The organism is Methanobrevibacter cuticularis (assembly GCF_001639285.1).
GTDB classification, from domain to species: Archaea; Methanobacteriota; Methanobacteria; order Methanobacteriales; family Methanobacteriaceae; genus Methanobaculum; species Methanobaculum cuticulare.
On record NZ_LWMW01000054.1, the window covers coordinates 1 to 57,671 of the forward strand.

46 protein-coding genes are annotated in these 57,671 nt (G+C 29.1%); 34 read left to right on the plus strand and 12 right to left on the minus strand.

The features are described 5' to 3' along the window. The 22 genes from MBCUT_RS01475 to MBCUT_RS01580 form a co-directional block, all read left to right on the plus strand. Nucleotides 1-1,194, plus strand: a 1,194-nt coding sequence (locus tag MBCUT_RS01475) for an Ig-like domain-containing protein (protein WP_157082424.1), incomplete at its 5' end; no start/stop codon positions are given. A gap of 139 nt (nucleotides 1,195-1,333) precedes the next feature. Next, entirely contained in the window at nucleotides 1,334-1,567 is a 234-nt protein-coding gene (locus MBCUT_RS01480) for a hypothetical protein (RefSeq protein ID WP_169805355.1), read from the plus strand. Between the two features lie 450 nt (nucleotides 1,568-2,017). Further along, nucleotides 2,018-2,833, plus strand: coding sequence for a DUF4013 domain-containing protein (locus tag MBCUT_RS01485; protein WP_067257899.1), 816 nt, complete (start codon nucleotides 2,018-2,020; stop codon nucleotides 2,831-2,833). A gap of 504 nt (nucleotides 2,834-3,337) precedes the next feature. Then, on the plus strand, nucleotides 3,338-4,159 hold the full coding sequence (locus MBCUT_RS01490; RefSeq protein ID WP_067257902.1) for a DUF4013 domain-containing protein: 822 nt from the start codon (nucleotides 3,338-3,340) through the stop codon (nucleotides 4,157-4,159). A gap of 290 nt (nucleotides 4,160-4,449) precedes the next feature. Further along, nucleotides 4,450-5,574 carry a metallophosphoesterase gene (locus MBCUT_RS01495; protein WP_067257905.1) on the plus strand — a complete coding sequence of 375 codons (1,125 nt, stop codon included), beginning with the start codon at nucleotides 4,450-4,452 and terminating at the stop codon, nucleotides 5,572-5,574. A gap of 81 nt (nucleotides 5,575-5,655) precedes the next feature. Beyond that, nucleotides 5,656-6,906, plus strand: coding sequence for a methyl coenzyme M reductase-arginine methyltransferase Mmp10 (gene mmp10, locus MBCUT_RS01500; protein WP_067257909.1), 1,251 nt, complete (start codon nucleotides 5,656-5,658; stop codon nucleotides 6,904-6,906). A gap of 1,025 nt (nucleotides 6,907-7,931) precedes the next feature. Then, entirely contained in the window at nucleotides 7,932-9,263 is a 1,332-nt protein-coding gene (mcrB, locus tag MBCUT_RS01505; RefSeq protein WP_067257912.1) for a coenzyme-B sulfoethylthiotransferase subunit beta, read from the plus strand. 121 nt (nucleotides 9,264-9,384) lie between these two features. Next, a complete protein-coding gene (gene mcrD / locus MBCUT_RS01510) occupies nucleotides 9,385-9,837 on the plus strand; it encodes a methyl-coenzyme M reductase operon protein D (RefSeq protein WP_067257916.1) in 453 nt (150 codons plus the stop codon). 3 nt (nucleotides 9,838-9,840) lie between these two features. Continuing rightward, the gene (gene mcrC, locus MBCUT_RS01515) at nucleotides 9,841-10,440 is read left to right on the plus strand and encodes a methyl-coenzyme M reductase I operon protein C (protein WP_067257920.1); all 600 of its coding nucleotides are present in this window, start codon (nucleotides 9,841-9,843) and stop codon (nucleotides 10,438-10,440) included. Between the two features lie 3 nt (nucleotides 10,441-10,443). Then, nucleotides 10,444-11,193 carry a coenzyme-B sulfoethylthiotransferase subunit gamma gene (gene mcrG / locus MBCUT_RS01520; protein WP_067257924.1) on the plus strand — a complete coding sequence of 250 codons (750 nt, stop codon included), beginning with the start codon at nucleotides 10,444-10,446 and terminating at the stop codon, nucleotides 11,191-11,193. Nucleotides 11,194-11,207: 14 nt separating this feature from the next. Beyond that, complete coding sequence (gene mcrA, locus MBCUT_RS01525; protein ID WP_067257927.1) at nucleotides 11,208-12,863, plus strand: coenzyme-B sulfoethylthiotransferase subunit alpha; 1,656 nt, start codon at nucleotides 11,208-11,210, stop codon at nucleotides 12,861-12,863. Between the two features lie 609 nt (nucleotides 12,864-13,472). Then, nucleotides 13,473-14,363: a tetrahydromethanopterin S-methyltransferase subunit E gene (gene mtrE, locus MBCUT_RS01530; protein ID WP_067257930.1), complete on the plus strand. Its 891-nt coding sequence runs from the start codon at nucleotides 13,473-13,475 to the stop codon at nucleotides 14,361-14,363. Nucleotides 14,364-14,376: 13 nt separating this feature from the next. Then, nucleotides 14,377-15,081: a tetrahydromethanopterin S-methyltransferase subunit D gene (gene mtrD, locus MBCUT_RS01535; protein WP_067257934.1), complete on the plus strand. Its 705-nt coding sequence runs from the start codon at nucleotides 14,377-14,379 to the stop codon at nucleotides 15,079-15,081. Further along, on the plus strand, nucleotides 15,081-15,920 hold the full coding sequence (gene mtrC, locus MBCUT_RS01540) for a tetrahydromethanopterin S-methyltransferase subunit MtrC (RefSeq protein WP_067257937.1): 840 nt from the start codon (nucleotides 15,081-15,083) through the stop codon (nucleotides 15,918-15,920). The genes mtrD and mtrC overlap by 1 nt, the downstream gene beginning before the upstream one ends. 11 nt (nucleotides 15,921-15,931) lie before the next feature. Further along, nucleotides 15,932-16,258, plus strand: coding sequence for a tetrahydromethanopterin S-methyltransferase subunit B (locus tag MBCUT_RS01545; protein WP_067257939.1), 327 nt, complete (start codon nucleotides 15,932-15,934; stop codon nucleotides 16,256-16,258). Beyond that, complete coding sequence (mtrA, locus tag MBCUT_RS01550; RefSeq protein ID WP_067257942.1) at nucleotides 16,259-16,981, plus strand: tetrahydromethanopterin S-methyltransferase subunit A; 723 nt, start codon at nucleotides 16,259-16,261, stop codon at nucleotides 16,979-16,981. Between the two features lie 12 nt (nucleotides 16,982-16,993). Further along, nucleotides 16,994-17,194: a tetrahydromethanopterin S-methyltransferase subunit F gene (locus MBCUT_RS01555; protein WP_067257946.1), complete on the plus strand. Its 201-nt coding sequence runs from the start codon at nucleotides 16,994-16,996 to the stop codon at nucleotides 17,192-17,194. Between the two features lie 12 nt (nucleotides 17,195-17,206). Continuing rightward, entirely contained in the window at nucleotides 17,207-17,446 is a 240-nt protein-coding gene (gene mtrG, locus MBCUT_RS01560; protein WP_067257950.1) for a tetrahydromethanopterin S-methyltransferase subunit MtrG, read from the plus strand. Nucleotides 17,447-17,461: 15 nt separating this feature from the next. Next, nucleotides 17,462-18,394 (plus strand): tetrahydromethanopterin S-methyltransferase subunit H, encoded by a 933-nt coding sequence (mtrH, locus tag MBCUT_RS01565; RefSeq protein ID WP_067257954.1) that lies wholly within the window; start codon nucleotides 17,462-17,464, stop codon nucleotides 18,392-18,394. 554 nt (nucleotides 18,395-18,948) lie between these two features. Further along, nucleotides 18,949-20,415 carry a methanogenesis marker 14 protein gene (locus MBCUT_RS01570; protein WP_067257957.1) on the plus strand — a complete coding sequence of 489 codons (1,467 nt, stop codon included), beginning with the start codon at nucleotides 18,949-18,951 and terminating at the stop codon, nucleotides 20,413-20,415. 25 nt (nucleotides 20,416-20,440) lie between these two features. Then, entirely contained in the window at nucleotides 20,441-21,067 is a 627-nt protein-coding gene (locus MBCUT_RS01575; protein WP_067257960.1) for an NTP transferase domain-containing protein, read from the plus strand. Nucleotides 21,068-21,222: 155 nt separating this feature from the next. After that, nucleotides 21,223-21,489, plus strand: a complete 267-nt coding sequence (locus tag MBCUT_RS01580) for a PRC-barrel domain-containing protein (RefSeq protein ID WP_067257964.1) — start codon at nucleotides 21,223-21,225, stop codon at nucleotides 21,487-21,489. A gap of 438 nt (nucleotides 21,490-21,927) precedes the next feature. Here MBCUT_RS01580 and hdrA read toward each other — a convergent pair whose 3' ends face one another. Both hdrA and hdrB read right to left on the minus strand, forming a co-directional pair. After that, nucleotides 21,928-24,255 carry a ferredoxin:CoB-CoM heterodisulfide reductase subunit HdrA gene (hdrA, locus tag MBCUT_RS01585; RefSeq protein WP_067257968.1) on the minus strand — a complete coding sequence of 776 codons (2,328 nt, stop codon included), beginning with the start codon at nucleotides 24,253-24,255 and terminating at the stop codon, nucleotides 21,928-21,930. A gap of 225 nt (nucleotides 24,256-24,480) precedes the next feature. Further along, nucleotides 24,481-25,455 carry a ferredoxin:CoB-CoM heterodisulfide reductase subunit HdrB gene (gene hdrB / locus MBCUT_RS01590; RefSeq protein ID WP_067257972.1) on the minus strand — a complete coding sequence of 325 codons (975 nt, stop codon included), beginning with the start codon at nucleotides 25,453-25,455 and terminating at the stop codon, nucleotides 24,481-24,483. 1,136 nt (nucleotides 25,456-26,591) lie between these two features. On the opposite strand from hdrB, the gene MBCUT_RS01595 reads away from it, so the two are divergent. The 4 genes from MBCUT_RS01595 to MBCUT_RS01610 are packed head-to-tail and all read left to right on the plus strand — an operon-like array spanning nucleotide 26,592 to nucleotide 30,640. Next, entirely contained in the window at nucleotides 26,592-27,020 is a 429-nt protein-coding gene (locus tag MBCUT_RS01595; protein WP_067257975.1) for a hydrogenase iron-sulfur subunit, read from the plus strand. Between the two features lie 14 nt (nucleotides 27,021-27,034). Further along, entirely contained in the window at nucleotides 27,035-27,961 is a 927-nt protein-coding gene (locus MBCUT_RS01600) for an NADH-quinone oxidoreductase subunit B family protein (protein WP_067257978.1), read from the plus strand. Beyond that, entirely contained in the window at nucleotides 27,962-29,389 is a 1,428-nt protein-coding gene (locus tag MBCUT_RS01605; protein WP_067257981.1) for a Ni/Fe hydrogenase subunit alpha, read from the plus strand. It abuts the gene before it with no gap. 12 nt (nucleotides 29,390-29,401) lie between these two features. Continuing rightward, a complete protein-coding gene (locus MBCUT_RS01610) occupies nucleotides 29,402-30,640 on the plus strand; it encodes a 4Fe-4S binding protein (protein ID WP_067257985.1) in 1,239 nt (412 codons plus the stop codon). 407 nt (nucleotides 30,641-31,047) lie between these two features. Here MBCUT_RS01610 and MBCUT_RS01615 read toward each other — a convergent pair whose 3' ends face one another. Together MBCUT_RS01615 and MBCUT_RS01620 are read right to left on the minus strand one after the other, a co-directional pair. Further along, entirely contained in the window at nucleotides 31,048-31,227 is a 180-nt protein-coding gene (locus MBCUT_RS01615) for a CooT family nickel-binding protein (protein WP_067258067.1), read from the minus strand. 58 nt (nucleotides 31,228-31,285) lie between these two features. After that, a complete protein-coding gene (locus tag MBCUT_RS01620; protein WP_084270674.1) occupies nucleotides 31,286-32,809 on the minus strand; it encodes a dihydroorotase in 1,524 nt (507 codons plus the stop codon). Between the two features lie 531 nt (nucleotides 32,810-33,340). Between MBCUT_RS01620 and MBCUT_RS01625 the strand changes: the two genes are divergently transcribed. After that, nucleotides 33,341-34,540 carry a nucleotidyltransferase family protein gene (locus MBCUT_RS01625; protein WP_067257992.1) on the plus strand — a complete coding sequence of 400 codons (1,200 nt, stop codon included), beginning with the start codon at nucleotides 33,341-33,343 and terminating at the stop codon, nucleotides 34,538-34,540. Next, nucleotides 34,531-35,361, plus strand: coding sequence for a peptidylprolyl isomerase (locus tag MBCUT_RS01630; protein ID WP_067257996.1), 831 nt, complete (start codon nucleotides 34,531-34,533; stop codon nucleotides 35,359-35,361). Before MBCUT_RS01625 ends, MBCUT_RS01630 begins: the two co-directional genes overlap by 10 nt. Nucleotides 35,362-35,510: 149 nt before the next feature. On the opposite strand, the gene MBCUT_RS01635 is transcribed toward MBCUT_RS01630, so the two are convergent. Next, the gene (locus tag MBCUT_RS01635) at nucleotides 35,511-35,819 is read right to left on the minus strand and encodes a hypothetical protein (RefSeq protein ID WP_067258001.1); all 309 of its coding nucleotides are present in this window, start codon (nucleotides 35,817-35,819) and stop codon (nucleotides 35,511-35,513) included. Between the two features lie 211 nt (nucleotides 35,820-36,030). Here MBCUT_RS01635 and MBCUT_RS10700 point away from each other — a divergent pair, with 211 nt between their 5' ends. Further along, nucleotides 36,031-36,183, plus strand: coding sequence for a hypothetical protein (locus MBCUT_RS10700; RefSeq protein ID WP_169805356.1), 153 nt, complete (start codon nucleotides 36,031-36,033; stop codon nucleotides 36,181-36,183). A 164-nt stretch (nucleotides 36,184-36,347) separates the two neighbouring features. Then, nucleotides 36,348-40,100 (plus strand): beta strand repeat-containing protein, encoded by a 3,753-nt coding sequence (locus tag MBCUT_RS01640; protein WP_169805357.1) that lies wholly within the window; start codon nucleotides 36,348-36,350, stop codon nucleotides 40,098-40,100. Nucleotides 40,101-40,961: 861 nt separating this feature from the next. Here the strand turns inward: MBCUT_RS01640 and MBCUT_RS01645 are convergent. Then, entirely contained in the window at nucleotides 40,962-41,858 is an 897-nt protein-coding gene (locus MBCUT_RS01645) for a B-box zinc finger protein (RefSeq protein ID WP_067258010.1), read from the minus strand. Nucleotides 41,859-42,701: 843 nt separating this feature from the next. Between MBCUT_RS01645 and MBCUT_RS01650 the strand changes: the two genes are divergently transcribed. Next, a complete protein-coding gene (locus MBCUT_RS01650; protein ID WP_067258013.1) occupies nucleotides 42,702-45,221 on the plus strand; it encodes a beta strand repeat-containing protein in 2,520 nt (839 codons plus the stop codon). Between the two features lie 523 nt (nucleotides 45,222-45,744). Here the strand turns inward: MBCUT_RS01650 and serS are convergent. The 4 genes from serS to MBCUT_RS01670 form a co-directional block, all read right to left on the minus strand. Then, a complete protein-coding gene (serS, locus tag MBCUT_RS01655) occupies nucleotides 45,745-47,337 on the minus strand; it encodes a serine--tRNA ligase (protein ID WP_067258016.1) in 1,593 nt (530 codons plus the stop codon). Between the two features lie 718 nt (nucleotides 47,338-48,055). Continuing rightward, a complete protein-coding gene (locus MBCUT_RS01660; RefSeq protein ID WP_067258019.1) occupies nucleotides 48,056-48,298 on the minus strand; it encodes a KEOPS complex subunit Pcc1 in 243 nt (80 codons plus the stop codon). A 267-nt stretch (nucleotides 48,299-48,565) separates the two neighbouring features. Beyond that, the gene (locus MBCUT_RS01665; protein ID WP_067258022.1) at nucleotides 48,566-49,342 is read right to left on the minus strand and encodes an ATP-binding protein; all 777 of its coding nucleotides are present in this window, start codon (nucleotides 49,340-49,342) and stop codon (nucleotides 48,566-48,568) included. 233 nt (nucleotides 49,343-49,575) lie between these two features. Further along, nucleotides 49,576-50,157: a sugar O-acetyltransferase gene (locus tag MBCUT_RS01670; protein ID WP_067258025.1), complete on the minus strand. Its 582-nt coding sequence runs from the start codon at nucleotides 50,155-50,157 to the stop codon at nucleotides 49,576-49,578. Nucleotides 50,158-50,978: 821 nt separating this feature from the next. On the opposite strand from MBCUT_RS01670, the gene rplJ reads away from it, so the two are divergent. From rplJ to mfnA, 3 genes are all read left to right on the plus strand, one after another. Further along, the gene (gene rplJ / locus MBCUT_RS01675; protein WP_067258029.1) at nucleotides 50,979-51,461 is read left to right on the plus strand and encodes a 50S ribosomal protein L16; all 483 of its coding nucleotides are present in this window, start codon (nucleotides 50,979-50,981) and stop codon (nucleotides 51,459-51,461) included. A 380-nt stretch (nucleotides 51,462-51,841) separates the two neighbouring features. Continuing rightward, nucleotides 51,842-54,130 carry a phosphoenolpyruvate synthase gene (gene ppsA, locus MBCUT_RS01680; RefSeq protein WP_067258033.1) on the plus strand — a complete coding sequence of 763 codons (2,289 nt, stop codon included), beginning with the start codon at nucleotides 51,842-51,844 and terminating at the stop codon, nucleotides 54,128-54,130. A gap of 1,044 nt (nucleotides 54,131-55,174) precedes the next feature. Further along, complete coding sequence (gene mfnA / locus MBCUT_RS01685; RefSeq protein WP_067258040.1) at nucleotides 55,175-56,347, plus strand: tyrosine decarboxylase MfnA; 1,173 nt, start codon at nucleotides 55,175-55,177, stop codon at nucleotides 56,345-56,347. Between the two features lie 142 nt (nucleotides 56,348-56,489). On the opposite strand, the gene MBCUT_RS01690 is transcribed toward mfnA, so the two are convergent. Further along, the gene (locus tag MBCUT_RS01690) at nucleotides 56,490-56,996 is read right to left on the minus strand and encodes a fumarate hydratase C-terminal domain-containing protein (protein ID WP_067258043.1); all 507 of its coding nucleotides are present in this window, start codon (nucleotides 56,994-56,996) and stop codon (nucleotides 56,490-56,492) included. Between the two features lie 21 nt (nucleotides 56,997-57,017). Then, nucleotides 57,018-57,572: a hypothetical protein gene (locus MBCUT_RS01695; RefSeq protein WP_067258047.1), complete on the minus strand. Its 555-nt coding sequence runs from the start codon at nucleotides 57,570-57,572 to the stop codon at nucleotides 57,018-57,020. Nucleotides 57,573-57,671: the final 99 nt, after the last annotated feature.

Sequence of the window (57,671 nt, forward strand, 5' to 3'; positions counted from 1 at the left end):
AATTACACAGAATCCGATGATAATGTGAATTTCATTGTCAGTAAATCAGGAACTATAATTAATGTTGACTTACCTACTGATGCTGTTTATGGTGAAAACTCCACTATTGCTGGTAATATCACTGATGCTAATGGTAACCTAATAAACGGAACATACAACATCACAATAACCATCAACGGCATAGAATACAATGTAACTGTTATCGATGGATCATGGAATTTAACAATACCTAATACTATTGTTGGCTTAAATACTATAACAGTTAATTACTCAGGAACTAATAACTACGAAAACTCTGATTTAAACATTGATTTTAACGTTACAAAAGCTAATACAACTATAAACATTAACTTACCAAATAATGCTACTTACGGAGGAAACTCCACAATCAATGGTAATATCACTGATGCTAATGGTAACTTAATAAATGGTACTTATAACATAATAGTAACTATAAATGGTGTAGAATACAATGTAACTGTTATCGATGGTCTTTGGAGTTTAACAATACCTAATACAAATGTAGGAATAGCTAATGTAGACATATCTTTCCCTGGAAACAATAACTACAACAATGCAACAATAACTACTAACTATACTGTTGCTCCAAAGAATCTTGGAACTAAAATCACAATAACCTCAACAAGAAACGGCAATAAAATTACCTACAAAATCACACTCAAAGACAACCAAGGAAACACATTAGCTAACCAGAACATCAGTTTAACTATCGCAGGTAAAATTGTGAGTCTTAGAATAAATGGTCAAGGGATTGCACAGTACACATACACAGCAACTAAAGCAGGAAAATACTACGCAAACGCAGCATACAACGGACTAAACACCGAAAACATCATCTATGGCCATTCCAGTGCAAAATCCAACACTATATCAATCACAAAAACAAACATAAAAGTCTATCATGTTGCTAAGAGTGCTAAAACTGTAAAATATCATGGAAAAAGATACAGAGTCTATTATAAAACATATTATATTAAAAATTACGGTATTTTAACAGGCTCTAAACTATTCCAAAAATCTTTAAAAGGTTTCACACTAAGCAAAATCAGCAAAACAAGCAACATAAAAACAAACTACAACAAAACCAAAAAAATCCTAAAAACCAGTGTAAAAAACCTCGCATATGCAAAAATAGCTAAAATCAAAATAAAATTCTACAAAAGAATAGCATAAAACTAGTATAATAGTTAAAAATATGTGTATTATAAAAATCTAAAAAAAAACTTTTAAAAAGAGAGAATAACTTAATTTTTTCCATTCTCTCATATTATTTATTTTAATTATTATTTTAACAGTTGTATATAATTATAAAATGATAAAAGGAGATGTTCATAAAATGAAAGATAAAGTTTATGGGATTTTCAAACTAAAAAGAGATGAAAACAATAAAATCATTAAAGAATCATTATACATCCACAGTGTCGACTTCAGTACTATTGAAAATATTTTTAGTATTGAAAAAAACGGATTCAACAATGAAAACCATCTAATTAGGGAACTAACAAAAGAAGAAATAGAAGAACATAAAATAAAAATAAAAAATTAGTATTTTTTAATTAATTTTTTTATAATTTATATTTAAATGGAATATTGCATTCATTAAAATATTAAAGTAATAATTCTTTAAGTTGACAGCATTGGTCCAACACTATAATATTCCTTTTCCCTTTTTGTTTAATGAGTTGTCATAATTATTACTTTTTCTTTAGTTTTATCCTAAATTATTTATAATAGGGAACTGTAACCTAATTTTATAGCTATTAAAACTACAAACACAATTTAAAGTATAACAAAAAAAAGTATTAATAAATGAAAGATTTAGAAAACAAATTTCAATGGCTAAATTTTTTAAAATTTGACTTTTATCCATGATTCGTAAATCATAACATCAATAATTAATATTAAAGGTTAAGTATATTAATAACATCGATTAAATTTTAAAATTACCGAAAAATATTTTAATAGAAATATTTTCTTGGTATATGAGGTGAAAAAAATGAACATTGTAGAACTTTTTAAAGATTCTTTAACTTATCCTACTAAAAATTGGAATAGGTTATTGATTTTGGGTGTACTGGTTATACTATCAGCTATCTTTTATGTTTTAGAAGCAGTCCTTAATACTGCTGGTCTATCAGTAATTCAATCTATAGGTTTGAATATAGTAATAATAATATCCGCTATTTTGGCATTAGTATTAGGGTTTATTATTTCTGGATATGAGGTTAGTATTATTAGAAAAACAATAGAAAATTCTGTAAGTGAAATACCTGCGTTTGAATGGGTTAATAATATTGTAGATGGAATCAAAGTTCTAATTTTACATATTGTGTATTATATAATTCCAGTTGCAGTAATTTTGGTTTTAGCATTTGTATTGAATATTTTTGGTAGCCTAGCTATCATATCTGCTAATATTATAGAAAATAATGGGATTATAACTTTATCTGATGCCTTTTTAGCATCATTTGGAGCTAGTATTTTGGGAATACTTATTGTTGCTATTATTTTATTTATAATATTTTCCATATTGCTGATTGTTGCAATTGCACGATTAGCTGAAACCAATAGCTTAGGAAAAGCTAGTAATTTTATAGAAGTATTTAAGAAAATAAGTCAAATTGGATGGGGAAACTTCATAGTATGGTTAATAGGACTTATACTGATATCTATAGTTATAGGGATTATTATGAGCTTTATTATGATTATTCCAATAGTGGGAGTTATAATAGCTTACTTATTCTTCGTACCATATACAATCATTTTCTCTTCAAGAGCTATTGGTTTAATTTACAATGAATCTAAAGAATAATTTAAGATTAAAACAATTATTCTATTTTTTATCTTTAGATTAATTTAAATATTCCTATCTTTTTTATTTTTTTATCTATTATAATTCTTTTTGGATTTGTTTAAGTCTTAATGTCTTGTTTTTATTTTTAATTAATATGATATATACTATATAATATTTAATATATAATATAATACTTAATATCTAATATTTAATATATAATAGTTAATATATAATATTAAATATTCAGTACATAATATTTAATATAATATAATATCAAATTGGTATTAATTTAACATATTAGAGAATTTTTCATGTTATTTTTTCTTTTTATTCAATGTGATTGTATTAATGAATTTTGTTCACCACATAATTTTTAGTTAAAGTGTTTTATTTAGATTTTATAGTTACTTCTGTTTAACTTATAAAATTTAAATGAATAACAGTTATTAATAAGTTTATATTATATAATAATTATAAAGCAGTTAAATGTCTTTTAAATTATTTTATATATGAGGTGAAAAAATGGATATTACATCAATTTTTAAAGATTCATTGACTTATCCTACTAAAGATTGGGGTAAAGTTTTAACATTAGGATTACTATTACTGGGTTGTTTCATTTTATTTGCATTAACATTCGTTGCTGCAATTTTAAGTCAAACTCAATACTTAACTACAATTATCTTGGGAATAATTACACTAGTATTTGGAATTATTGTAGGACTAATTTATAATGGGTATGGACTGAGTATTACAAGAGAGACTATAATTGACAGAGGTGCTAATGTAGAGAATCTTCCGTATTTTAAGTGGTTGAAGAATATAGTTGATGGATTAAAAGTGTTTGTTTTACATGTTGTTTATATGATAATACCAATAGCTATTGGCATTATTCTTGCTTATGCTTTAGGATTATTTTCAGATATGGTGACATTTAATCAAATTGTTAATTCTTCTAACTATACTTCAATGACTGGAGGGGATCTAGTTGGATTACAAACCAATTATGTTTTAGTTCAACTTGTATATGGGATTTTATCTGTAATATTTACTTTATTTGCGATAATAGCTAGAGCAAGATTAGCTGAAACTGGTAAATTAGCTTCAATTATTCAATTTAGTGAAATTCTAGATACCATTGGTAAAATTAAATGGGGAAATTATATAGTTTGGTATATTTTGCTCATGATTATTACAGTTGTAATATCATTTATAGCAGGTTTACTACTCATTATTCCAATATTGGGCTTTGTTATTTATTCATTAATAGTAATTCCATTTTTATTACTATTTACTTCAAGGGCTGTTGGTTTAATTTATAATGAATCAAAAAATTTTGAATAATTACTTTGTTAACGTGGATTAGTTAGAATTAGAACTAAAAAAATATTGAATATTCATTTATTTTAATAAATTATTTTTATATTAATTATTTATATTAATAATTTTAATTTAATAATTTATTATTTTAAATAATTTAATTTTAATAATTTATTATTTTAATAGAAACTATTCAATAAATTATTTATTTTATTTTTAATTTGCAATTATCTTTATTTAGACGTAATTTGATGTTTTTATATTAAATTTTTAAAATTTTATTTTTAATTTGATGGTTGAGAATTGGTGATTATTTGGAGATTCGAACAAGACGATTACTTCTTACTGGACCTATATTTACTGTAATATATGGGATATACAATTATTTCTTATTTAGTATAGTATTCGGTCTATTTGGAGTGACTAATAGTGAAATCATATTGAGATTGACATTAGTCGTTTGTGTTAGTTACTTATTAGGCACTATAATTGAGTATAAAAAATCGAATCCAATAACAAGAATACTTTCTACTATTTCTGAAATTTGGAAAGGAACTTCATTATTCCTTTTATGGACCACAATAGCTATTTATATAGTGAATTTCTTTATACATGTCCCTATAATTCTTATTGAGCTTTTAATATTCTTATTTGTTCCACTAATAGTCATATATTCAATATATACTGCACTAAATATAAGAATTAAAGAGGTTAAAATTGATTTTGAAAAACTAGAAGAAGATATTAATTTTATCCAGATTTCTGATATTCATTTTGGTTCAATTAGAAATAAAGGATTATTAAATAATATAATCAATGAAATAAAACAAATTAATAAAGATTTAAGTCTAGATTTCTTGCTCATAACTGGAGATTTAGCAGATGGAAGTTCTAACATAGATCAAAATTCATTTGCAGCGTTTAAAAAATCTGAAATTCCAATTTACTTTACTCCAGGGAATCATGATTTTTATCCAGGGATATCTAATGTATTAAATGCAGCCACTAATGCGGATGTTAGAATTTTATCAAATGATATGGTAGTGGTTAAAGGAGTCCAGATTATGGGTATTCCCTATGGACATCGACAATTGGTAGAAATTACTGGCATTGATGGTGAAAAAATAGATCCAAACAAGCTATTAATTGCATTAAATCATGTTCCCATTGGATGGGATTTATTTAGGGATTATGGGGTTGACTTACTTCTTTCAGGTCATACTCATGCTGGTCAGTTCTTCCCATTTAATTTCTTTGTAAAAAAAGTTTATCCCTATTTTAAAGGACTTTATAATGAAAAAGATAAATATTTGTATGTTTCAGAGGGTATCGGAACACTCAATCCTCCTATGAGGTTAGGAACAACTGCTGAAATGGTTCTTTTCAGATTAAAAAGTACACGAAATAAAAAGAATAACGACGAAGTCAAAACTAAATAAATAATATTTAAATGTCAATAAAAAATATTAACAGAAATCAATTAACAATTTTTATATATGGATTATGAGAAATAAACATCTATGCAAATAGTGGCTGATGTTGGCGGAATCCCAGGTAAAGATTGTCGAGGATTTTGTAAGTATTGTTATTTTAGAAAAGTCAAAGAAGTTGATCCTTTAGGCTGTAAAAATTGTTCTCCTGGAAAAATTGGATGTTCTCAGTGTAGTGAAGGGGTTACTGAAACGAAAAATGAATTTAAAATGCCTTTTTTTGTTATGAGTGAAGTTCAAAATACATTGATGGTGGGCAATATTCGAGATAAGGATCTTAAAGTTAATATTAGTGGAGGAGGGGATGTTAGCTGTTATCCTCATTTAGAAGAGTTAAGTAATACATTAAACCAGTTTCAGCTTCCTATACATTTAGGATATACAAGTGGAAAGGGTATTGATGATAGTGGAATAGCTACAAGGCTAATAAACTCTGGTGTTGATGAAGTGACTTTTACTCTATTTGCTGATGATCCTATTCTTAGAAAAGAATGGATGGGGGATCCTGAACCGGAAGAATCTTTAAAAGCAGCTCGTATTTTTGCAGAAAGTACAGAACTACATGCAGCCACAGTTCTAATCCCTGGTATAAATGATGGGGATGTACTAAGACAAACCTGCACTACTTTAGAAAATTGGGGAACTAAAGCTTTAATTTTAATGAGATTTGCGAATACTACAAACCAAGGTCTTATATTAGGTAATGAACCAGTTATTAAAGGAATAACTCCTCATCCAATAGATGAGTTTGAGAAATTAGTAAAAGAAATTAACAAAGAATTTAATATACGAGTTACTGGAACACCTGTTTGTGATCCTGAAACAGGTGCTCCTTTTGCATTAGCTAAAGATGAAAACGATATTTATTTGCAATTTATTCAAGAAGTTACTGGAGAAGCCACTATTATTACTTCAAAAATAGCTGCTCCTTATATAAGCAAAATCTTCAAGAAAATTGGGGCAGATGATGTTAATGTAGTAGCTACTGGTAAAGATATAGCTTGTCTAATTACAAAAGAGGATTTAGAAGCATTAGATCTTGGAGATGTGAAAGAAACAGCCATAATTCCTGGAAGGTCTTTTATTCATCAAGATGATGCAGAAAGAATACTTAATCTTGATGGAAAAGATAGAGTTGTTGGGAGAGGTCCTGAAAAACTAAGTTTAGATGGTGAAATGAGTGGTACTCTTACTGAAGAAAATGTTATAGAAAAAGAAATCGAATTTTTCAGAGATTTAGTAGAAGCTATTAATTTCTTTGGAATGAAGGGTATTAGGTAGATTTAATGGTCTACTTAGAAGAACCATAGAATAATTATAGTATTATTTCATAATCTCATTATTTTTAAAATAAAGAAAATTGAATTTCTCTTAAAAATTTTTATCATGACTTGATTTGAAGCATTTTTAATGATTTAAACTTTTTTAATAAAATATTATTAAAATATTATTTTAAATTTATAAAATTATTTTAAATTTATAAAATTCAATTTGATTTGAAATATTATATTTTTTATCATATTTTTTATTATATTTTTTATTATATTTTTTATCTATAAAATGTTCAAGTTGATTTGAAAATATTTAATTTTAAGAATTATCTTGATTTATCAATTATTATTTATGATTATTATATTATTGACTATTTTTTTTTAGAAATGTTTAAATATTATTATGAGAGTGTCCCATAATTAAGTTTTGTATGAACAAATTTGTAAAAATCACCAAGATTTTCTTTTTTTGTTCAATTTATCTTAATAATTTCTTCAAATGTTTGTAGATTTGTTTAGTGAAAAAGTAATTATGGGACACTCTCATTATATTTTTTTCTATTTAATTCTATTTATTTTTACTATTTTTCTCTCATTTAGAATCTTTGTTCAATGTATTATTTCGATATTTTCTATCCTTTTTAGGATTTTACAAATTTCTTTTTCTAGATGTTTTTATTAATGATATTTACTTTTGTAATGTATGATATGAAATTACCAATAGTATTAACTATGAATCTAGTTTTAATCATAAAATATTCTTTATTCTTTAAACTAATTCATTTATTGAAATTTAAAAAGTATTACTTTTTTTGTCTCGAATCCTATTATTTTCAGGTTAGCTTCTCCTTTATAAGCTTTACTAATTGAGTCCAAAAGGAAGCTTTATAATATATATTTATCAAATTAAAATCTGTATACCAAATAGCTAATTATTGTGAAAAATTGCAATGTAGCTTACCTGGTGCAAGCTTAAAAATGACCGCTTGTGCTCGGATGGTATATTAGTAACTATATTTAGTTAGGAGGGAAAAAATGGCGAAGTTTGATGATAAAGTCGATTTATACGACGATAGAGGGTCATTAGTAGAATCTAATGTACCTATCGAAGCCTTAAGCCCACTACGGAATCCTGCTATTAAAAGCATCGTTAGTGGTGTAAAAAGGACCGTAGCTGTAAACTTAGAAGGTATAGAAAATGCCTTAAGAGGTGCAACTGTCGGAGGACCTGCTTGTAAGATTTTAGGAAGAGAATTAGACTTAAATATTACAGGAAGTGCTGATTCAATTGCATCCTCATTAAAAGAGATGATTCAAGTAACTGAAGGAGATGACACTAAAGTAGAACTTCTTTCAGGTGGAAAAAGAATATTGGTTCAAATACCAACTGCAAGATTAGATTCTGCTGCTGAATATTCTGTAGCTACATTGTCTACTGCAACTGCCTTAGTACAAGCATTAATCAAAGAATTTGATATAAATATGTATGATGCTAATATGGTAAAAGCTGCAATACTTGGAAGATACCCACAATCCGTTGAATACATGGGAGGAAATATTGCAACCATGTTAGATATTCCTCAAAAACTTGAAGGACCGGGATATGCTCTAAGAAATATCATGGCTAATCACGTAGCTGCTGCTACATTAAAAAACAGTCTACAAGGAACTGCACTTTCAAGTATTTTAGAACAAACTGCAATGTTTGAAATGGGAGATGCTGTTGGGGCATTTGAAAGAATGCACTTATTAGGTTTAGCTTATCAAGGAATGAATGCAGACAATATGGTTTTAGGTTTAGTAAAAGATAACGCTAAAAATGGAACTGTTGGAACCATAATGAATGATACTATTGCTAAAGCTAAAACAGATGCAATTATTAGCGTAGAAAAGGATCTCAATGGATTTGATGTTTACGGAACTAATGATTTAGCTAAATGGAATGCTTATGCTGCTGCTGGAGCTACTGCTGCAACTATGGTTAATACAGGTGCTGCAAGAGCTGCTCAAGGTGTACCATCCACATTATTATACTTCAATGACTCAATTGAATTTGCAACTGGATTACCTGGTGTAGATTTCGGTAGAGCTGAAGGTGTAGCTGTTGGATTTTCATTCTTTAGTCACTCAATTTATGGTGGAGGAGGCCCAGGTCTCTTTAATGGTAACCATGTAGTTACAAGACATAGTAAGGGATTCTGTATTCCTTGTGTTGTTGCTGCAATGTGTTTAGATGCTGGTACTCAACTTTTCTCACCAGAATCAACTTCTGGATTAATTAAAGAAGTATTCAGTAGTGTAGATGAATTCCGAGAACCATTAAAATATGTCGTAGAGGCAGCTGCCGATATAAAAGGCGATATCTAAATAATCTCAAATAACATCTAATTTATCTAATTTAAAATATAATTTTGAAATAACAATTTTGAATTAACAACTTTGAATTACATTAAAATTCATTGATTAAAATAAATGGGGTTTACTATAAATGGACATTGAAATATTTCCACACAGAGTTTTAGGAGCAGATACAACTGAAAAGTTGTTAAATGGAATTGAAAGTCTTGTTGATGTTAAACGAACAGTTCTTCAAGGACCAAGACTCCCACCTGAAGACCCTAATGAAGATCCTCGTTATTTTGATAGACGAAGAATTACAGTCAATGGGAAAGAAATCGAGCTTAAAGTAAAAACTGGTCGTATTTTTGTTGAATTATCCACTGAAGAAACTATTGATGAAATTAAGGTAATATGTGAACAACATCTTCCTTTTGGATTCGATATAAATATTGGAAAATATATCAGGGATCAAAAGACCGTAACTGATAATATAAAATACGGTGATGCAGATATTCCCGATGAATTAATTGGAATGACAGATCAATCAGCTAAGCTTAAAGATAGACTAACTTTTATCAAAAAAGATAATGAAAAGGAATAATTTATGATAGGTAGATGTACCCACGTTGTTGATTGTCGTGAAACAATGGGACTTGGTGAAGGAGGAGGAATTGCTCAAAGAGGCACTTTTGCAGAGTGTGGAAGCGATGTCTTGGCAGTAGCTATGTCTCCTGGGAGAAGGCATATCACAAAACCTGTTTGTGAGATAACTTTTGCTCTTCGCGAAGCCAATGTTTTAACTAGCACAATTATTTTAGACGCTGGAGGTGGTGTTCCTTCTGATGCTCCAGGAGCAAGTGGAAGTTTGTTTGGTTTAAACGATAAAGAAATTGAACAAATGAAACAATTTAAACTTCTTGTTGTGCATTTAGGAGGAGTTAGAAATCACATTATCTACAAAGCAAGATTAATTTTACGACATGTGAATAGTTCTGCTGTTATTATTTGTGAATACCCTGTTGATTTTGAAGATTTTGCTAAGATTGGTGTTAAAACTTTAAGAGTCATGCCGATTCATGATGAAATTAAAACCCAAGGTAAAGTAGTTAATATCGTTACCGGTGTTATTAGGGGCGAAACATGTCCCCAAGAAAAATTAGATGAGATTATTAGAAAAGTTAAGTTAGCATTAGGAGGTGCATGATTTATGGCACAATATTATCCAGGAACTTCTCAGATTGCTCAAAACAGAAGAAATTTTTCTGATCCAGATTATGAGTTAGAAAAATTAAGAGACATATCTGATGAAGGCGTAGTAAAAATATTAGGTCACAGAGCTCCAGGTGAAGAATATAAAAGTGTTCACCCACCATTAGATGAAATGGATGAGCCTGATGATATAGTAAGAGAATTAGTAGAGCCTATTGACGGTGCAAAAGCAGGTGACAGAGTAAGATATATTCAATTTGTTGACTCTATGTACTTTGCTCCAGCTCAACCTTATTTAAGGTCTAGGTCATACTTAAACAGATATAGAGGAGTCGATGCAGGTACTTTATCTGGAAGACAAATCATTGAAGCAAGAGAAAGAGACCTCGAAAAGATTTCTAAGGAATTATTAGAAACTGAATACTTTGATACAGCAAGAACTGGTATAAGAGGTAAATCTGTACACGGTCATTCATTAAGACTTGATGAAGATGGTGTTATGTTTGATATGCTCAGAAGACAAATCTTCAACAAAGCAACTGGTAAAGTTGAAATGGTAAAAGATCAAATTGGTAAAGAACTTGATGAACCAGTTGTTCTTGGTGAACCATTAGATGAAGAAACTTTGAAGAAGAAAACCACTATTTATAGAATAGATGGTGAAGCATACAAAAACGATAAAGATGCTGTAGAAATTTTACACAGAATACACGTCTCTAGATCCGAAGGAGGATTCTGCCCTGAATAGGGAGGTAGATTAATATGGCTAATAAAAAGTTTATTGAAGCGTTAAATAAAAAATTCAAAGAGTCTCCTGAAGAAAAAACCACCACTTTTTATAATTTAGGTGGATGGAAACAATCTGAAAGGAAATCTGAATTTGCTAAAGAAGGTAAAGAAATAGCTACAAAAAGAGGAATTCCTCAATATAATCCAGATGTTGGGTCTCCATTGGGACAAAGAGCATTAATGCCTTATCAAGTTTCTACAACTGAAACTTTTGTTGAAGGTGATGATTTCCACTTTGTAAACAATGCTGCTATCCAACAGATGTGGGATGATATTAGAAGAACTGTTATTGTAGGATTAAACACTGCACACACTGTTCTTGAAAAAAGATTAGGAATTGAAGTTACTCCTGAAACAATCACAGAATATTTAGAAACTGTTAACCACGCAATGCCTGGTGCAGCTGTTGTACAAGAGCACATGGTTGAAACCAACCCTGCGCTTGTTGCTGACAGTTATGTAAAAATATTCACTGGTGATGATGAAGTAGCTGATGAGATTGATTCTGCATTTGTTTTAGATATTAACAAAGAATTTTCAAAAGAACAAGCTGAAGCTTTAAAAGCTGAAGTTGGTGACAAAATCTGGCAAGTAGTCAGAATTCCTAGTATTGTTGGAAGAGTTTGTGATGGAGGTACTACCTCTCGATGGTCTGCTATGCAAATTGGTATGTCCATGATTTCTGCATACAATCAATGTGCTGGTGAAGGAGCTACTGGTGATTTCGCTTATGCATCTAAACATGCAGAAGTTATTCACATGGGTACTTACTTACCTGTAAGAAGAGCAAGAGCAGAAAATGAGCCTGGTGGAATTCCATTCGGTTACATGGCAGATATTTGTCAATCCTCAAGAGTAAATGAAGATGATCCAGTTAGAACTACTTTAGATGTAGTAGCTATGTCTGCTGCACTTTACGATCAAATTTGGTTAGGTTCTTACATGTCTGGTGGTGTTGGATTCACTCAATATGCGTCCGCTGCATACACTGACAATGTACTTGATGACTTTACTTACTATGGTAAAGAATATGTTGAAGACAAATATGGTGGTTTATGTGAAGCTCCTAACAACATGGACACTGTCCTTGATGTAGGGTCTGAAGTAACCTTCTATGGATTAGAACAATATGAAGAATATCCTGCCTTACTTGAAACTCAATTTGGAGGTTCTCAAAGAGCTTCTGTTGTTTCTGCAGCAGCTGGTTGTTCAACTGCTTTTGCTACTGGAAATGCACAAACTGGTTTAAGTGCTTGGTATTTATCCATGTACTTACACAAAGAACAACATTCCAGATTAGGATTCTATGGTTACGACTTACAAGATCAATGTGGTGCATCCAATGTATTCTCTATAAGAGCAGACGAAGGATTACCTGTTGAGATGAGAGGACCAAATTATCCTAATTATGCAATGAATGTGGGACACCAAGGTGAATATGCAGGTATTTCCCAAGCTCCTCATGCAGCTAGGAAAGATGCATTTGCATTTAACCCATTAATTAAAATTGCATTTGCTGATAAAAACCTAAGTTTCGACTTCAGCCAACCTCGTGCTGAAATTGCAAAAGGTGCATTAAGAGAATTTATGCCTGATGGTGAAAGATCTCTAATTATACCAGCTAAATAGGTGTTAAAACACCTATTATTTTCATTTTTTCGTTATATTTGATTAGCGAAAATAATATTACTTATAGTTAATTGATATGATAAATTAAGCTAGATTAATATTAATTTGAATTAACTTAATCATTATCCAATTAAAATAATTATTTAAACTACTATCAAAACATATATCATAATAATTAGTTATTATAAGTTAGATTATAGAATCAGATATTATATATTAAGTATCATTGGATTATAGAATCAGATATTAGAATATATTAAGTATCATTAGATAATAGATGGATATCAATTCACAATATTTAATAATATTAATTTAATTAAAGAATTATATGATATAGATTGAATTAAATGTAGGTTAATTAGAATATGTAGGTTAATTAGAAATGTGGCTAATTAATAAATAGAGAAATTGAGATGATTAGATTTAAGTAGAATTATTAATTGACTTATTAATTGACTAAATAAAAATAATTTAGATAAATTATTAGAGATGAAACTTAATTAGATTTATTAGATATATTATAAATAAATTAATTTATTAATTTAAAAAAAAATTAATTAATATTTATTAAATGATCAGTTTAATAAAAACTAAGGAGGAAAAGAAAATATGGACCCTATAACATTAGGTGTTGTTGCATTAATGGGTGCAGCTGCGACTATAGCTGGTACTGCAGAGGACTTAGAGTCTGATGTTGGTTCCATGAGTAATCCTAACTCACAAGTTCAGCTAGCTCCTCAAATGGGACATTTACACCGAATGATAAATAAAGCTATTTCTGGTGAACCAGTTGCTTATGGTACATGGTGTGGTATCGCAGGATCTATTGCATTTGTTTTGATTTCACCAATGTTTAATTTTCATGTAATGCCTATAATAGGCATAGCTATTGGTGCTGCTGTCGCTGCTTTAATACATACTGCTTATTCAGTAACAGCGCACATGGGACGGATCGTAAGTCAATCTCAGTTTGAGCAACCTCTATTTATGGATGCTTTGACACAGGCTTTAGGACCTATTGCTGGACATGGTTTTATAACTACTTTTTGTATTGTAAGTTTATCTTACTTGATGACTATACCTCTTGGAGGAAATATTGCTTTACATGTATTCCCACTTCCGCTTTTAGCTGTTTTATGGGGAATAACTTTAGGAGCTATTGGTTCTTCAACTGGAGATGTTCATTATGGGGCTGAAAGAGAATATCAACAATATCCATTTGGTGGTGGTATTCCTGTTGCTAATCATGGTGATATAGTAACTAAAGCTGAGATAGGTGCAAGAAATTCAATAGATATTGTTAATTTCTGTGCTAAATTTGGTGGACCTTTGACTGGTTTTTGTTTTGGTGCTGTTGTATTCCTAAGCTTCTGGATCACTGTTGTATTCGGATTGATTGGTGGATTAATTGCAGGTCTTATTATTGTTATTTTATTAATAATAATGAATGAAAGACTTGAAAGCTTTGCCCGAAATAAATTTGGACCATATAAGGAATAAGGAGGTTTCATTTATGGATCCGATAACTTTATTAATTTTAATCATTCTTGGAGGAGTTCTTATTGGTGGAGGAGTACACTTCATACCAGTAGGGGGAGCTCCTGCAGCTATGGCTACAGCTACTGGGGTAGGAACTGGTACAGCAATGCTTGCAGCAGGTGCTGGATTAACTGGTTTAATTACTGCAGCAGCTATGACTGGTGAACCATGGTATATTATTGCATTAGCTGGAGCAGTTGGTGCAATGTTGATGATGGGAATCACCATGTTTATTGCAAATATAATTTATGTTTATGGTGTTGGTGTTGTACCTTCTTCTGCTAAAGTAGAAGTAGATCCAATAACTGGACGTAATCAGGAAAAATATGTAACTCAAGGTACTGAAGGTCATGGTCTTCCAACCGTTTGTTATGTAAGTGGTATCATTGGAGGTTTACTCGGTGGTGCTGGTGGTGGATTAGTTTACTATGGTATTAATGTAGCAATGCTTGAAAGTTCTTTTGTAACTGATCCTGCTATCACTGCAGGTTTAGGTGCTATTTTAGCTGTTGGTATATTTTTCATCAATTCAGTAGTTGCTTCATATAATATTGGAGGTACTATTGAAGGTTTCCATGATCCTAAATTCAAAAGAATTGGTACTGGAGTACTTTCTTGTGCACTTGTTTCCCTCTTTTGCGGAATATTCGCAATTATTTTGACTGGAGGTGTTTTATAATGTCAGTCGCTGGTGGTGGCTCATCTGAAAGTGCAATAAGCCCTGAAAAAGTATTAGCTTTAGGTATAATTGGAGGACTCATTGGTATATACTTAGTATCCTTTAATCCCGTAATAGGACCAGTTTTAGCTGGTCTTGGAGCAGTCTGTGCTATAGTATGGGGTGTGGATGCAATTCGTAGAGTGGCAAGTTATGGTTTAGGTACTGGTGTACCTTCTATTGGTTATATGTCACTTTCTATAGGAATCATAGGTGCTTTAGCAGGTATAGCTCTTGTTTCAACTCCGATACTTGCAGGTTTAGGCTTTTTAGGACCGATCTTAGCCTTAATATTCGCTGTAATTTTAGGACTTTTAGTTGCTTTAGTTGCTAAGAAAATTGTTGGAATGAAAATACCAGTTCTTGTAAGATGTACTGCTGAAATATCTGGAGCTGCTGCATTATCAGTTCTTGGATTTTCTGCGGCTCTTGCAGGAACTTATACGATTGATGGAATTCTTGCTTCTGTTGTAGCTCCTGGTTTTATAGCTTTATTCTTTATAATGAATACAATGGCTATTCAACATCCATTTAATGCATGTTTGGGACCTAATGAAAACCAAGTTAGAACTCTTAAATTAGGTGCTTCTACTGCATTTTTAGCTATGGTCATAACTGGAATATTAACTATAATTAATCCAGTGCCTAATGTTTGGTTAGGAATACCAGTATGGGTTGCTATGATTGTAGTTGCTATGATTGGATGGATAATTTCCATTAGGGCTTATATTAATGCATCTTATGAAGAAGCTGCTTCTGTTAAATGGTCAGGATTATGGCCTAAAGTTGAAGAACAATAGGAGGAATAAAAATGGAAATGTTACCGTTAATAAAAATAGTTCCTGAGTACAATTTAACTTTAGATCCTTCTACAGGAATTATTGGGGCAGCTCTTGGAAGAGAAGTTTTAGTCCTAACAATGGACGATGTAATTAAGGAAATAGATGTATTAGAGTCTGCAGCTGATGATTTATTGGATTCTTTAAATCCAAATACCGTTTCTGAAGGAGCTTATCCTGGAAGAGAAGGTGTTTATGCTACTGCAGGTATGTTAACAAATATGGTATATGGATTCGTAATAGGATTATTTGTTTTAATTGCAGCTATTCCTCTATTAGCTAGTTTGGGGGTTTTATAGATGGTAGATAAAAAATCACCTGCTGAAGGATGGCCTATAATCAATGGAGATTATATTGCTGGAGATCCAGAAAGTCCTGTTGCTGTTACAACTTTAGGTTCTCACAATGAAGATGTTCCTGCTAATGCAGGTGCAGCCATTGCTGGACCATGTAAAACTGAAAATCTTGGTATTGAAAAAGTTGTAGCTAATATAATATCAAATCCTAACATCAGGTTCCTAATATTATGTGGATCTGAAGTGCAGGGACATATTACAGGTCAAAGTTTCGAAGCATTGCATCAAAATGGTGTGGATCCAGAAAAAAGAAGTATCGTTGGTGCTACTGGAGCTATTCCATATGTTGAAAATATTCCTGATGCTGGAATTGAAAGATTCCAACAACAGCTTGAAATTATCAACATGATTGATGTAGAAGATGCTGGTGCAATTGAATCCAAAGTTAAAGAATGTATTGAAAAAGATCCTGGTGCTTTTGAGGAAGAAGCTTTAGTAATCTCTGTTGATGATAAAGATGAAGAAGAAGACGAAGGTGAAGAAATTCGCCCTGTCGCTCCTGAAACTGCTTTAATTGAGGCTAGGATGAGAAATATTCAAACACAAGTGAAAATGGTTGCTGCAGTACAAAGAAACCTTGCTGGTAATTATGCTGGTAAAGTCCAAGGTATTATGATAGGATTAATTTTCACTTTGGTAATAGGAACTTTATTCATATTTCTTTAAGGAGGTTTTATTATGGTTAAGTTATCTAATAAACCAAACATCCGAGGCATTAAAAATGTCTCTGGAGATGTAAAATACAGATCTCAATTAATTGGAAGAGAAGGAAGATTGTTCGCAGGATTAATTTCAACAAGAATCACTGGAATTGGATTAGGACTAGCTATTGCTTTCGTGTTAGTTGTTTTAATACCATTTTTGGCGAATTTATTCTAAGAGGTGTTATTGATGTCTGATGAAAATACAATACCTCGAATACTTGTCTCTGCTGATGAATACAATAAAACTAATGAAAGATTAGATGATATTGAAGAAAAAGTTGAATTTACTGTTGGTGAATATTACCAAAGGCTAGGTCAACAATCAGGTAGAGATGTTGGTATTTTATATGGTATAATAATAGGTCTTATTATAATGGTTGTAGTTATTAAACTAAATATACCATTATTATTATTAGGCTTGCTCTAGGATGGAGGTTTATAAATGTTTAGGTTTGATAAAGAACAACAAGTATTGGATATAGCTGGTGTTCAAATTGGGGGCCAGCCAGGAGAATATCCTACTGTTTTAGCAGGTACCATCTTTTATGGTGGACATAATATTATTGAAGATGAAAAAGCAGGTACATTTAATAAAGATGCTGCAGAAGAAAGAATTAAAACAATGGAAGAGATGATGGACACAACTGGAAACCCTTGTTTAGTACAGGTTTTCGGACAAACTGAAGAAGCCCTAGTTAAATATTTAGAGTTTGTCGGTGATATTTCTGATTCCCCTTTCCTTATAGATTCTACCTCTGGAGAAGCAAGGATGGCCGGAGCTAAATATGCTACTGAAGCTGGTTTAGCTGACAGAGCTATTTATAACTCAATAAACATGGCTGCAGAAGCAGAAGAAATTGCAGCAGTTAAAGAATCTGATCTAACTGCTTCTATTGTATTAGGTTTCAACCCAATGAACCCAACCGTTGAAGGTAAAATAGGTATGTGGGAAGATGGAGATGGTACTATAGACCAAGGTTTATTACAAATGTCTGAAGAATGTGGTATTGATAAACCATTAATGGATACAGCTGTAACTCCTCTTGGTCAAGGTGCAGGAGTAGCTGCAAGAACTTCATTTGCTGTTAAAAGTAAATGGGGATTGCCTGTAGGTTCTGGTATACATAATGTACCTTCTGCATGGGATTGGTTAAGAACTTATAAGAAAGATCACAAAGAAGCATGGCCTGTTTGTGATATTGGTTCAAACATTGTTCAACAGATGACTGGAGGAGACTTCGTTCTCTTTGGTCCTATTGAAAATGCTCCATTAGCATTCCCTGCTTGTGCTATGGCTGATATATTCATAGCTGAAGCTGCTAAAGATATGGGAACTGAACCTGTTGAAAATCATCCAATTAACAATATGCTTTAATTATATTGTTTCATTGGATTAAACCAATTGATTAGATGTATTTCATCTAATCTTTTTTATTTTTTATAAATTATTTTAATCTATAGTACATTAATCTATAGTATATTGCTAAACTTTTGCAAAGATAACATAATTTGAATATCTTTCAATGCACTCTAGAAATTATTTAAATTTTATTTAAGGGATTTTTAAGAGGTTTTATAAAAATTCAAAAATGAGTACATGTTGCAATTTTTGAATAATCTATTAATATTATTTTAATTGATATTCTTTTTTAAATCATCCTTGCATTTTATTTTAAATTTTTTACTATCATAATCATTATTTTTAAGAATTAGATTTTGGATATAATCACAAATACTAAGACAAACTTATATAATAAGATTAGTTTTATCATTTCCAACATTTTAAAAATTTTCTTTGTTGTTTTTTAATAAGGTTTATATGCTCTATTTATTATTTTTTTAATAAGGTTTATATGCTCTATTTATTATAATTATAATTAATTAAGTCATGATAATTTATATTTATAATAAGTATAAGAAGGAAATTGTATGTCTTTTATAAAAAAAATTTTTGGTTTAGGTCCAAAACCTGTAATAGCTGAAAGTAAATTTAAAACTTTTGAATCATTGCAATCATCTCCATTTGCAGCTAAAACAGCCGGCTCTGGTTATTCTATGAAGCCAGATATATACTATATAACTGCTTCTGTGGAGTTAGGTAATACTACTACTAAATGTATTATAGTTGCTACCAATCTCAATACAAGTGAAAGTTATTTAGTGAATAAAACTGTTAAAATGACACGGGATATCCGCCCTCCTAAAGAAGGAGAAGAAGTATTTGGAGAAACTGTGTGGGGAATACCTCTTTCTAAAGAATCAGTAGCTGAAATGGTTAGAGATACAGTTTTAGAATCCACTTCTGAAGCTCACATTGACATTGAAAAGGATTTAGATTTTGTGGTTCGTTCAACAGGAGTTACTGCAGGATTTGCAACCACTGATGAAATTGGAAAGCTTGTAATTGCTTTAGCTAATGGTTGTTTAGATGCAGGAGTACCTCCAAAAAAAATGGCTCCTGCTATGGGATTGGATAATCTTCCAGATAGGTTAAAGGGCTACACTTTAATTGAGAGTGTAATGTTTGATGGGGCAGTTGTGAGTGTTTTGCCACCTCCTGGGGAAGAAGTAGTAGCTAATGAGATGGAAGGAGAACTTGTCACTGCTGGGATTAAATTAGGAGCTAAATGGACTACTGTTGATTACAGAAACCCCTGTGTTTCTATAGATTTTGGTTCAACATTAGCAGGCCGTGTTGTTAATGATGATCAACCTTATGCTCACACAGTAGGTAATTTTTTAGGATTGGCTGGTGTAATAGCTGATTCTTTAGTAAGAGGAACTTCTAAGGTAGATAAAAAAGGTGGGGCTGCTATTGATATCTATTCAGAAGATATTTTAAAAAAAGCCGATTGGAAAAAAGCTAAAATAAATGCAGAAAAAGTTCATAAGTTAATTGACATTAGAAAAGTTCCAATGGATTATACAAGATTTGGAACAGTCCCTCTTAATCCACAAGCAGCTGCTAAAGCAGGAACAACTCTAATTGGATGTGATGTTGGAGAAAATGGTGATAAAATACCGGATCTTATAGATTTAGGTCAGGAACTTTTTGAAAATGATGGACTAAATACTTTATTTGGTACATTGGATTATGTAACTGCTTTAATCGTTAAGAGATTATTGGATGTTGCATTTGATGAAAACATCATAACTCAAGGTTCTGCACTAGGAATCACTGGAAGAGCAGGAATTACAGGTAAAAAACCATCATTAATTTTGGAATATACTAAAGATAATTTTAAAGATTGTGTTTTCGTTTCTGACGGATTAGCCTTAGGTTCTGCAATTATGGCCCGTTGTATGAACTCAATGGGAACAATAAAGGCTCCTGTTGGAGGAAGACAAGGTGGAAAATGTATTTTAGGATCTAGACGAAAGTTACAAAAAAAATAGCTATTTTCTCTGGAGTAAATATAGAATGATAACAGCTGTTTTGATGGCAGGTGGACAAGGTAAAAGAATGAAAAGTGATCTTGAAAAACCACTTTTAAGATTAAAATCTAAGCCATTAATTGATCATGTCTTAGGAAACCTAAAAGATTCTAAATATATTGAAAACATTGTTGTAGCTACAAGTCCCCATACTCCTAAAACTAAAAAATATGTAGATCAAATAATTTTAAATCCACAAAAGGAGAATAGAATTGAGTGTATTGAAACTTCAGGGGATGGGTATTTAGAAGATCTCTCATTTTTACTTTCTAAATTTGAAAAAAGGTCAAATACCGACATTTTATTATTTGTAAATTCAGATTTACCTTTTGTATCTTCAGATATTTTGGATTCTATTATAGAGAAATATTTGAATAATGATAACCCTGCATTGTCTGTTTTAGTACCAATAGCTATTTTTAAAGAATATGGGATCGAACCATCATATATATTTGAAGATCTTGTCCCATCAGGGGTAAATATATTAATTAGTCAAAATATCATACAAAATGAATCTAAATTAATAATTCCTAAAGTAGAATTAGCTTTAAATATTAACACTGTTGATGATCTTAATTTAGCTATTAAATTGTATGATAAATTCAAAAGATGAATGAATAATTTTTAATTTAATTTTAAATTAGAGTTGATTAATTTAAATCATATTATTATATTAAATTTAATTATTAAAATAAACCAATTTAACCCTTATAAAAGCTATAAGTATATAAACTACTTAATACATAACTCATCTATAGTGGTGAAACAATGGATAATAAAAGTATGCCTAAAAAGGAAGAAAAATTGTGGAGTGAAGTTAAAGGCTACCAAGTAGCTACTAATAATGCACGTATTCTTGGAGAGCTTGATGAACTAGTTATCAATGAAAAAACAGGTAAAATTGTTGATATAGCTATTAAAGTTGAAAGTGGACGAAATGTTCATGTTAAAGGATCTAAAAGAAAAGGTGACTTACTTTTAGTCCCATTTGCGAAAGTTGAAAAAGTTGGAGAATTTATTATAGTTACTGAATAATTAGCAATTATTTCTTATTTATTTAATTATTCTTTAATTATTCTTTAATTATTTATTCACGTATTTATTTTTCTTTTTAAATATCTTTAGTTCATAATTTTAATCAATTTATTAAATTATTAAGTATATTTAAATAATATATTTTTAATAATAATCAATTTTAAGATATCATAATTGAAAATAAATGATATTAAGAGTTTAATTTATTTTCAAAATTTAAGAATTTTTCCAGAAATATTATAATTTAAATTTTTTAATAAAATAAAAATAAGAAAAATAAGAAACGTAAAAAGTTTTTATATCTCAATTAATAATATTAATTTCTTTAATTATATCGTATTTATTAATTAATAATATTATATAGTTAGATAGTTTATATTAGTAATATTATATAGTTAGATAGTTTATATTAGTAATATTATATAGTTAAATAGCTTATTAGCTTAATGATTTTAGCTTATTGTCAAATTTCTGGAATTTTTCTGCTAGTCCTTTGAAGTAAGGTATGTATACATTTGAAAACTCGAGTCTTTCTGGATTCATACCGTTAGCTTCTATTTCTTTTCTTATTTGGTCCATTTTTTTCTCAACTTCATGGTACATTAAATCTCCAGGGTATTCTCCTATAAAGATTCCATCTGCACCTCTTTGAAGTGCGTATATAATGTGTTTTAGCATCACTCTGTTGACTGAATGAATTTTTATGATATAGATGGATTCAGGGTAATTAACTCTATTAACTCCAATGTTGTCTGCAGCAGTATAACCAACCTGATCTAAAAAGACTAAAATTCTGGTTTCTTCTTCTTTTTTATCTTTTAACATACCATCAATGGTTGCAAATATTTTTTCATCAATGTTTCCATGAATATTAATGGCATTAGGTTCACAAACAGTTAAACACTTCCCACACCCTGAACAAGACAATGGATCAATGTAAATTTTATCATCCTTAATAGACATAGCTTTATATTTACATATATCTATACATTTTTCACAAAGATTACATATTTCTGGATCGATTTCAGCTATAAATGGTTCTATTTCAAGCCCGTTATTCATTATTTCAGCTACTTTAGATGAGGCTGCATTTGCTTGAATTATACTATTGGTGATATCTTTTGGACCTTGTGCTGTACCACAAACAAATGCTCCTTTAACATCAGTTGTAACTGGTTTTATTTTTGGATGTGTTTCTTTAATGAACATATCCTCAGTTAATCCAATATTCATTATCTCAGCTATTTCCTTTGTACCTTCAGAAGGTTCAATAGCTGTTGATAAAACGACCATATCTGTTTCAATTTCTGTAAATTCTTTTTGTATAGTATCTTCAACTCTGACAACTAAAGAATCTCCCTTCTTACTTACTTCTCCAGGTCTTCCTCTAATTAGTCTTATTCCACTTTCTTGGCCATGTTTATAATATTTTTCATACATCCCTGGGGTTCTGATATCTGTATAACATATAATGATATCAGTATCAGGATATTTATGTTTTATGATATTTGCATTTTTCAAAGCAACCATACAACACACTTGTGAACAATATCTATGACCATCTGGCTTTTCATCACGAGATCCCACACACTGTATCATAACTATTCGCCTTGGGACTTTTCCATTAGATAACATTTTTAACTTACCTTTGGTAGGTCCATTAACTCCCATGATGCGTCCAAGTTCACTTTGCGTTATAACATCTTCATACCTATCATAACCATATTCTGGTCTAAGATTAGGATCAAATGTTTTATGACCAGTAGCTATTATAAGAGATCCTACATTTAAAGGAATCATTTCATTTTCTCCCTTTAAATATATTGCATCCATGGTACACACTTTTTTACATTTTCCACATTTTTCACAGTTTTCAATATCTATAGTATAAGCATCAGGATAACTTTGCGAAAATGGTTTGTAAATAGCTTTACGCATTGAAAGACCATCATTCCATGAATCTGGAACCTCTACAGGACAAACTTCTATACATTTACCACAAGAAATACATTTTTTTTCATCAACATATCGAGGTTTACTTTCAAGAAGGATATTAAAGTTTCCAGCTCTTCTTTCAGCACTTATTGCTTTAGTGTTTGTCATGATTTCAATATTTTCATTCCAAATAGCTTCATTGATAACTGGATTAAGTAAACACATTCCACATTCTTCTGCAAGTTTAACTGGTGAAAATACTTTACCTATTTTAACCATTTTTCCTCCAATTGAAGGATTTTGCTCAATTAAATAGGTTTTCACTCCTTGTTTTGCAAGTGAAATAGCAGTACTTATTCCTGAAATTCCTCCTCCTATAACAGCTGCACTCTCAGTTGTTTGACATAATATTGGATCGACAGCTTGAGCTTGTTTTACCTTTTCAATAGAAGCATTAATAAGAGTTATTGCTTTTTCAGTTGCTTTTTTCTTATCATCATGAACCCATGAGCAGTGTTCTCTTAAATTAGCCATGTCCATTAAATAAGGATTAAGTGGTTTTACATAGTCTTGAAATGTTTTTTCATGGGTAATTGGTGAACAGGCAGCTATAACAACTCTGTCTAAATTTTTGTTTATTACATTATCTCTGATAATCTTTCTTCCATTTAAAGAACACAGATTTTCAAATTCTCCGACAACATCTGCATTAATTGAAGATTTAACTTTTTCAATGTCGACTATATCTGAGATATTTCCCCCACACTCACATATAAAAACCCCTACACGTAGGTTTTTAGGAGTAATTGGGGATTTTACACTAGTATTCATTTTAATCAGCCGTAATATTCCTTTTATTTAATCTATTAATAATATTCGTAATCTTTATCATATTTAGAATGTTTATCATATTTTTTAATAATTTATTAATTTTAATAATTATTTTTTTAATGAATATTTTTTTATCTTTATTAATTTTAATAATATTTTTGATTTTTAACAAGTTACTATAGTTTAATAATGTATTATAGGATTACTAATTATATTATAATTATTCTATCCTATCGATTTTTTTAATTCTTTATCTTTTTTATTAGAGATAGCTTCTATTTCTTCAATTAATGGTTCTAAAGGAACTGTGTGTGTTTGTATTCCTACTATTTTATAAGGATCAGCCCCCATCACAAGAGCTATTAATTGTACTATGTTTAAATGGAATATATTGAATTCAGTATCTAGTTCTTTTGAAATATAAGGCTGGTATCTATCAAATTGCATCTGACAATTAGGACACATATGTACCAATATATCCGTATCTTCGTTTTTAAGAGATAATAATTTTTCACCAGTAACTTCCATAGATAAATCTTTATTAACAAATCTTTGCCTAAATCCTGCTCCACAGGTACTTCTTTTGTGGTCATACCAACCAATGGTTTCAACACCACATGATTTTACAAGTTCATCTAGAATTTTTGGATCTCTGAAACCTTCAATAGTATCTTCATATTGTACTTTACAGTAATGACAAGCATGATGGGTAGCTATTCTAAATTTTGATAAGTCAAATTGAATATTTTTAGCTATTTCATCCTTTTTATTAAACAACAGTTCAACCACATGAAAGATATTTTCTGTTGAATCTATACTTCCTTTCTCATATTTCATTTCATCAAAATTAACTTCTTCAAAAACGTCATTAACTTTATCTCTAATTTCATCATTAGTATTTAGTAATTTAGCTACTTTTTTATTGATAGCATAGCATGTTGCACACATCATAGCTAAATTTGTATGATTAGTTTTATTGGCTATATTGAAGTTACGAGCCCCCACTATAGTTGTAGAAAACTGATCAAAAACATCGGAATAATGACCCAGCCCAGTACAGCAAGATTGTCTATCATTTACTATATAATCTATGCCTACTTTATCAAATATATATTTTGTTGATGTTTCGATTCCAGGATATTCTCCACTCACCAAACAACTTTTAAAGAGGATAACATTTTTATCAGGTATATTTTTCATCTATAAGTACCTTCTGTAAGTTTATAGTAATTATTTAATAACTATATTACAATTATAATCTAATAAGTATATTACAATTATATTAATTTGAATGATATTGTAACATAAATATAATCCACGAATATTTAAATAGGATTTAATAAGATTCATATCACCAAATCATAAAATAATAATTGAAAAACTATTTAGTAAATTATTCTAATATGGCCTTTAAGATATTTAAAATTATTTAAAATTACTAAATTAATTTTTAGATATTCTGAAATATTTATTAGCTATTGAAATTATCAAAAATCAAGGAGAATTAAAAATTTTTAGATTATAGTTACACTTTATTTAATAATCAGTTGAAATAAATTTAAAAAATAATATTATTAATGAAGTTAATATTTATATTGAAAATTAATTATGTTTTTAATATTATAAATATTTTACTATTTTTATAAAATTACTAGATAGCAGAAATTTCTAAAATAAATTTTTTGCAATTTAATTTTAACCATATATTTCATAATAAAATGTCATAATAAAATGAATATTGTATTAAGAAATTTATAATATAGTACTAAGAAATTTAAAACTCTTATTAAAAACTTTTTTAAGGTGTTTATTTAATGGAAATATAATAATAATCAATTATACAATCATTAATTTTTTTATAGATTATAAAAGTTATTTTTAAAATCTTTTTAAATATTTTTAAATACTTCTAAATAGCTTAAAAAGGATTTTAAAAGATTTTAAAATGTTTGCTAAAATTGAAGTTAGATATGTTAGTTTTTATTCAAAATAAGCCATATACATTGAGAATTAAACATTTTTATTACTAGTTTTCATAATCTTAATCTATTATATAAATCTTTCTAAATAAATTTCTAAGTAACCTTTATATTAACTTCATTCCAAAGTATTATCAGTACATTAATGTAAAGCTGAGCTAGCTCATTGAGGTACGCATAAATTTAAACTATAGCTAAAAATTAACAGCTGGTTAACAGCTGATTAGCAGTTTATTAACAGCTAATCATATGCCAGTTAATAGCTAATCAGTAGCTGATTTAGTTGAGGTTTATATAATTGATAAATAAAAATAAATAAAATAGAATAAAATTTTATTTAATAGAGGAGGAAACTCTATGGCTGATGATGATGTAAAAATTGTAATGTTTTGTTGCAACTGGTGTTCCTATGGTGGAGCAGATACTGCAGGTACAGCTAGGATGCAATATCCCCCAAATATAAGGGTTATTAGGGTAATGTGTTCTGGAAGAATTGAACCTCAATTTATATTGAAGGCATTCAAAGAAGGTGCAGATGGCGTAATTGTAGCTGGGTGTCACCACGGTGATTGTCACTATGACGCAGGTAATTATAAATTAGATCGTAGAATGAGAATAATTTATAAATTAGCGGATGATTTAGGAATTGGAAAAGAAAGAATTTATCATGACTGGATCTCTGCATCTGAAGGTGAAAAATTTGCAGAAACAGTTAAAATGATGGTTAATCGAATTAAAGAATTGGGCCCTGCACCTTTGAAAGAGCAGTTAGATGCTGAGGCTTAAGCGGAGGAAATAAAATGGCACAAAAAGCTAAAATAGGAACTATGTGGTTAGGCGGATGTTCTGGATGTCACTTATCTATTGCTGATTTTCATGAATCTTTATTAGATGTTTTAGACCTCGCTGATTTTGAATTTTCTCCAGTTTTAATGGATACTAAATATGATGAAATTCCAGAAATGGATGTAGTAATCATTGAAGGTGGAATCAGAAACGAAGAAAACAGAGAACTAGCTGAAGAATTAAGAGAAAAAGCTAATTTTATTATTAATTATGGGACCTGCTCTTGTTATGGTGGAGTTCCAGGATTAGGTAACTTAAACACTGTTGAAGAATTAGAACAAGAAGCTTATATTAATTCTCCAAGTACTGTCAATCCTGATGAAATAATCCCTAATGAAGATGTTCCTTCATTAGAAAGTAGAGTTAGACCTCTTGGAGATGTAATAAATGTGGATTTAAATGTTCCAGGATGTCCTCCAAGATCTGACGTTGTAGCTGAAGCGGTTGTGGCTTTACTTAAAGGAGAAAATGTAGAATTACCAACTACAAATCTTTGTGAAGTTTGTCCAAGAGAAAAACCACCTGAAGGTTTATCTATGGAATTCATTAAGAGACAATTTGAAATTGGAAAACCTGAAGATGATTTATGTTTAATTCCTCAAGGATTAATATGTATGGGACCAGCTACCATCTCACTATGTGGTGCGGAATGTCCAAGCATAGCTATCCAATGTAGAGGATGTTATGGTCCTACTTCTAAAGTTATGGATCAAGGTGCTAAAATGATAAGTGCTATTGCTTCAGATTATGGTGTAGAAGAAGATAAAACAATTGACCCAGAACAAGTAGCTGATCAAATAGATGATATTGTTGGTACTTTCTATACTTACACTTTACCAGCTGCTTTAATACCTTTAAAAATGCAAAACGGGGGCAAATAAATGGTAAAACTTACTATGGAACCTGTAACTCGTATTGAAGGACATGCAAAAATTACTGTAAATCTCGATGATGCAGGAAATGTTCAAGATACTAGATTACATGTTATGGAATTTAGAGGATTTGAAAAATTTATGCAAGGACGTCCTGTGGAGGAAGCTCCAAGGATAGTTCCTAGAATCTGTGGAATTTGTGATGTACAACACCACTTAGCTGCTGCAAAAGCTGCTGATCAATGTTATGGTTTTAAAGATGATGAAATCTTGCCTGCTGCTTATAAAATGAGAGAGCTCATGAATTGGGGTTCATATATGCACTCCCATGCACTTAGCTTCTATTTCTTATCAGCTCCTGATTTTGTTGTTCCTGATGGAACTAGAAAAACAAGAAATGTTTTCCAAGTTATTAAAGATATGCCAGAAGTAGCTTTACAGGCTATCCAAATAAGGAAAAACGGTTTAGATATTGTTAAAGCTGTTGGTGGAAGAGCAATACACCCAACTTCTTCAACTCCTGGTGGTATTTCCACTGATTTAGACGCTGAAACCCAAAAAGATTTGCTTGGTAAAGCTCAACAAAACATTGAATTAGCTCAAGCTACTTTGGATTTAGCTATTCCTATTTTTGAAGATAAAATTGATTTAGCTTCCACTTTAGGTAACTTTGGTGATACAAGGCACTGTGGTCTTACTAAAGATGGAGTTTGGGATGTTTACAATGGTGATGTAAGAATAAAAAGTAAAGATGGTTCTAAAGTTGAATATGAATATAACAATCTTGAATACTTAGATGTTGTAGCCGAACATGTTAAACCATACTCATGGTTAAAATTCCCTTATATCAAAGAGTTAGGTTATCCTGAGGGTATTTACAGAGTAGCTCCATTATCAAGAATAAATGTAGCTGATAAAATGCCTGATGCTGCTCCTTTAGCTCAAGATAGATTTAAAGAATTCCATGACAAATTTGGTTATGCACAAGCACCATTACTTTTCCATTGGGCAAGATTAATAGAATTGTTAGCTTCTGCTGAATGTGCAGCTAGCCATTTAGAAGGAGACTTAACTGGTCAAAAATTCCCAGATTCTATTGAAAGAGTAGCTGGTGAAGGTGCAGGTATTGTAGAAGCACCTCGTGGTACTTTAATACACCATTACAAAACTGATGATGATGGTTTAATGACCAACGTTAACATCGTCGTTGCAACTATCCAAAATAATCCTGCTATGGAAATGGGTATTCAGAAAGTAGCTAAAGATTATATTAAACCTGGTGTTGAAGTAGATGATAAGATTTTCAATTTGATGGAAATGGTTATTAGAGCATACGATCCATGTTTATCTTGTGCTACCCATTCAATGGATAGTCAAATGAAATTAGCTACCATAGAAGTTTATGACAGCAATGGTAATTTAATAAACAAAGTATAAGTGGGTGTAAAAATGATAGTAGTCAATCAAGAAGACTGCATTAAATGTGGAGCATGTGAGGGAACTTGTCCATCAGCAGCTATTGAATTAGAGAACCAAAAGGTTGTCTATTGTGATATCTGTGGTGGAGAGCCTAAATGTGTTGACATTTGCCCACAAGATGCACTTGCTGTAGATGAGTTACTCATTGATGAGAAAGGGAACACTCAAGCAAGGATTCTTTATAATCCTGCTAAGTGTAATGAGTGTGGAGATTGCGTAGCAGTTTGCCCTCCTCAAACCTTAAAACTTGACAATGATCAGAAAACCATGCCTTTACAAGGATTCTGTGTGATGTGTCAAAAATGTGTAAATATCTGCCCAGTTGGAGTCATTGGGATTCCTGGTATTAAAGAACCTAAAACTCGTGAATTAGATCTTGAAGGTCCAATTTTCATAAAAGATTGTGTTGGATGTGGAACATGTGTTCCGGAATGTCCTGTCGATGCAATTACTTTGGCTGAAACTGGCGGAGTAATAGAAATTGATGAAGACACATGTATTAAATGTGGTGTCTGCTCACAAACTTGTCCATGGGATGCAGTTTTCATATCTGAAATAAAACCAGAAAAACGTTCAAAAGAAATAAAATCATTTGAATTAGATGCTGAAACTTGTATTGGTTGTAATAGCTGTGTAGATGCTTGTCCAGGTGACTTTATAGAAGAATCTAAGTCTGATATGACAGTAAAACTTCCAACTATTTGTGCTGCATGCAGTTTATGTGAAAAAATTTGTCCTGTTGATGCTATTAGTTTAGATATCGAATGGGGAGATGCAAAACCTGCTAATGAAGAAGGAGTAGTTAATAATTCTGAAAAATGTGACTTCTTAGGTGCATGTGCATCTGTCTGCCCATCTGAAGCTATTCGGGTAGTTAGAAAAGACGGTACTCAAATGCCAGATGATATTCAAACAGACAATGACCCATCATTTAACATGTGTGTAAGATGTGGAGCATGTGCTGCAAAATGTCCTGAAGGTGCTTTAACATTATCACCTATGGATAAAGTAGCTGATGGTGAAATAGTTCAAAGAAACAGAATTGTGTTTAACCCATCATTATGTAATAAATGTGGGGATTGTATTGATGTTTGTCCATATGATATGTTAAAACTTAAAGAAGAAGGTAATTTACCTCTTGTTGGTTTCTGTACTCTATGTGAACAATGTATCGAGGCATGTCCAAAAGACGCAATGGAATTCAAATAAACAAAAACAATTTAGATGGTTATCCATCTAATACTTTTTTTATTTTCTTTTTCATGGTTAAAATACCATTAGATTATTTTTTTTTGAAATTATTTTTAATAATAATTATATTCTTAAATAATTATATTCTTAAGATTATTTAATAGAATTAATTTTTTGGAATTATTTTTAATATAGTCAGATACTTAATTTTTGGCAGTATATTTTCTGATTCTTTATATAATAATTGATATTTTTATTGTCAAAAATTTGGTTTTGTACTATAATATTTTTATTATTGTGAAATTTAAACATTTTTTACTATTGTTAAATCTAAATACAATCACTAATCACGATTAATTTTTTTAAATATGAAAAAATTAGTTGATTTAAATAATTAATATGATAAATTTATTTTTAGATATATTTCATTGTTCTTGGATGAATAGTTTATGTTCTTCAAGCTCTAATTGAACAAATTTTCCTTTCACTGATTTTTTATTGTTCAATATGTCTGTCATAGATATTTTATCTCCATCAATTTTTACACTCATAACATCTTCCATTATTAACTCATCATTTGTATTATAAATATTTGATTCACACATCATTAAAACCTCGCTATATTATTTTCTTATTAAATTATTAACCGTCTTTTTTATTAAATTAATAGTGAACATATTTCCCTTCATTATTCCCAATCACATCCCCATCATTCATTATAATATTTCCATTAGAGATGGTCATAATAGCTATTCCTTTATATTCATAATTTTCAAAGGGAGTATATTTTGCTTTAGTATAAAAATTATCTAGGTTGAACTTTCCTTCTTTTTTAAGATCTACTACAACAAAATCTGCATCTTTTCCTACTTCAATATTTCCTTTATTTTTCAGTCCAAATATCTTTGCAGGATTTTCTGATAATAATTTTGATATTGATGAAAGTTCAATGCTTCCTTTATTCACTTCAGTTAAAAGTAGAGACAGAACAGTTTCTAAGTTAGGGATTCCTGGTGCAGAGTTCCACACACCTCTTTCTTTTTCTTCAAGGGTATGGGGGGCATGATCTGTTCCAATCATGTCAATGTCACCCAAATCAGTCACTGCTAAATTTTCACCTTTTAGGCGAAGTGGAGGATTAGTCTTAGCTATTGTCCCATATTTGTCGAAAACATCACTATCAAGTAGTAAATGATGTGGTGTGATTTCTGTGGTTATATTATGGATTTTTGACTTATAGGATTCTGTTGTATTTTCCTGTTTTCTTTTGGATTTTAGTGTATTTTTTGTGTTGTTTTGTGTTGTTTTGGATTTTAGTGTATTTTTTGTGTTGTTTTGTGTTGTTTTGGATTTTAGTGTATTATCTGTTTTGTTTTGTTTTGTTTTGGATTTTAGTGTATTATCTATATCATATTGCCTTTTTTGTTCTAATTTTGCAATATCTAACGCTTCTTTGGTGCTTAAATGACATATATGTAAGTCAATATTATATTTTTTAGCCAATGATATTGCATATTTTACTGAAACGACCTCTGCTTTACTTGGTCTAGCATAACTGTAGTCTATAGGAGCATTACCTCTAATACATTCCATTTTTTTAAGTCTTTCAGTATTATCTTCTATAATAGCTTTATTTTCGCCATGAACTGTGATTTTAAGATTAAATTTTTGTGATTTAGAATTTTCACTATTTAAATCTCTTTCAGCTATTGAAATATTTCTAAATATGGTGTCCAAAGAATTATCTTCTTCTAAATCCATAAATATTTTAAATGAACTTGGTTTTAGTTCAGCTATCTTTTTTATCTCTTCTAAATTATTTATTCCACTGTGTAGACCAAAGTCAACAATACTCTTATTTTTAGCTATTTTCATTTTTTCCTTAAAATTTTCAGCTGTGTTGGTTTGAGGAACTGTATTTGGCATATCTATAATTGTTGTAAATCCTCCATTTGCTGCAGCGAAGCTACCACTTTTAAAACTCTCTTTATAAGTTAATCCAGGGTCTCTAAAATGGACATGTGGATCTATAAGTCCGGGTAAAACAAATTTTTCATTAATATCAATTTCTACATCTGCCTTTAATGGTTGTTTAGATATGTTAGCTATTTTCCCATCATTCACACTAACATAATAGCTTCCTGACTTATTCACAAGTTTAGAATTTTTGAGAACTAAATCATTCATTGTTCCTTCCATTTTTATTTTAATTTTTTCATAAGAAATTATATTCATTGATTTTGTTATATAATAAATATTATTCTTTTAATAAGGTGAATATCATTGACTTTATTATTAATCATTATATTTTTTCTCTTTATAATAAGAATATTTATTTTTTGTATATGATAAATTTTTATATTTTTTATTATTATCTTCATTATTATTTTTCATTATTATTTATATTAGAATAATATTATTTTTGTGAGCAATAAAATAAATAATAAATAATAAATAATAATTAATAAAAAATAAATACTAAATAATAGATAATAATTAATAAATAATAGAAAGTAATTAATAATTAATAAAAAATAAATACTAAATAATAGATAATAATTAATAAAGAATAGATAATAATTAATAAAGAATAGATAATAATTAATAAAGAATAGATAATAATTAATAAAGAATATGGGATTAAAGATTTTTAAAATTATAAATTTTCTGTTTTTATAAACAATAAATTAATTATAATTAACATTATAAATTAATATCATGCCTTCAGATGAATTAGTTCCATCAGAAAAATTTGTGAAAAAAATAATAGAAAGAGACAGAAGGATATTTTTTAAAGATTATTCTGATTCTCAAAATTCTATTTCTGAGGATAGTAAAATAGCAGAGGATAATACTTCAAGTTATCTAAATGAATATGGTAATTCAAAAAATCAGAAAACATCAGAAAAGCCTATAATCGCTGATTTCACAGAATATAATCCTCTTCATAAAGGTCATTTTCATTGTATGAATGTAGCTAAATCTAAAGTTCCTAATGGAATGTTTGTAGCTATAGTGCCTGGACTTTTTGAGAGAAGTGGGAGAGGTGTTCCTTTTATAATGACTCGACAAGCAAGGGCTAAAATAGCTATTGAAGTTGGAGCTGATATTGTTGTAGAAGGCCCTCCTATGGGAATTATGGGGTCTGGTCAATATTCTTTATGCTTAGCTAAGATGTTTAAAGCATTGAACACTGATTTTATTCCAAGAGGGTATCGTCCTTTTGAAGGTTATGATGAAATCTTAGAGAGAATAGCTAACGGGCATGGAATAGCACCTAAACCTTATAAAATAGTTGATATGGATACTAATGAGGTTTTATCTAAAAATAAACTTGAAGAAGATAATTATGTTATTGTTTCCTTTTCTAAATCGTTAAAAAAAATAGGATTTGATTTTAAAAATAAATTTATCTTTGTAAAGAGGATTAAAGGAGTAAGTGGAACTTTAATTCGGAAGGCTACTGAAACTGGCAACTTTAGCGAAGTTGTGGATATGTTACCTCCTGCATCAATAGCTATTTTAGAGGATGAGATTAAAAATAAGATGGCCCCTCTTCATAAGTCTCGTGATGAAGCCACTATTTTAAATTCAGCTAATGATTTGTCATTTGAAGAATTAAATGCATTAAATTTGATAAATGATAGCACTGCTGAAAAAATTGTAGAAATTCGAAAAAAAAAGAGTTTTGAATCATTATTTGAAATCCAAGATTGTATTTCACAAGGGTTTTCAACTCACTTTAAACATAGGGTTTTAAGTGTATTGGAAGCAAAAATAAATAAAGATGTAATATCTAATTATATTGATAATTATCCTTTTACTATACGAGTTTTAGATTATAAAAATAAGGATATTTTAGAAGAATTTAAAGATAAAATTAATAATAATAACAGGAGAATAGAATTATGGCAATAAAAAATGGCGATTTTGTTAGATTAGAATTTACAGGAAAAATCAAGGAAACTGGAGATATTTTTGATACTACTTCTGAAGAAGTAGCTTTAGAAGCAGGTATTTTTGTAGAAAATAAAGATTATGGTCCAATACCTATTATCATAGGAGGAAATCACCTTTTAAAAGCTATTGATGAAGCGGTTATTGGATTAGAAAAGGGAGATACTAAAGAAATTGAAGTTACTCCTGAAAATGGTTTTGGTAAGAGGGATACTAGTTTAATACAGTTAGTTCCAATGAAAGAGTTCAAAAAACAAGGAATGAATCCATATGTTGGAATGGAACTAAATTCAGATGGTAACAAAGGAAGAGTTCTGACTATTAATGGTGGAAGAGTAAAAGTAGATTTCAACCATGAATTAGCTGGTAAAAATTTGGAATACAGTGTAGTAATCACTGATATAATCGAAGATGACGAAGAAAAAATCAAAAGCATGATTCAACTTCATTATTCCTATCCAAACATGGATTTAGATAAAACTGAAATTAAAATAGACAGCGATAAAGTTAGTATCAAATTAGATGAAATCACACGATTCGATCAAAAATCTTACATGGATGTAACATTCGCCAGATTTAGAATATCTAAAGACATATGGGACCACATGGACTTTGAAAAAGTAGAATTCGTAGATGAATTTGAAAAGAAAGTTGAAGAAGATCTTGATTCTGATGAATCTGTAGCTGCTAATTCCGATGAATCTTTAAATACTAATTCTGATGAATCTGTAAATGATTCTGAAAACAAAGTTGAAGAAACTAGTGAATCTTCCGATGAATGAATATAATCTAAAGAATAATATCATTCAATAATCTATTTTTTTATTTATAGAATAATTCAATAGACTATTTTTTTTTATTTATAAATGAATACCATTTATAAATTTTATTAATACACTTTTCTATTTTTATTTTTTCTATATTTTATTGGCTAGGAAATAATTTTTTGAAAATTTATCATTTTCTTGTTTTTAGAATACTGTGATGCTGTTTTAGGCAGTGTAGTTCTATATTTTTCGCATGTACTTATTAAGTTGATATCATTTTGAATTTTCGGTAATCCTTTGGTTTCGACTTGTCTGTAGTTTAATTCAATTTTATGTGGATGAAGGGTTTTTTGACTATTATTTTTTTGTTTATTATTTTCTTTATTTTCTTTTTTGTCTATTTTTAAGCTATTGTGTCTTGGTATTTTTTGGAATAGTGGTTTATTATTCTGTAATTGGATCAGGATGACCATTCTTTTTTTTGGTTTTGCAATTTTTACATATTGATGTAGAATACTTTTTGCCTTCTTTTTATGTATATATTTTTTAATGGTAGTATTGTTGTTGTGGTGTATTCTTATTATTTATAATAAAAGAATAGGTTGAAAATTAAATGAGGAATTAGGTAGGTTGTTTTTCTATTGGGTTGTTTTTTTTGTGTTTATTTTTTGTTTTTTTGTTTGTGTGTTCTTTATATGTTTAGGGGGGGGGGGGGTAGTCTATGGTTTTGTTCCTGCTTCGTTATTTCTTTTTGTTTTCGTTTTGGGGTGTGTAGAAGTGATATCTTTATATATGGGTAATTGCTATAAGTATGTTTGTCCAGTAGTTAAAAGTTAATAGTTTAATAGGATACTAACTGTTCTTTAGATGACTAACAAGTTTTTTTATTTATTAATTAATAAGGTATGGTTAGTAGTTGATTGTTAAGTGTTCTTAGTTTTTAATAGCTGGATGGTATGTTGAGATATATATTGTATTTTAATGATGAGGTGAAAGATATTATGAATAAGTTTAAAAAGACGTCTTTTGTGATGGTCTTATTGTTGCTTTTTGCTTTGTTGGTAATGGTTGGTTTATCAACTAGTTTTGCAGCAGATCGTAATATTACTAATGCGACTGATGGTGGTATTAGTGGTGCTGTTAATAGCTCTCTAGCTAACGATAAGATAATATTGTCTGATGGTATTTATTCAGGCAACAACAACAAAGACATAATAATAAATAAGAATTTAACCATTACAGGCTCTAATAAAGCCAACACGGTAATTGATCTAAGTGGTGGTAGTAAGTTATTCACAATTAATTCTAGTGTAAGCTTAATATTGGCGAATTTGACTATAAAAAACGCACAAATAGGCAATAACAGTTACTTGATTAGTAATAATGGTTATTTAACACTGCAAAATGTTAATATAATTAATAATGAAATTGAGAATGATGCTGGTTATGTTATTTATACAGATAATCATCTAACTGTTATAGATTCTACATTTACTAATAATAGTGGTATTGCTGGCGGTGCAATTTATGTATCTGCTGGTAACAATAGTACAACTAATGTTGATATTGTTAATTCTACTTTTACTAATAACAATGCGACTACTAATGGTGGTGCCGTTTATGTAGGTGCTGCTACTAGTGGCCTTAGTAATGTGAATATTATTGATTCTACTTTTACTGGTAATAATGCTACTGGTGGTGGATCAGTTTATATACGTCCTATTGGTATTTCTAATGTGAATATCACTAGATCTAACTTTATAAACAACAAGGCGGTCTATGGTGGATCAATAGCTATAAATAATTACGAAAATGGTACTCCTAATGTGAATATTATTGATTCTACTTTTACTAATAACAATGCGGCTGATAATGGTGCAGCAATTGATGTAGGTAGTAGTGCTAATGGTACTACTAGTGCTTATATAGTTAATTCCACTTTTGAAAACAACACCGTAGGATATAATGGCGGAGGAATAGTTATAACTAATAGTGCTAATGGTACTACTAGTGCTTATATTGCTAATTCCACTTTCACAGGCAATAATGCTGGTATGGGGGGAGGAGTTAGTGTACTTAATATGGGTAGTGCTTATATTGCTAATTCCACTTTCACAGGCAATAATGTTGGTATGGGGGGAGGAGTTAGTGTACTTAATATGGGTAGTGCTTATATTGTTAATTCCACTTTTGAAAGCAACACTGCAACTACTAGTGGTGGAGCAATTTTTGTAAGCACTAGTGCTAATGGTACTCCTAGTATTTATACAGTTAATTCCACTTTCGTAAATAACACCGCTACTAATAATGGTGGAGGAATTTATGTAACCACTATTAATGGTAGTGATGGTATTCTTGATTCTAGTTTCGTAAATAACACCGCAACTAATGGTGGAGCAATTTATCTAACTACTGGTGCTGATGGTAGTGTTAGTGTTGATATTGTTAATTCCACTTTTGAAAGCAACACTGCAACTACTAGTGGTGGAGCAATTTATGTATATAGTTGGATCAGGACTCATGATAGTGTTGGTATTTTTGATTCTAGTTTCGTAAATAACACTGCAACTACTAGTGGTGGAGCAATTTACGTAACTACTAATAGTAATAGTAGTGTTAGTGTTGATATTGTTAATTCCACTTTTGAAAGCAACACTGCAACTACTAGTGGTGGAGCAATTTATCTAACTGCTGGTGCTGATGGTAGTGTTAGTGTTGATATTGTTAATTCCACTTTTGAAAGCAACACTGCAACTACTAGTGGTGGAGCAATTTACGTAACTACTAATTATAGGTGTAATTTTACTATCGATGTTCTTAGTTCTAGTTTTATAAATAACTCCGCAGCTAATGGTAAGGCTATTTATGTAACTAGTGGCCCTGATAGTAATGTTAGTGTTGTTGTGAATTATAATGTGTTTTTAAATCAGTCTACTGGTGCTATTTTTAAGAATGGTGCTTCTTCTGTTGTTGTTGATGCTGATTATAATTATTGGGGTTTTAATGGTGTCCCAACTGGTATGACTAATGTTGTTGTGAATAGTTATTATGTGCTTGGTATTACTAATATGAGTGATCTTGGTGCTAATTATACTGTTGGTGATTTATTAAACTTTAATTATACTGTGTATTTAAATGGTACTAGTGATAGTACTAATGCTAGTAATTTACCAAGTCTTAACAGTATTTTCTATAATGATCTTTTATATGGTTATTTCAGTTTGAATGCTCCGGGTATTATACAGGTTCCTGTACAAACTATAGCTGGTGATGTTTTTAATTTCACTAATGCTAATGGTACTGTAATCGGAAACTTTACATTAACTGGTACTATTTATCCAGGTAGTGTTGATAATATCACTGTTCCTGAGATTATTATTGTGAATAATACTAGTGTTGATTTGGTTATTAGTATTCCTACTAGTGTTGGTGGTTTAGCTGGTCAGACTTTTAATGTTACTATTAATGGTCAAACACAAACTGTTGCTTTTACTAATGGTACAGGTACTTTTGTGGGTTATCAGTATGGTAATTTAGGACTTAATAGTTTAAATATCACTTTAAGTGATAATCCTAACTACAATAACAGCTCTGCTATTAACAACGTTTTCTTCAAAGAAGAAACAAACATTAATGCTAGTGTGAATGACACTGTTTATGGTGAAAACGCAATTATTGTGATTAATGCAACTAGTAATGGTCGATCTATAGCTGATGGAACTTACACAGTAATACTCAACGGTGTTGAGTATAATGTAACTTTTACTAATGGTATAGGACAGGTTATTTTATCTGGTCTTAATGCAGGTGAATATAATTACACTATAATCTTCAATAGCACTGATAAATACATCGAATCAGAAACTAACATCACAATAAATGTTATTAAAGCTAATGTGAATATTGGTGTTAACTTACCATCAAATGCTACATATGGTGGAAACAGTACTATATCTGGTAACTTAACCACTAATGGTAGCTTATTAGAAGGCACTTACAACATCACAGTAACTATAAATGGCGTAGAATACAATGTAACAGTTATCGATGGTGTTTGGAGTTTAACAATACCTAATACAAATGTAGGAATAGCTAATATAGACATATTTTTCCCTGAAAACAATAACTACAACAATGCAACAATAGCTAATAGCTATACTGTTAATCCAAAGAATCTTGGAACTAAAATCACAATAACCTCAACAAGAAACGGCAATAAAATTACCTACAAAATCACACTAAAAGACAACCAAGGAAACATATTAACTAACCAAAATCTCACTTTAACTATTGCAGGTAAAACTGTAACTCTTAGAACAAATAGTCAAGGAATTGCACAGTACACATTTACTGCAACTAAAGCAGGAAAATACTACGCAAACGCAGCATACAACGGACTAAACACCGAAAACATCATCTATGGCTCTTCCAGTGCAAAATCCAACAGCATATCAATCACAAAAACAAACATAAAAGTCTATCATGTTGCTAAGAGTGCTAAAACTGTAAAATATCATGGAAAAAGATACAGAGTCTATTATAAAACCTATTATATTAAAAATTACGGTATTTTAACAGGTTCTAAACTATTCCAGAAATCTTTAAAAGGTTTCACACTAAGCAAAATCAGCAAAACAAGCAACATAAAAACAAACTACAACAAAACCAAAAAAATCCTAAAAACCAGTGTAAAAAACCTCGCACATGCAAAAATAGCCAAAATCAAAATAAAATTCTACAAAAGAATCGCATAAAAACCTTTAGCTTATAAAAGCTAAAAAATCCAAAAATTTTAAAAAAGTAGAGAATAAATTAATTTTTTTCCTTATTCTCTCTTACTTTATTTTTTTATTTATTAAGATCATTTTATTTTTTTACTTATTTTTTTTACTTTATTTACTTTGATGTGGAATAATTATTTTTATTTTTTCATTTTCCATGAATTAGGGGAAATTAAATAAAAAATGTATTTATACCAATATGTAAAATTGGACATCTAAAAGAATGCTCACAAGGATCTAACTACATAATAATAAGCCACTATACCACAAGTTACCAAGATAGAATAGCTTAAAAATGGGTAAAAAACAAAATAATGAAACCCATAAACAAAAAATAATAGTTGAAAGACACTTCTCCCATATCGTAATTTGAACTATAGACAAGGCAAAACCAGAGGACTACAGAATTCAAAATGGCATTGACTTGCTAACAACAACACATAACATACAAAAAATATACAACTATACCACCGAAAACAACACTACAATGTTCAAAAATAAACTAAGAAAAAACAAAAATTCACAAAATCAGAATAAAAAAACTACAAACTTTCAAAAAATTATTCCTAGCTAATTTAATTATAAAAATATTGAATTATTTATAATATTTGACATTGAGTTTGAAAATAGTAATTTTAATATAGATAGCTAAAATGTATTTAATAGATAATAAATATATAAATAAATTATCTAAAATATATATTTTTAATATTTCTAGATTTTAATTGTTAAGTTGTTTACTGTTATATCTTTAATTATTTATAATTATTTAATTATTATTTATTTAATCTATCCTAATAATAATAATAATAATAATAATAATCGTTTTCAATATTAACTGAATATATTATTTATAAGTTCCCCAGGATTAGTAAACAAAGCTTGAATAGCATCAAAAAAGCTAGGATAATTACTACTCAATGTTACTAAGAATATTATATAAGATACAACTAATATGATTAAAACAATTAATAAAATTGTTAGAATCTTTTCTAGACTTGAGAAAGGAGTTGGTGTGTCATTCTTGTATTGGATTCGTCTATGTAATGAATGTGGAGTGTATTGTTCACTTTTTTTGTCGTTATCGTGACTTTTTCTTAAATTATCTAAAATAGGGACTCCTTTTTGTTTATTTATTTGATCATCTTCTGTTTCATTATAAATTTCCCTTGGTGCAGTTGTTTCAGGAGGGATGTAAGTATTTTTGGTTATAGGGCCATTTTCTTCTTCGTCAATAGCTAATTGCTCACTTAAAGATAAATTTTTCTCATCTCTAACATTTTTTGGAGTTTTTTCATCAAAATAAAGGTCATCTAAATATTTTTCATATTTTTCTTCAATATTTTTATTAGGTGTGATATCAGATCTTTCATTAGGAAGCTCCTCTGTTCCTCCTATGTTTTCTTTAGCTATTTCAGGAGTTATATTATGTGCATCATCATATATCCTATTATCAGAGTAAAGGTCCTCGTAATCATCATTAAAAGTATCTTGTACATCTTTTGCAGGTGTTTCTTTAAGTGTTTCATTTGTTTGATCAGGAATTTCACTAGCACTGGTTTCTCTTTTATTAATTGCAAGATCTGTTAATTCAGGTCCTACAAGTTCACTCATACAATCTTGGCAATAATTTCTTCCAGCAATAGTTATTTTACAGTCTTCACACAGATTTTTTCCGCAAAACTGACAATTAGCAACAGCTTCTTTCTCAGGATGATTTTGACAGTTCATATCCTTCACTCCATATTTAATTATATTATAATTTGATGATTAGTTTTTAATTAAATCATGATTTTATAGTTTCAATAGCTATTATATTTTTGATTAATGATTTTATATTTTTAATATTCATTATATTTTAATATATAATTATTCTATTATATGATTTTGATTAGTTATTATTTAAATTTAATGGTTTTTAACTATTTTTTAGTATTATTTAGTTGATTATAATTTGATTATAAAAAATTAAAATAATATTAAAGAAATTAATAAAAAACTAGATATTATAGTTACAATCATTTACATATTGGTAGAATACTCTTTTTTTCTTTGCCTTCTTATTTTTGCATATTTTTAAATCGTAGTATTTTGTTATTGTGTTGTATTATTATTCTTTATAATAGAAGAATAGGTGGAAAATGCGTTGATGGATTAGATGTCTTATTTTTGTGAAAAATATGATTTTTTGTGTTTAATTTTTGTGTGAATGGTTTTAAGTTCTTTATATGTTTAGGGGGGGGGGGGGGTAGTCTATGGAATTAGTTCTGGTTTGTGGTTTCTTCTTGTTTTGTCATTGGAGTGTGTAGAAGTGATATCTTTATATATGGGTAATTACTATAAGTATGTTTGTCCAGTAATTAAAAGTTAATAGTTTAATAGGATACTAACTGTTCTTTCAGTAACTAACAAGTTTTTTTCATTTATTATTGATGAGATGTTAGTTAGTAGGTGATGATTGTTAAACATTTTTTAGTTTTTAACTAATAGCTGGCATTATATTGAATATTAGATATTTAAGTAAAAACACGGTTCGATATATTAAATAAAAAAATATTGAGGTGAATTTATACTATGTATAAAAATGAATTTAAGAAATTATCGATTTTTTTGATAATTTCCGCAATAATAGCTATTGGGGCTTTTTCTTTAATCGGCACAACAAACGCAGCAGATGTTACTATTAATAACACTACTGATAATATACGAGATGCATCAATCGGCAATGGTAGCTTTAATGATGGCGATACATTGTACTTAGAAGATGGTGTATACTCAGGAACAGGTAACAAAAATCTTGCAATCAGCAAAAATATGACAATAGCTGGTAAAACCAAAGGTGGAGCAATAATCGACATGGAAAACAATGGACGAGCATTCACAATAAATGCAGGAATCAACATAACACTGATAAACATAACCTTCATAAACGGAAACATCACAGTTAGTGGTGGTGTAATCGCATCAACTGGAACTAACATCATATTAACCATAACCGACTGCACATTCGAAAACAACACAGCAAATAATGGTGGAGCTATTCATATAAATGGAGTTAGTTCCAATACTACTATCAAAAATTCAATATTCAAAAACAACAAAGCAAGTAATAATGATGGTGCTGTATGTATGGTTGGAACTAATAGTGCTCATTTGGTTGATAATTGTACTTTTGAAAACAACACTGCAACTAATAGTTATGGTACTTTATCTATTGGTGGAGATGGTTCTGATAATATTTTAAGAAATTCAGTATTCAAAAACAATACTGCAACTAATTATGCTGGTGCTACTTTAAGTGGAAGTAATAGTATTAATTTGGTTGATAATTGTACTTTTGAAAACAACACTGCAACTAGTAATTATGGTGCTTTAAATATTAATGGACCTGGTTCTGATAATACTCTCGAAAATTCAGTATTCAAAAACAATACTGCAACTAATTATGCTGGTGCTACTTTAAGTGGAAGTAATAGTATTAATTTGGTTGATAATTGTACTTTTGAAAACAACACTGCAACTAATAGTTATGGTGGTTTAACTATTGGCGGTGATGGTAGTGATAATACTGTTCGTGATTCTGTGTTTGAGAATAATACTGCGTCTAATAGTTACGGTGCTATTATTGCTACTGGTGATGGTAGTAATACTGTTTTGGATAATGTTACTATAGTTAATAATTCTGCCGGTATTAATGGTGGTGGAATAGGTTTCACTGGTGATAATAATGTGCTTACTATTAAAGATAGTATTATAAGTGATAATAGTGCTGTTAAAGAAGGTGGAGCATTATATGCTAGTGGTGAAAATCAGACTATCAATATTGAAGGTAGTAGTTTAGTGAATAATGGTGCTAAGATTGGTGGAGCATTAGATATTAATGGTGAAGAAGGTAAAGTTAATATAGATAATTCATTGTTTGAAAATAATTCTGCTAGTTCTAATGGTGGAGCAATAGATATCAATGGCGAATCCCATGAGACTAATATTAACAACTCTACATTCAACAATAATTCCGCTAAAAATGGTGGAGTAATCAACAGCAACGGCGAAAACAATATTATAATAGCTAATAATACTGATTTCAACAACAACAATGCTATAAATAAAGGTGGAGTAATCAACAGCAATGGTGATAATAGTATTATTGTTTTGGATAATTCAACAGCAACTAACAACTCCGCACGAGAAGGTGGAGCAATCAGTAGTACTGGTGATGAAAACGAAATAGCAATAGGTAACAGTGAATTATCAGGCAATAATGACGGAATATTAAAAAGTGAAGGTGATAATAACAAAATCACAGTCGACAACTCTACTATAACTAATAACACAGCAAAAGATGGATTAATCACTAACAATGGAGACAACAACAATGTAACTATCGATAATACTAACTCAACTAATAATACTGGTGATATAGTATCTAATACAGGTAATAATAACACTGAATCAGAGAATAACAGTAATATAACCGTCGATGTAACTTATGAAACTAACACCGATTTAGTGATTTTTTCAAGTAATGGACAAATCACAATAACAGCAATACTGACAAACAAAAACACTGGAGAAAAACTATCAGGCGAAAAAGTTTATTTCTATATTAATGGTAAACAAGTAGGTTCAGCAACAACCGATAAAGACGGAGAAGCAAGATTCATTTACAAAGTACCAAAAACAGCTAACTACAATGTATATGCAAAATATCAACAAACAACAATAACCAATTCAACTGGAAACTACACATTCAAAGAATCAACAAGTGTAACAAAATCTTTAAATGTTAACAAACCACTAACACCAGCAAAAATAAAAGTTTACAGCAAAAAAACAACTTCAAAAAAGACCAAAAACTACAAAATCTACTACATAACATACTCAATCAAAAACTACGGAGAAAAAACAGGCACAAAGACATTCACAAAATCACTCAAAAACATACTCAAAAAACACAAACTCTACAAAATACAAACAACAAAAAACACCAAATACAACTACAACAAAGCATCCAAAATACTAAAAACAATAGTCAAAAACCTAGCACACAACAAAATAGCTAAACTCAAAATAACAGTATACAGAAAAGCTTAACAAAGATAAATTGTTTTTGCATTATATTTTTTTGGAAAGAAGTTAATTAATATAGTATTCTTTCCAAACATTCTTTTTTTTCCTTCATTTCATAATTTAATTAATATTTATTCATTTTCATCTGATTAAAACATTAATAAATTTTATTATACAAGAATTGATCTAAATGTATTGATTATAGTCAAACACGAATTTATTGGTAAAAACATGATTTCATTGTATAAAATGTCTTTAATCTCAATTTAAAGATTAATAAAGAGTATTTGAAATAATGACGTTTGCCAAAAAATTGAGTTCCACATATAATGAAAACTAGTAAAAAGTAAATATTTAGCATATAATTACATATTAAAATATAATAGCTATTAAATGAGTGAAAAAATAGAAAATGGGAGTGAAAAAATAGAAATAGGAATAAAAAATAGAAAATGGGAGTAAAAAAATAGAAATAGGAAAATATAGAATTTCTTATCTAAAATTTATTCTCTAATTTACCACTTTTAATATTTTACTATCGTCATGATTAAGACTTAGTAGGCCAAGTTATCATCTTTGGTGTTTTGGTAGTGTTATATCTTTCTTGAATGAGTTTAGGCCAATTTTCTTTGTTGAATCCTTTTTGAGCTAAAAATCCAAATAGCCATCTTGTTAAACCTAAACCAGTACACCCTGTCCAAATTTTATGTTGATGTGCTTCTCTAATAGAAAATCCTTCGACAAAATGAGTTCCATGAACATTTGCAGAAACGATAGCCACTCCCTTTTCTCTTCCTGGGACTTTGAGTCTCATTTCATATTTTGGGATGTCTGGAAACTCTATTCCTCTACTTTCAACTTTTCTACCTTCAAGATAGAATGGATCATCTCCTATTTCAGTATACCATTCTAATTCTAGTTCATTTGCTATTTCATGGGATAATTCTAATGTATTGTCTCTAATAGCATTTGTTTGTTCAGGTGTCCCCACCCAAACTAGCTCGATTCTTTGGAATTCATGGACACGATCTATCCCTTTGGCTCCTCCAGATTCCCATCTGTAGGTCCAACCACTCTTATCATAAAGTTTCATAGGCAAGTCTTTCTCATCTAAAACCTCATGACTTAAAAATTCGTAGAATGGTTCACACTGTGCTGCAGATAGTACATAGTTTGGATCTTTTAATCCTTCTTTCAATAAATTCATTGGAACTTCTCGAGTAATAGCTAGTTCTTGCTTAAATTTATTAAATAATTCAGGATCTCTTTTTGGAGCACTACAATAATACATTCCTTCAGGAAGGCCATCTAGATATCTCATTTTATCCATCACTGGAACAGGAATTAATTTTGGAAACAGACATTCATCAAATTCTAGTCTGTTTACTATATTTTCAATTAAGATGTCTTCAAATATTCTTTGTAAAGCTGTCATTTGAGGACCATAAAACCACTGTCCTCGTCCTGGAAATTTTTTAATCCAGCCAAGTTCAATTGCTTTTTCTGTAACGTCTTCTTCAAAATATGTTTCAAACTCTGGACTCTCAGCTATTATTTCTCCAGGAGTGGATTTAGTCATAGTAAAAGTCAAATCTTGTTTTTCACTCATTGGAATTTCATTATCCACATTATCTTTAGTTTTATTTCCGTGTTTAATAGTTATATGTTTTATTAAACGATTTGTGGACTGTTTTTTGATATCAGATTCATCTATATTATCAATTGTGATTATTACATTCTTGTTTCCTATTTTAATGTCTGATATTTGAGCTGCACTTTCAGCTGCAGAAAAATCGATATCATATTCTCCTTCTCCTGTTGGAATAGTAATTTCATAGTTGTCAACATGTAAACTTCTGACTCCTATGTGATATTTCTTTCCAATTATTTGGGTTAAAGGATTTTTAAGTCTAAGTAATGCATCATGAGATCTTACTTTATGACCAGATCTTATCTGAAGATACAACACATTGTCTTTAATATCCCATTGGGTTATTCTTGCTCCTGTTTCTTCATCACCTTCTTTCACACCTCGAAGTAATAGCTCTTTGTTAGCATCATCAAGAAATTTAGCTATTTCCTGTTCTGCTTCTTCGACATTTTTACTAAATGTTATTGTCCCGTTAAGTAGAAATCTCATAATCTCACCATTATAGTTATATTTTTTATTATATTTTTTAATTGTTAGTATATTTTTTTTAAATCGTTATTAGATTTTTATTATATTTTTTAATTGTTAGTATATTTTTTTTAAATCGTTATTAGATTTTTATTATATTTTTTAATTGTTAGTATTTTAATTGTTAGTATATTTTTTTTAAATCGTTATTAGATTTTTATTATATTTTTTAATTGTTAGTATATTTTTTTTAAATCGTTATTAGATTTTTATTATATTTTTTAATTGTTAGTATATTTTTTATTATTTATATCTTAATTAATCTTTTTAACTAATTATCTTCTATTAATTATCCAATTAAATAGATAATGTTTGCAAATCAAACAATTAATTTTCTAATCAGCATTTAATTGTTATTCATAGAGATATCATTCTATCAAAATAAAATCTATTCTATTTTCAATAAATTATTAATAATATTGGTTTTTAGTAATTAATAATTTCAGTAATTAATAATTTCTAATAAATACCCTTATTAATAGAATATTTAGTACTATATTCTTAAATTAAATTATATTATTAAAATACTACATCATAAATAGCATCATATAAAATTTTCAGCTATTATGATCAAAGAATAAGAATATTTAATAAATATTCGCAATGTCTTCAGCAGTTTTAATAAGTTCTAAAATTAACAAAATTATTATAAAATTACTAAATAAAAACTGTAATTGTTTTATTGATGTTTAGGTGTCGATGTCGATTTTAAAACTTTTTCAACTAATATTTCAGAGAATATTAAATCATCTACCGTAGATAGGAATGTAGAAAGTGATTCAGCACTTAAATTATAATTTAATATATTTTCTTCTTTATTAGATTTGATAAATCCTTTATTTTCAACCTCTAATGATTGAAATGATATATCAGCATCTTTTGAGTTTCCATACTCAATTTGAATTTTAGCATCGATTTTCATTTTAATCAAACATCTTCTATTTTTAAAATTAGTTTAAGAAAAATTATATTTAATTTGAATATTAGACTCCTACCTTTACTCAAATTACTATAAAAATATAGTTAAGTATATTAATATAAAGATATGCCTAAATCTAAATTAATTATTATGATTATTTATATGTTTTTAATAGCATATATTTTTATCTATCATATTTTTTATATTAAGAATATAAAGATATTATAAAAAAAAGATTTGATGAAAATTTAGTAAAATTAAGGTATTTATTCACTCTTTTTTTAGATATTTAGCTATTTTTACCATAGATTTAAGAGCTATTGAATCTTTGTATTTCATCAAAGGTTTTCCTTCCATATCAGATAGCACAACTTTTTTATCAATAGGAATACTTCCGATTAATAATATTTTCAAATTTGATAGTTTCTTTTCTACAAAAGCTTTTTCTTCTAGAGCTGAACATTTGTTTAAAACAGCTACTATATTTTTGATTCCAATATCTTCACTTAATTTTTTAATTCTTTCAGCTGTTTCTATGGATTTAAGTCCAGGTTCAACAACAATCACCATTGTATCAACTGATTCTGCCGTTTTTCTACCTAAATGTTCAATACCTGCTTCCATATCTAAGATAACAATTTCTTCTTTTTTTACAATTATATTACGAAGCAATGCTTTTAATAAAACAGCAGCAGGACAAATACAGCCTTCTCCTCCTTTTTCTACAGTTCCCATTACCATAAGTTTTAATGAGCCATCCTTTTTGTAGTCATAAGAAAGAGTATCTGGAAGATCACTTATTTTAGGGTTCATTTTGAAAACTTCTCCAAAGGAAGCTCCAGCATCTGCCCCAGTCCTCTCTTTTATAAGCTCTTTCATTTTGGAAATAGGGGTAATTTTTTCATGAATTCCTAAACTTGAAGCTAAATTCATATCAGGATCAGCATCAATGGCAAATACTGCATGATTTTTTGAATAGATACAAGCTAATGTACTTGCTAATGTTGTTTTACCAACCCCTCCTTTTCCAGTAATAGCTATTTTCACTTTTTTTACCTTCTTTTATTTTTTTTATTAGTTTGGTTCTTGTTTCTATTATTATTCTATTTTTTTTTGATTGTAGTGTTTTTATTTTTCTTCTTATTCTTGTTTTTCTTCTTATTCTTGTTTTTATTTTTCTTCTTATTGTAGTATTTTTCTTCTTATTGTAGTATTTTTATTTTTCTTCTTATGTTGTTTTTATTTTTCTTATTTTTTGAGTGTAGTATTTATTTTAATGTTTATATTTTACGAATAACTTTGCATGGATTCCCAACAGCCACAGAATTTTTGGGAATAGATTTGGTAACCACACTTCCTGCACCAATGGTGGTATTATCTCCAATAGTCACACCTTGAAGTATTATAGCTCCACCACCAATCCATACATTTTTGCCAATATTAACTGGAGCCGATGAAGTTTTCCATGCAAATAAATTTTCATTTTTTTCATTTATTATTCTCTCTTTAGGTTTTATAGGATGAGTTACAGCATAAATTTGAACATTGGGCCCTATTCCAGATTTATCTCCAATAACAATCTTATTACAATCTAAAAACACACAGTTCATGTTTATTTCAACATCATCTCCTAGATAAATGTTAGTACCATAATCTACAAAAAATGGTGGTACAATACGAGTATTTTTCCCCTTGAATCCAAGTAATTTATATAGTATCTTCTCTATCTCATCTTCTTCACTTGTATCAGTTGAATTAAATTGTTTAATTAATTTTTTAGCTAAATGCCAACGGGTTATTAATTCTTCATCATTGGGATCGTATGATTCTCCATTTAACATTTTTTCTTTTTCTTTTTTCATAATAATCCTCTTAATATTTTGATAATGATTAAAACCACATCTAATAAAGTTAATAAAATTACTAAAATATTCTAAAAGTTTTATCATAATTTATTAACTATTTAAATGAAATAATAATGTTACTTGATATTAATTATGTATTAACTAGTATAATAATGTTAGATATTATTCAAATTTAGTTAATTGAACTTAAAATAAGAGATTACTAATATAAAATTAATTGTTTATTAAATATCTTAATATTTCTTAAAAAATAATGGAAATATAGTATGGTCAATTTATTTTCAAAATTTAGTGACTTTTCTAGAAATATTATAATTACTAAATTGTTATAATATTAAAAATCTGCTATAATATTAGAAATATAATAATATAATAATATAATTAATAGATATTTAACAAAAAGACCAAATAAACTATTTGACATTTAAAAATTAGCTTATTAATTTTATGGAATTTAATTGGTAGAAAATATTATATATTTTAGACAATAATATATTATTAATATAAAGGTTCATCATTAATTTTATATCTTATTTGATTTTGAATTTATTTTTTTAATCTTAAGAATTATTCTTGTGATGACTGTTATAAAAACATTTATTAATGGTTATAAAAATAAATATATTTATTCTATCTATATTAATAGTATAAAATTATAACAATTATAATTACATTAATCATTAAATTAGATGTATTTTTAATATTAAATTTTATAATATCGATCTTATAAAGATTTAATTTTATGATATTAGGATTAGAATAATCCAATATTTTATTAAACATCATTTTGATAGAAATTATTATTTGGAGGACTACTAATGGTTCGTGCTTATACAAGAAGAGAATATATAAGAAAAATCCCAGGTTCAAGGATAGTTCAATATGATATGGGAAATTTAACAGATGAATTTCCTGTTAAAGTAAGTTTAGCTGTGAAAGAGCCTGCTCGTTTAACTCACAATGCTTTAGAAGCTGCACGTATTGCTTCTAACAGATATATGCAAAGAAAGGCAGGTAGATTAGGATATCACTTGAAAATAAGAGTTTATCCTCATCAAATTGTTAGAGAAAATCCAATGGCTACTGGTGCAGGTGCTGATAGGGTGCAAGATGGTATGAGAAAAGCTTTTGGTAAAGCAGTTAGTGCTGAAGCAGTTGTTAAAAGGAATCAAAAAGTTATCAGCGTTGATACAACTAAAAAATATTTCTTTGATTCTAAAGAAGCTTTAAGAAGAGCAGCAATGAAGTTACCAGTTTCTTGTAAAATAGTAGTTGAAAAAGGAGAAGAATTAGTCAAATAGCTAATTTGAGAGAATTGGCTAATTACTAATAACAACATGAGTTTTGAAGATTATTTATTATATCTATTCAAATAATGAATATTGTAAAAAAGTATTTTTAGTGTATACTTATTTTTAGTATATGCTTAATTATATTTTATTCCTATATTTTATAATTATATTACTCCTATATTTATATAATTATATTAATAATAGTTAATAATTTATATTTTATTCATATATTTATATAATTATATTAATAATAGTTAATAATTTATATTTTATTCATATATTTATATAATTGTATTAATAATAGTTAATATTTTATAGTTTATATTCATATTTTATATTCATCACATTTAGACAATGTTTAGATTCAAAATAATATTAAGGATGAAACAATGTATGTTGCAAAGTTTGAAAGTATAAATAAAAAGGATGTTGGAGTTGCTGGTGGAAAAGGAGCTAATCTAGGGGAACTGACTCAAGCAGGAATACCTGTCCCTCCTGGTTTTATAGTAACTGCAGAAACTTATATTAAGTTCATGAATGATACTGGAATATCTGATAAGATAATGAATATACTAAATAAAATTGATATTAATAAAAGTAAAGAACTTCAAAATTCTGCTGAAAAAATTAAAAAGATTATTGTAGAAACTAAGATCCCTGAAGACATTGCTGCTTTAATCATTGAAGCTTACAATGAGCTTTGTCAAAGAATTGGGGAAGAAGACGCTCTAGTAGCTGTTAGATCTTCTGCAACCGCTGAAGATTTACCAGAAGCTTCCTTTGCTGGCCAACAAGACACTTTTTTGAATATCAAAGGAAGTGAAGATGTTGTAAAGTATGTTCAAAAATGTTGGGCATCTCTTTTTGAAGCAAGAGCTATTTTCTACAGGGAAGAAAATAATTTTGAACATTCTAAAGTTTATATAGCTGTGGTTGTTCAAGAAATGGTTGAAGCTGAAAAAGCAGGAGTAATGTTCACTGTTAACCCTTCAACTGGTGAAAATGTAGCATTAATTGAAGCTTCCTGGGGATTAGGAGAAGCCGTTGTTTCTGGTTCTGTTACTCCAGATACATATTATGTTGATAAAAATAATGATAAGATAGAAAATGTCATTGTTAACAATAAAAAGATAATGTTTAAAAAAATAGCTAGTGGTGAAACAGTAAAAATTGATGTTCCAGAAAATCTTCGAAAGAAACGAGTTTTATCTGAAAATGAGCTATTAGAATTAACTAATATGGGTAAAAGAATTCAAAAACATTATGATGCTCCTCAAGACACAGAATGGGCATTTCATGATAACAAATTATACATGTTACAATCTAGACCTATCACTACTCTAGGAGAAAATGGTACCAATGGAGAAGATAGTGAAAGTGGAGAAAGTTTAGAGAGTAGAAAAGTTATTGTAAAGGGTCTTGGTGCAAGTCCAGGTATAGCCTCTGGTGAAGTTAGAATCATCCATAAAATTGATGAATTAGACAAAATTAAAAAAGGAGATGTCATGGTCACAACAATGACAACTCCAGACATGGTTCCAGCTATGAAACGATCTAGTGGTATAATTACTGATGAAGGGGGAGTAACCTGCCATGCAGCTATTATCTCAAGAGAGTTAGGAATTCCTTGTGTTGTAGGTACTGGTGATGCTACTGAAACTCTTGCAGAAAATACTAAAGTAACATTAGATGGTAAAAAAGGCCTAATTTATGAAGGAATCTTCAACATTAAAGAAAACAAACAAGAGGATAAAGCAAATGCAACAGTAGAAGCTCCAATAATTACAGTAACACAAGTAAAAGTTAATGTAAGTATGCCGGAAGCTGCTAAAAAAGCAGAAGCCACTGGAGCAGACGGAGTAGGACTTCTTAGAACAGAACATATGATGTTAACTTCTGGGGTCCACCCTAAAAAATACATCAGCGATGGTAAAGAGGATGAACTTGTAAAAATGCTTGTAGAAAACATTTTAAAAGTTGTAGATGTTTTCTATCCAAAACCAGTTTGGTACAGGACATTGGATGCACCAACTGATGAATTCAAAACATTGGATGGTGGAGAAAATGAACCATATGAACACAACCCAATGCTTGGTTGGAGAGGAATAAGAAGGGAATTAGATGAACCTGAAATTTTAAGAGCAGAATTTAAAGCTATTAAAAAGTTATATGAACAAGGATATAGTAACATAGGCATCATGATTCCATTATCGCAAAGTCCAGAAGAACTTAAAAAAGCTAAAGAAATAGCTGAAGAAGTAGGAATTAGGCCTCATATTGATGTTGATTTTGGTATTATGGTTGAAACACCTGCAGCAGCTCTTATGATAGATGATTTCATAGATGTTGGACTTGATTTCATAAGTCTTGGAACCAATGATTTAACTCAATACACTCTTGCAGTAGATAGAAATAATGAATTAGTGGCTAGTAATTATTCTGAAGAACATCCTGCAGTGTTGAAATTAATTGAAATGGTAATTAATAAATGTAATGAGGCAGGAGTCAATACAAGTATCTGTGGTCAAGCAGGTAGTAAACCACATATTGTTGAAAAACTAGTTGAAATTGGAATATCTAGTGTTTCTGCTAATACTGATGCTGTAGCTGATGTTAGACGTGCTGTAGCTAGATCAGAACAAAAACTAATATTAGATGCTGCAAGAAAACAAAAATAATCAAAATTCAAATCAATTATTAAATATTTTTAATTGATTTACTACTTTTTCATTTCATTTTTATTATTATTTTTAATTGATTTACTACTTTTTCATTTTTATTATTATTTTATTATCATTATTTTATTATCATTTTTATCATTACGTTTTAAATCATCATAACACTTATTATATTTTAAAATTTTTCCAAAAAATGTCTCACACTATATATTATTTATAGTATGAGCTATAATCTATATTTATAGTTATTAGGATATCAATTTGGTTGTTTTTCATTTTTTTATAGATGATTCAATTAATCAACAGCTTTTAGATCCTATGAAGTTTTATAACTTGATTCCAGAAGGATTATTTCTTTGTTGTTTAATTTAACATGTTGGAAAGGTTTATTTTAAAAATATTAATGACAGATATTATTATTATTGACAGATATCCTTTAAATGCAGATATTCATTGTTCTCACAAAATACTACTAAATCAATGCCAATAACATACAACTCAAAAAGAATATCCTAGGAGACAGAAAGAAAACACATAAAATGCTCAATGAAATAATAATAATAATAATAATAAAATATTAATAAAAAAATCATGAGTTTTCCTCAATATATATTGAAATAATATAAAAATTCTAATATATTTATTTCATATTTTATAACAAATTATTTGATTAAAGAATTTCTAAAAGATTTTTATAAAAATCCTAAAGTTTGAATTTATGATAATTTTTAATAAAACATTATAGTTTATTATATCATTAAATATAAAATTTTAAATATAACAGTATTAAGTTATATAGTAATTAATTAATATTATTAAACTTATTACTTTAAGAGTTATCCATTAATAATATTTATTGCTTTAAGAGTTATCCATTAATAATATTTATTGCTTTAAGAGTTATCCATTAATAATATTTATTGTTTTAAGAGTTATCCATTAATAATATTTATTGTTTTAAGAGTTATCCATTAATAATATTTATTGTTTTAAGAGTTATCCATTAATATATTAATCTAGCTATTATTTAATAAGGTAATTTAAATGAATAAAGAACCATTAGAAGAGAAAGAGATATTGGAGGAATTAGCTAGCTTGAAAGCTAAAGACTTTGAATATTCAACTGGAAGAATTTTAGGGTCTATGTGTACAAAAGCAGATCCTTTAGCGAAAAAAGTATTCTGTGATTTTTTAGATGCTAATCTTGGAGATCCTGGACTTTTTAAAGGGACGCAATATCTTGAGGAAGAAGTTATCAAAGACATAGGATCATTTCTTTCCATTGATTCTCCTTTTGGAAACATTGTAACTGGGGGAACTGAAGCTAATTTAATGGCTATGAGAGCTGCTAGAAACACAGCTAAAAAAAATAAAAAGATAGAATCTCCTGAAATAATAGTTCCGAAATCAGCTCATTTTTCTTTTGAGAAAGCTTCAGATATCTTGGGATTAAAATTAATTGAAGCGGATCTTGATGGAAATTATAAGCTGAGTATTAATTCTCTTAAAGAGAATATAACTAATAACACGATAGCTATTGTGGGAGTGGCTGGAACAACAGAGCTTGGAGTTATCGATCCAATCGAAGAATTATCTGAAATAGCTATTGAGAATGATCTATATCTTCATGTAGATGCAGCATTTGGTGGTTTTTCTATTCCTTTTTTGAATAATATTGGTTACAAATTACCTCAATTTGATTTCAGATTACCTGGAGTTTCATCCATTACAGTAGATCCTCATAAAATGGGGCTAGCTCCTATACCTTCAGGATGTATAATATTTAGAGAAAAAAAGTATTTAGATATCATGTCTGTGGAGGCACCATATCTAACATCAAAAGAACAATCTACAATAGTAGGGACACGTCTTGGAGCTCCAGCTGCAGCTACTTGGGCTGTAATGAAATATATTGGTAGTGAAGGTTATGAAACATTAGCTAATGAATGTATGATAAACACATCCTTTTTAGCTGATGCTCTGCATAAAGAGGATTTTGAAGTAGTAGTTAATCCAGAACTTAATATTGTTGCTTTTAATCATCCAAAAATTCCAACAGATGAATTAGCCAATATTCTTGAAGAGGAGGGATGGATGGTTTCAACTTCAAATTATCCTAAAGCTATTAGAATTGTTATAATGGGACATATATCTCATATACATTTAGTGGATTTTTTATCTACCTTAAGGAAAATTAAAAGTAACTTGAATATTTAGCTATTTGCAATGTTTTCTATAGCAAATAAGCCATGGTACTTTTAATTTAATCAATGTTTTCATGTGTGTGTTTTATGAATCATTTTTATTTTTATGATTTATTTCTTAGAAATTCTTCATTTTAAATACCTTGTATTAAAAGTCAGCTAAAAATAGATTTTGCATTGGCAATAGCTACAATTCCAGGGATATTTTCAACTTTTAATTCATAAATAGCTTCTATTCCTTCTTCTTCAAACATAATTACTTTTTTTGCCTTAATATTGTGTGTAATAAGTGCTGCTATAGGGGGAGTTATTACAAAAATAGAATTTAATTCGTTTAAATCATTCACTGTCTTTTTACTAAGTTTTCCTTTCCCTATATGAATCTTAACACCTGCTTTAGCTAATATTGGGATAGAAGATTCTATTTCATCTTTATTACTAGTAGTAGTGGCTACTCCTGCCTCACTAACAGCGGTATGCATAATAGCTATTCCTTGAATATCAAAAGGGATTTTAGCTGTCTTCTTATTATTTATTAAATCTACTAATTTTGGCAGAACCGCATCTCTTCCAGTGTAAATTGTCCCAGTGATGGATACTTTATCTCCAACTTTTAATTTTTCAATATCATCATCTGTTATTGGAGTTTCTATTTTTTTCATAATAACCAAATTTAAGTTATTTTAAAAATCATTAATTTTTTCATTATTTTCATGTATGTTTACTTGTTTACCTTCAGCTACAGGCACAACTTCGAATATAGCATCATTGAAATCTAGATTGAACTCTTCGCCATCCATTATCATATGTTGAAAAACAGCTAAGGAAGAGACTTCAGAGTGAGGTTGATTTGTAACTGAAACATTCCAGTCTGATTTTTTATAGATTTTTGTTGGGACTCTTGAGCCTCCAACTACTATTAATTTATCTTTTTCAGAGCTTTTTATTTCTTCTACAACATTTTGGACTTGAGAACCATACATGGTTAGATGAATAACTTCTCCACCATTGTTTTGCCATTCATCAATGAGATTCATGTAATTTTTTTTATAAGCTATTTCAAAAGAACCTCCCCAGCGTGTTACAACATCTTCAACATTTTTCATAAGCTTTTCATCTTCTTCTCCACTCAAATATATTTTTGAAGCTCCAAAAGCTCGTGCTGTTAAGCAAACATGTGTAGTTATTCTCACATCTCTTTTTACTCTATGATCAAGTCTTAATACGTTAATATTCATATAATCACAATTAGTATTCATAAAATTCATAAATAAAATCTTTATAATAAAATTTGCAGTTAGTTCTATACTAAAGCAGGCTTAACTAAGTTTATATTT

Bases quoted from the DNA above. Each gene is read 5' to 3' on its own strand.
- MBCUT_RS01480 (WP_169805355.1), top strand. From the start codon at position 1,334: ATGATAAAAGGAGATGTTCATAAAATGAAAGATAAAGTTTATGGGATT.
- MBCUT_RS01485 (WP_067257899.1), top strand. From the start codon at position 2,018: ATGAACATTGTAGAACTTTTTAAAGATTCTTTAACTTATCCTACTAAA.
- MBCUT_RS01490 (WP_067257902.1), top strand. From the start codon at position 3,338: ATGGATATTACATCAATTTTTAAAGATTCATTGACTTATCCTACTAAA.
- mmp10 (WP_067257909.1), top strand. From the start codon at position 5,656: ATGCAAATAGTGGCTGATGTTGGCGGAATCCCAGGTAAAGATTGTCGA.
- mcrB (WP_067257912.1), top strand. From the start codon at position 7,932: ATGGCGAAGTTTGATGATAAAGTCGATTTATACGACGATAGAGGGTCA.
- mcrD (WP_067257916.1), top strand. From the start codon at position 9,385: ATGGACATTGAAATATTTCCACACAGAGTTTTAGGAGCAGATACAACT.
- mcrC (WP_067257920.1), top strand. From the start codon at position 9,841: ATGATAGGTAGATGTACCCACGTTGTTGATTGTCGTGAAACAATGGGA.
- mcrG (WP_067257924.1), top strand. From the start codon at position 10,444: ATGGCACAATATTATCCAGGAACTTCTCAGATTGCTCAAAACAGAAGA.
- mcrA (WP_067257927.1), top strand. From the start codon at position 11,208: ATGGCTAATAAAAAGTTTATTGAAGCGTTAAATAAAAAATTCAAAGAG.
- mtrE (WP_067257930.1), top strand. From the start codon at position 13,473: ATGGACCCTATAACATTAGGTGTTGTTGCATTAATGGGTGCAGCTGCG.
- mtrD (WP_067257934.1), top strand. From the start codon at position 14,377: ATGGATCCGATAACTTTATTAATTTTAATCATTCTTGGAGGAGTTCTT.
- mtrC (WP_067257937.1), top strand. From the start codon at position 15,081: ATGTCAGTCGCTGGTGGTGGCTCATCTGAAAGTGCAATAAGCCCTGAA.
- MBCUT_RS01545 (WP_067257939.1), top strand. From the start codon at position 15,932: ATGGAAATGTTACCGTTAATAAAAATAGTTCCTGAGTACAATTTAACT.
- mtrA (WP_067257942.1), top strand. From the start codon at position 16,259: ATGGTAGATAAAAAATCACCTGCTGAAGGATGGCCTATAATCAATGGA.
- MBCUT_RS01555 (WP_067257946.1), top strand. From the start codon at position 16,994: ATGGTTAAGTTATCTAATAAACCAAACATCCGAGGCATTAAAAATGTC.
- mtrG (WP_067257950.1), top strand. From the start codon at position 17,207: ATGTCTGATGAAAATACAATACCTCGAATACTTGTCTCTGCTGATGAA.
- mtrH (WP_067257954.1), top strand. From the start codon at position 17,462: ATGTTTAGGTTTGATAAAGAACAACAAGTATTGGATATAGCTGGTGTT.
- MBCUT_RS01570 (WP_067257957.1), top strand. From the start codon at position 18,949: ATGTCTTTTATAAAAAAAATTTTTGGTTTAGGTCCAAAACCTGTAATA.
- MBCUT_RS01575 (WP_067257960.1), top strand. From the start codon at position 20,441: ATGATAACAGCTGTTTTGATGGCAGGTGGACAAGGTAAAAGAATGAAA.
- MBCUT_RS01580 (WP_067257964.1), top strand. From the start codon at position 21,223: ATGGATAATAAAAGTATGCCTAAAAAGGAAGAAAAATTGTGGAGTGAA.
- hdrA (WP_067257968.1), bottom strand. From the start codon at position 24,255: ATGAATACTAGTGTAAAATCCCCAATTACTCCTAAAAACCTACGTGTA.
- hdrB (WP_067257972.1), bottom strand. From the start codon at position 25,455: ATGAAAAATATACCTGATAAAAATGTTATCCTCTTTAAAAGTTGTTTG.
- MBCUT_RS01595 (WP_067257975.1), top strand. From the start codon at position 26,592: ATGGCTGATGATGATGTAAAAATTGTAATGTTTTGTTGCAACTGGTGT.
- MBCUT_RS01600 (WP_067257978.1), top strand. From the start codon at position 27,035: ATGGCACAAAAAGCTAAAATAGGAACTATGTGGTTAGGCGGATGTTCT.
- MBCUT_RS01605 (WP_067257981.1), top strand. From the start codon at position 27,962: ATGGTAAAACTTACTATGGAACCTGTAACTCGTATTGAAGGACATGCA.
- MBCUT_RS01610 (WP_067257985.1), top strand. From the start codon at position 29,402: ATGATAGTAGTCAATCAAGAAGACTGCATTAAATGTGGAGCATGTGAG.
- MBCUT_RS01615 (WP_067258067.1), bottom strand. From the start codon at position 31,227: ATGTGTGAATCAAATATTTATAATACAAATGATGAGTTAATAATGGAA.
- MBCUT_RS01620 (WP_084270674.1), bottom strand. From the start codon at position 32,809: ATGAATGATTTAGTTCTCAAAAATTCTAAACTTGTGAATAAGTCAGGA.
- MBCUT_RS01625 (WP_067257992.1), top strand. From the start codon at position 33,341: ATGCCTTCAGATGAATTAGTTCCATCAGAAAAATTTGTGAAAAAAATA.
- MBCUT_RS01630 (WP_067257996.1), top strand. From the start codon at position 34,531: ATGGCAATAAAAAATGGCGATTTTGTTAGATTAGAATTTACAGGAAAA.
- MBCUT_RS01635 (WP_067258001.1), bottom strand. From the start codon at position 35,819: ATGGTCATCCTGATCCAATTACAGAATAATAAACCACTATTCCAAAAA.
- MBCUT_RS01640 (WP_169805357.1), top strand. From the start codon at position 36,348: ATGAATAAGTTTAAAAAGACGTCTTTTGTGATGGTCTTATTGTTGCTT.
- MBCUT_RS01645 (WP_067258010.1), bottom strand. From the start codon at position 41,858: ATGAACTGTCAAAATCATCCTGAGAAAGAAGCTGTTGCTAATTGTCAG.
- MBCUT_RS01650 (WP_067258013.1), top strand. From the start codon at position 42,702: ATGTATAAAAATGAATTTAAGAAATTATCGATTTTTTTGATAATTTCC.
- serS (WP_067258016.1), bottom strand. From the start codon at position 47,337: ATGAGATTTCTACTTAACGGGACAATAACATTTAGTAAAAATGTCGAA.
- MBCUT_RS01660 (WP_067258019.1), bottom strand. From the start codon at position 48,298: ATGAAAATCGATGCTAAAATTCAAATTGAGTATGGAAACTCAAAAGAT.
- MBCUT_RS01670 (WP_067258025.1), bottom strand. From the start codon at position 50,157: ATGAAAAAAGAAAAAGAAAAAATGTTAAATGGAGAATCATACGATCCC.
- rplJ (WP_067258029.1), top strand. From the start codon at position 50,979: ATGGTTCGTGCTTATACAAGAAGAGAATATATAAGAAAAATCCCAGGT.
- ppsA (WP_067258033.1), top strand. From the start codon at position 51,842: ATGTATGTTGCAAAGTTTGAAAGTATAAATAAAAAGGATGTTGGAGTT.
- mfnA (WP_067258040.1), top strand. From the start codon at position 55,175: ATGAATAAAGAACCATTAGAAGAGAAAGAGATATTGGAGGAATTAGCT.
- MBCUT_RS01690 (WP_067258043.1), bottom strand. From the start codon at position 56,996: ATGAAAAAAATAGAAACTCCAATAACAGATGATGATATTGAAAAATTA.
- MBCUT_RS01695 (WP_067258047.1), bottom strand. From the start codon at position 57,572: ATGAATATTAACGTATTAAGACTTGATCATAGAGTAAAAAGAGATGTG.